The 57,671-nt window shown below is 60.4% G+C and carries 49 protein-coding genes, 1 tRNA gene and 3 riboswitches (1 of these 53 cut by a window edge); of the genes, 19 read left to right on the forward strand and 31 right to left on the reverse strand.

The annotated features are described in order from the left end of the window. A protein-coding gene (locus ACIOU9_RS08795) for a TM0106 family RecB-like putative nuclease (RefSeq protein ID WP_402696620.1) crosses the window boundary here: on the forward strand, positions 1-1,811 show its 3' portion. It extends 1,645 nt beyond the left edge of the window; the window shows 1,811 of its 3,456 coding nt (coding positions 1,646-3,456); its start codon lies off the left edge, out of view; it ends in the stop codon at positions 1,809-1,811. 21 nt (positions 1,812-1,832) lie between these two features. Here ACIOU9_RS08795 and ACIOU9_RS08800 read toward each other — a convergent pair whose 3' ends face one another. Next, positions 1,833-3,071: a polysaccharide deacetylase family protein gene (locus ACIOU9_RS08800; RefSeq protein WP_402696667.1), complete on the reverse strand. Its 1,239-nt coding sequence runs from the start codon at positions 3,069-3,071 to the stop codon at positions 1,833-1,835. 245 nt (positions 3,072-3,316) lie between these two features. On the opposite strand from ACIOU9_RS08800, the gene ACIOU9_RS08805 reads away from it, so the two are divergent. The 3 genes from ACIOU9_RS08805 to ACIOU9_RS08815 are packed head-to-tail and all read left to right on the forward strand — an operon-like array spanning position 3,317 to position 8,790. Then, the gene (locus ACIOU9_RS08805) at positions 3,317-4,777 is read left to right on the forward strand and encodes a DUF3375 domain-containing protein (protein ID WP_402696621.1); all 1,461 of its coding nucleotides are present in this window, start codon (positions 3,317-3,319) and stop codon (positions 4,775-4,777) included. After that, positions 4,774-5,460 (forward strand): DUF4194 domain-containing protein, encoded by a 687-nt coding sequence (locus ACIOU9_RS08810; RefSeq protein WP_105661625.1) that lies wholly within the window; start codon positions 4,774-4,776, stop codon positions 5,458-5,460. Before ACIOU9_RS08805 ends, ACIOU9_RS08810 begins: the two co-directional genes overlap by 4 nt. A gap of 3 nt (positions 5,461-5,463) precedes the next feature. Continuing rightward, positions 5,464-8,790 carry an ATP-binding protein gene (locus ACIOU9_RS08815; protein ID WP_402696622.1) on the forward strand — a complete coding sequence of 1,109 codons (3,327 nt, stop codon included), beginning with the start codon at positions 5,464-5,466 and terminating at the stop codon, positions 8,788-8,790. 73 nt (positions 8,791-8,863) lie between these two features. Here the strand turns inward: ACIOU9_RS08815 and ACIOU9_RS08820 are convergent, their stop codons facing one another. The 5 genes from ACIOU9_RS08820 to ACIOU9_RS08840 all read right to left on the reverse strand — a co-directional run bounded on the left by ACIOU9_RS08820 (position 8,864) and on the right by ACIOU9_RS08840 (position 13,973). Further along, positions 8,864-9,208 (reverse strand): DUF6176 family protein, encoded by a 345-nt coding sequence (locus ACIOU9_RS08820; RefSeq protein WP_133833206.1) that lies wholly within the window; start codon positions 9,206-9,208, stop codon positions 8,864-8,866. A 94-nt stretch (positions 9,209-9,302) separates the two neighbouring features. Next, entirely contained in the window at positions 9,303-11,798 is a 2,496-nt protein-coding gene (locus tag ACIOU9_RS08825) for an ABC transporter permease (protein WP_402696623.1), read from the reverse strand. Between the two features lie 3 nt (positions 11,799-11,801). Then, positions 11,802-12,551: an ABC transporter ATP-binding protein gene (locus ACIOU9_RS08830; protein ID WP_105657341.1), complete on the reverse strand. Its 750-nt coding sequence runs from the start codon at positions 12,549-12,551 to the stop codon at positions 11,802-11,804. Between the two features lie 121 nt (positions 12,552-12,672). Then, the gene (locus tag ACIOU9_RS08835; RefSeq protein ID WP_105661620.1) at positions 12,673-13,599 is read right to left on the reverse strand and encodes a cation diffusion facilitator family transporter; all 927 of its coding nucleotides are present in this window, start codon (positions 13,597-13,599) and stop codon (positions 12,673-12,675) included. 2 nt (positions 13,600-13,601) lie between these two features. Next, positions 13,602-13,973, reverse strand: a complete 372-nt coding sequence (locus ACIOU9_RS08840; RefSeq protein WP_105657339.1) for a helix-turn-helix transcriptional regulator — start codon at positions 13,971-13,973, stop codon at positions 13,602-13,604. Between the two features lie 81 nt (positions 13,974-14,054). Here ACIOU9_RS08840 and ACIOU9_RS08845 point away from each other — a divergent pair, with 81 nt between their 5' ends. Both ACIOU9_RS08845 and ACIOU9_RS08850 read left to right on the forward strand, forming a co-directional pair. After that, complete coding sequence (locus ACIOU9_RS08845; protein WP_105657338.1) at positions 14,055-14,648, forward strand: DNA-3-methyladenine glycosylase I; 594 nt, start codon at positions 14,055-14,057, stop codon at positions 14,646-14,648. 4 nt (positions 14,649-14,652) lie between these two features. Next, positions 14,653-15,498, forward strand: a complete 846-nt coding sequence (locus ACIOU9_RS08850) for a DNA-3-methyladenine glycosylase family protein (protein WP_402696625.1) — start codon at positions 14,653-14,655, stop codon at positions 15,496-15,498. A gap of 326 nt (positions 15,499-15,824) precedes the next feature. On the opposite strand, the gene ACIOU9_RS08855 is transcribed toward ACIOU9_RS08850, so the two are convergent. The 3 genes from ACIOU9_RS08855 to ACIOU9_RS08865 all read right to left on the reverse strand — a co-directional run bounded on the left by ACIOU9_RS08855 (position 15,825) and on the right by ACIOU9_RS08865 (position 18,298). Further along, positions 15,825-16,679, reverse strand: a complete 855-nt coding sequence (locus tag ACIOU9_RS08855; protein ID WP_105657336.1) for a siderophore-interacting protein — start codon at positions 16,677-16,679, stop codon at positions 15,825-15,827. A gap of 63 nt (positions 16,680-16,742) precedes the next feature. After that, positions 16,743-17,210 carry an acyl-CoA thioesterase gene (locus ACIOU9_RS08860; RefSeq protein WP_402696626.1) on the reverse strand — a complete coding sequence of 156 codons (468 nt, stop codon included), beginning with the start codon at positions 17,208-17,210 and terminating at the stop codon, positions 16,743-16,745. Positions 17,211-17,212: 2 nt separating this feature from the next. Beyond that, positions 17,213-18,298, reverse strand: coding sequence for an App1 family protein (locus ACIOU9_RS08865; RefSeq protein WP_105661617.1), 1,086 nt, complete (start codon positions 18,296-18,298; stop codon positions 17,213-17,215). 96 nt (positions 18,299-18,394) lie between these two features. Here ACIOU9_RS08865 and ACIOU9_RS08870 point away from each other — a divergent pair, with 96 nt between their 5' ends. Next, entirely contained in the window at positions 18,395-18,829 is a 435-nt protein-coding gene (locus tag ACIOU9_RS08870; protein ID WP_105657333.1) for a pyridoxamine 5'-phosphate oxidase family protein, read from the forward strand. A gap of 72 nt (positions 18,830-18,901) precedes the next feature. Here ACIOU9_RS08870 and ACIOU9_RS08875 read toward each other — a convergent pair whose 3' ends face one another. From ACIOU9_RS08875 to ACIOU9_RS08905, 7 genes are all read right to left on the reverse strand, one after another. Beyond that, positions 18,902-19,771 carry a 3-hydroxyacyl-CoA dehydrogenase family protein gene (locus ACIOU9_RS08875; protein ID WP_402696627.1) on the reverse strand — a complete coding sequence of 290 codons (870 nt, stop codon included), beginning with the start codon at positions 19,769-19,771 and terminating at the stop codon, positions 18,902-18,904. Positions 19,772-19,807: 36 nt separating this feature from the next. Then, complete coding sequence (locus tag ACIOU9_RS08880) at positions 19,808-21,265, reverse strand: aldehyde dehydrogenase (protein ID WP_105661615.1); 1,458 nt, start codon at positions 21,263-21,265, stop codon at positions 19,808-19,810. A gap of 35 nt (positions 21,266-21,300) precedes the next feature. Next, positions 21,301-22,479, reverse strand: a complete 1,179-nt coding sequence (locus ACIOU9_RS08885) for an acyl-CoA dehydrogenase family protein (RefSeq protein WP_105661614.1) — start codon at positions 22,477-22,479, stop codon at positions 21,301-21,303. Between the two features lie 27 nt (positions 22,480-22,506). Next, positions 22,507-23,652 (reverse strand): CaiB/BaiF CoA-transferase family protein, encoded by a 1,146-nt coding sequence (locus tag ACIOU9_RS08890; protein ID WP_105661613.1) that lies wholly within the window; start codon positions 23,650-23,652, stop codon positions 22,507-22,509. A gap of 133 nt (positions 23,653-23,785) precedes the next feature. Then, on the reverse strand, positions 23,786-24,505 hold the full coding sequence (locus ACIOU9_RS08895) for a GntR family transcriptional regulator (RefSeq protein ID WP_105657328.1): 720 nt from the start codon (positions 24,503-24,505) through the stop codon (positions 23,786-23,788). A gap of 44 nt (positions 24,506-24,549) precedes the next feature. Beyond that, positions 24,550-26,109: an MFS transporter gene (locus tag ACIOU9_RS08900; RefSeq protein ID WP_402696629.1), complete on the reverse strand. Its 1,560-nt coding sequence runs from the start codon at positions 26,107-26,109 to the stop codon at positions 24,550-24,552. After that, complete coding sequence (locus ACIOU9_RS08905) at positions 26,102-26,608, reverse strand: MarR family winged helix-turn-helix transcriptional regulator (RefSeq protein WP_146112258.1); 507 nt, start codon at positions 26,606-26,608, stop codon at positions 26,102-26,104. Before ACIOU9_RS08905 ends, ACIOU9_RS08900 begins: the two co-directional genes overlap by 8 nt. 100 nt (positions 26,609-26,708) lie before the next feature. On the opposite strand from ACIOU9_RS08905, the gene ACIOU9_RS08910 reads away from it, so the two are divergent. Both ACIOU9_RS08910 and ACIOU9_RS08915 read left to right on the forward strand, forming a co-directional pair. Beyond that, positions 26,709-27,569: an inositol monophosphatase family protein gene (locus ACIOU9_RS08910; protein WP_332594649.1), complete on the forward strand. Its 861-nt coding sequence runs from the start codon at positions 26,709-26,711 to the stop codon at positions 27,567-27,569. Between the two features lie 76 nt (positions 27,570-27,645). Continuing rightward, positions 27,646-27,858, forward strand: coding sequence for a hypothetical protein (locus ACIOU9_RS08915; protein ID WP_402696631.1), 213 nt, complete (start codon positions 27,646-27,648; stop codon positions 27,856-27,858). Between the two features lie 92 nt (positions 27,859-27,950). Here ACIOU9_RS08915 and ACIOU9_RS08920 read toward each other — a convergent pair whose 3' ends face one another. The 3 genes from ACIOU9_RS08920 to ACIOU9_RS08930 all read right to left on the reverse strand — a co-directional run bounded on the left by ACIOU9_RS08920 (position 27,951) and on the right by ACIOU9_RS08930 (position 32,135). Then, positions 27,951-29,594 carry a thiamine pyrophosphate-binding protein gene (locus tag ACIOU9_RS08920; protein WP_105657324.1) on the reverse strand — a complete coding sequence of 548 codons (1,644 nt, stop codon included), beginning with the start codon at positions 29,592-29,594 and terminating at the stop codon, positions 27,951-27,953. Further along, a complete protein-coding gene (gene speB / locus ACIOU9_RS08925; RefSeq protein ID WP_332487687.1) occupies positions 29,594-30,580 on the reverse strand; it encodes an agmatinase in 987 nt (328 codons plus the stop codon). The genes ACIOU9_RS08920 and speB overlap by 1 nt, the downstream gene beginning before the upstream one ends. A 196-nt stretch (positions 30,581-30,776) precedes the next feature. Then, positions 30,777-32,135 (reverse strand): aminotransferase class III-fold pyridoxal phosphate-dependent enzyme, encoded by a 1,359-nt coding sequence (locus ACIOU9_RS08930; protein WP_402696632.1) that lies wholly within the window; start codon positions 32,133-32,135, stop codon positions 30,777-30,779. 81 nt (positions 32,136-32,216) lie between these two features. Between ACIOU9_RS08930 and ACIOU9_RS08935 the strand changes: the two genes are divergently transcribed. Continuing rightward, positions 32,217-33,752, forward strand: a complete 1,536-nt coding sequence (locus ACIOU9_RS08935; RefSeq protein ID WP_332498321.1) for a PucR family transcriptional regulator — start codon at positions 32,217-32,219, stop codon at positions 33,750-33,752. Positions 33,753-33,807: 55 nt separating this feature from the next. Here the strand turns inward: ACIOU9_RS08935 and ACIOU9_RS08940 are convergent, their stop codons facing one another. The 3 genes from ACIOU9_RS08940 to ACIOU9_RS08950 all read right to left on the reverse strand — a co-directional run bounded on the left by ACIOU9_RS08940 (position 33,808) and on the right by ACIOU9_RS08950 (position 36,563). Then, on the reverse strand, positions 33,808-35,337 hold the full coding sequence (locus ACIOU9_RS08940) for an APC family permease (protein ID WP_402696634.1): 1,530 nt from the start codon (positions 35,335-35,337) through the stop codon (positions 33,808-33,810). 106 nt (positions 35,338-35,443) lie between these two features. Further along, positions 35,444-35,860 carry a hypothetical protein gene (locus tag ACIOU9_RS08945; protein WP_133833221.1) on the reverse strand — a complete coding sequence of 139 codons (417 nt, stop codon included), beginning with the start codon at positions 35,858-35,860 and terminating at the stop codon, positions 35,444-35,446. Positions 35,861-35,996: 136 nt separating this feature from the next. After that, complete coding sequence (locus ACIOU9_RS08950) at positions 35,997-36,563, reverse strand: helix-turn-helix domain-containing protein (RefSeq protein ID WP_105661607.1); 567 nt, start codon at positions 36,561-36,563, stop codon at positions 35,997-35,999. 133 nt (positions 36,564-36,696) lie between these two features. On the opposite strand from ACIOU9_RS08950, the gene ACIOU9_RS08955 reads away from it, so the two are divergent. The 3 genes from ACIOU9_RS08955 (at position 36,697) to ACIOU9_RS08965 (ending at position 38,905) form a co-directional block, all read left to right on the forward strand. Beyond that, positions 36,697-37,284 (forward strand): DinB family protein, encoded by a 588-nt coding sequence (locus ACIOU9_RS08955; protein WP_133833222.1) that lies wholly within the window; start codon positions 36,697-36,699, stop codon positions 37,282-37,284. 67 nt (positions 37,285-37,351) lie between these two features. Beyond that, positions 37,352-37,465: riboswitch (SAM riboswitch) on the forward strand. A 15-nt stretch (positions 37,466-37,480) separates the two neighbouring features. Continuing rightward, entirely contained in the window at positions 37,481-37,747 is a 267-nt protein-coding gene (locus ACIOU9_RS08960; protein ID WP_105657317.1) for a hypothetical protein, read from the forward strand. Positions 37,748-37,801: 54 nt separating this feature from the next. Then, a complete protein-coding gene (locus ACIOU9_RS08965; RefSeq protein WP_105657316.1) occupies positions 37,802-38,905 on the forward strand; it encodes a VIT1/CCC1 transporter family protein in 1,104 nt (367 codons plus the stop codon). 63 nt (positions 38,906-38,968) lie between these two features. Here ACIOU9_RS08965 and ACIOU9_RS08970 read toward each other — a convergent pair whose 3' ends face one another. Then, positions 38,969-40,159 (reverse strand): LOG family protein, encoded by a 1,191-nt coding sequence (locus ACIOU9_RS08970; protein WP_402696636.1) that lies wholly within the window; start codon positions 40,157-40,159, stop codon positions 38,969-38,971. Positions 40,160-40,245: 86 nt separating this feature from the next. Between ACIOU9_RS08970 and ACIOU9_RS08975 the strand changes: the two genes are divergently transcribed. From ACIOU9_RS08975 to ACIOU9_RS08985, 3 genes are all read left to right on the forward strand, one after another. Further along, entirely contained in the window at positions 40,246-43,593 is a 3,348-nt protein-coding gene (locus ACIOU9_RS08975) for a DEAD/DEAH box helicase (protein WP_105657314.1), read from the forward strand. Positions 43,594-43,755: 162 nt separating this feature from the next. Continuing rightward, entirely contained in the window at positions 43,756-44,040 is a 285-nt protein-coding gene (locus ACIOU9_RS08980; protein ID WP_146112257.1) for a hypothetical protein, read from the forward strand. A 576-nt stretch (positions 44,041-44,616) separates the two neighbouring features. Further along, complete coding sequence (locus ACIOU9_RS08985; protein ID WP_332487702.1) at positions 44,617-46,158, forward strand: MFS transporter; 1,542 nt, start codon at positions 44,617-44,619, stop codon at positions 46,156-46,158. Positions 46,159-46,236: 78 nt separating this feature from the next. Here ACIOU9_RS08985 and ACIOU9_RS08990 read toward each other — a convergent pair whose 3' ends face one another. The 4 genes from ACIOU9_RS08990 to pcrA form a co-directional block, all read right to left on the reverse strand. Next, complete coding sequence (locus tag ACIOU9_RS08990) at positions 46,237-46,677, reverse strand: hypothetical protein (RefSeq protein WP_332487704.1); 441 nt, start codon at positions 46,675-46,677, stop codon at positions 46,237-46,239. 341 nt (positions 46,678-47,018) lie between these two features. Then, a complete protein-coding gene (sucD, locus tag ACIOU9_RS08995) occupies positions 47,019-47,921 on the reverse strand; it encodes a succinate--CoA ligase subunit alpha (RefSeq protein ID WP_133833227.1) in 903 nt (300 codons plus the stop codon). A 16-nt stretch (positions 47,922-47,937) separates the two neighbouring features. Continuing rightward, complete coding sequence (sucC, locus tag ACIOU9_RS09000) at positions 47,938-49,110, reverse strand: ADP-forming succinate--CoA ligase subunit beta (RefSeq protein ID WP_105659137.1); 1,173 nt, start codon at positions 49,108-49,110, stop codon at positions 47,938-47,940. 242 nt (positions 49,111-49,352) lie between these two features. After that, the gene (gene pcrA, locus ACIOU9_RS09005; RefSeq protein ID WP_105661600.1) at positions 49,353-51,731 is read right to left on the reverse strand and encodes a DNA helicase PcrA; all 2,379 of its coding nucleotides are present in this window, start codon (positions 51,729-51,731) and stop codon (positions 49,353-49,355) included. A gap of 83 nt (positions 51,732-51,814) precedes the next feature. Here pcrA and ACIOU9_RS09010 point away from each other — a divergent pair, with 83 nt between their 5' ends. Continuing rightward, the gene (locus tag ACIOU9_RS09010) at positions 51,815-52,477 is read left to right on the forward strand and encodes a hypothetical protein (RefSeq protein ID WP_402696637.1); all 663 of its coding nucleotides are present in this window, start codon (positions 51,815-51,817) and stop codon (positions 52,475-52,477) included. Positions 52,478-52,544: 67 nt separating this feature from the next. Further along, positions 52,545-52,618: transfer RNA gene (locus tag ACIOU9_RS09015), tRNA-Arg, on the forward strand. Positions 52,619-52,739: 121 nt separating this feature from the next. Here the strand turns inward: ACIOU9_RS09015 and ACIOU9_RS09020 are convergent. Next, positions 52,740-53,969, reverse strand: coding sequence for an ROK family transcriptional regulator (locus tag ACIOU9_RS09020; RefSeq protein WP_105661599.1), 1,230 nt, complete (start codon positions 53,967-53,969; stop codon positions 52,740-52,742). A gap of 187 nt (positions 53,970-54,156) precedes the next feature. Here ACIOU9_RS09020 and ACIOU9_RS09025 point away from each other — a divergent pair, with 187 nt between their 5' ends. Continuing rightward, positions 54,157-54,567, forward strand: a complete 411-nt coding sequence (locus ACIOU9_RS09025; protein ID WP_105659133.1) for an NUDIX domain-containing protein — start codon at positions 54,157-54,159, stop codon at positions 54,565-54,567. A gap of 38 nt (positions 54,568-54,605) precedes the next feature. Here the strand turns inward: ACIOU9_RS09025 and ACIOU9_RS09030 are convergent, their stop codons facing one another. From ACIOU9_RS09030 to ACIOU9_RS09040, 3 genes are all read right to left on the reverse strand, one after another. After that, positions 54,606-55,142, reverse strand: a complete 537-nt coding sequence (locus tag ACIOU9_RS09030) for an HNH endonuclease (protein ID WP_400291495.1) — start codon at positions 55,140-55,142, stop codon at positions 54,606-54,608. A 189-nt stretch (positions 55,143-55,331) separates the two neighbouring features. Next, positions 55,332-56,159, reverse strand: coding sequence for a C40 family peptidase (locus ACIOU9_RS09035; protein WP_105661598.1), 828 nt, complete (start codon positions 56,157-56,159; stop codon positions 55,332-55,334). 3 nt (positions 56,160-56,162) lie between these two features. Continuing rightward, a riboswitch (cyclic di-AMP (ydaO/yuaA leader) is annotated at positions 56,163-56,333 on the reverse strand. Between the two features lie 123 nt (positions 56,334-56,456). Further along, positions 56,457-57,503 carry a M23 family metallopeptidase gene (locus ACIOU9_RS09040; RefSeq protein ID WP_332487714.1) on the reverse strand — a complete coding sequence of 349 codons (1,047 nt, stop codon included), beginning with the start codon at positions 57,501-57,503 and terminating at the stop codon, positions 56,457-56,459. A gap of 4 nt (positions 57,504-57,507) precedes the next feature. After that, positions 57,508-57,658: riboswitch (cyclic di-AMP (ydaO/yuaA leader) on the reverse strand. Between the last annotated feature and the right edge of the window lie 13 nt (positions 57,659-57,671).

Here is a 57,671-nt window from a genome sequence, read left to right on the forward strand (position 1 = left end):
ACCTTGCGCAGCTTCCCCACGCCCACGCGCTGAGCAACGATGACCGCGCGATCGCGATGGTCGCCGCTGCGACCGGTTACAACCGGCGTGAAAAGAAGCAGTTCTGGTGGGAACACTTCGACCGCTTGTCCGCGCCAATGGATGATTGGAGCGACGCCCGGGGAGTGTTCATTGTGGACACTGCGGAAGTACTCGAGGATTGGCATAAGGCCACTCCTCGGGCGCGCACCTCTACGCGCGTGACGAGATTGCAGGGAACCTTGGCGGAAGGATCCCTGCTCTCCCCCGGCTCATCAGTGTTCGCCATGTTTGATGCTCCGTTGCCTGAAGGCATGGCCGTTGACGACTCCGTGCGCGGCGGCGCATTCAACGCCACCGTAGTCGAGCTCGGTCCGGGCTGGATTACCATTGCGGAGAAAACCAGCGGCAAGATCCCTGCCTACGGTGCCCATCCATGCGCATTGGCTCCGGATAAGCCGTTGGCGACGATGAGCATCGATGCAGCGCTCAAGGAGATCGCCCAGCGGGTGGGCTCCACCGTACCGGTGCTTCCGGAACGGCCGGGCATCGACATCCTGCGGCGGATTCCGCCACGCCTGAAAACCCTTGCGGCACCGGTGGATCCAGCCCTGGTTGATGGACAGGCGCAGATCTATCCTGCCGTGGTCGAGACGTTGAAGGATCTTGATAATTCCTATCTTGCGGTACAAGGCCCTCCGGGGACCGGCAAGACCTTCGTCGCTTCGCATGTGATCCGTGAACTCGTTGATTACGGATGGAAGATTGGCGTGGTTGCCCAGTCCCATGCAGTAGTTGAAAACGTCCTGCGGAAAGCGGTGGAGGCCGGGGTCGATCCCGAGGCAGTAGCCAAGGAAGTCAAGCACGATGATCCGGTCCCCTGGGCCGGCACGTCCAAGGATTCTTTGGCTGAAGTTCTCCACGCATCGGGCGGCGGGCTCATTGGAGGTACTGCCTGGACGCTGACCGGTTCGAAAGTCCCCGCAGATAGCCTGGATTTGCTGGTGATCGATGAGGCCGGGCAGTTCTCACTGGCCAATACCTTGGCAGTTTCACGAGCAGCCCGCAATTTGCTGCTGCTCGGTGATCCCCAGCAGTTGCCCCAGGTCACCCAGGGCACTCATCCGCAGCCGGTGGACGAATCGGCGCTCGGCTGGCTGTCCGGCGGCGAACCCGTGCTGCCAGCCGAATTAGGGTACTTCCTGGCAGCTTCATGGCGAATGCATCCAGCGCTTTGCGCCAAGGTTTCGGCATTGAGCTATGACCACCAGCTGTTCTCGGCAGACGCCGCCGGGTTGCGGCAGCTCGAAGGCACACCGGCCGGGGTCGAGACGGTGTTCGTTGAACATCGAGGCAACACGGTCAGCAGCGCCGAAGAAGCCGGGGCTATTGTCCGATTGGTCCGCGAGCATCTGGGGATGATGTGGAGTCCGGGGGCAGGCATGCCTGCCCGTCCATTGGGCGCCGCTGACATCCTGGTAGTTGCTGCCTACAATGCCCAGGTAAATCTGGTGCGCGATGTCCTCGAAGCTGAAGACCTATCGGCGGTCAAGGTGGGAACGGTTGACAAGTTCCAGGGACAGGAAGCACCAGTTGTGCTGATGACCATGGCATGTTCCAGCGCCACCGATGCATCGCGTGGCATCGAATTCCTGCTTAACCGCAATCGCATCAACGTTGCGATTTCCCGCGGCCAATGGAAGGCCATCATCGTGCGCAGCGAAAGGCTCACCGATTATCTGCCTTCCAACCCATCGGCGCTCGCGCAGCTCGGTGCCTTCATGGCTTTGTAGCTTGATGATCGATTGGCCCGGTCATTCGCGCGCCGGGTCAATCACATCCTCGACTTTGAAGAAACTTCCCAGGACTGGCCGGTCACCGCGCAGTTCCTTGGCGAACTGCAACCCATCCACATTGATGCGCATCTGCCGCTGGTACTCATCACCCTGCTGCATCCATGTGCGAGTCGTACCGTCAACGCCGTAGAAGTAACCGAACCCCTGGTCTTTGAAGAACTGGTACCGGTCCCCCGCGTAACGCTGGGTCCGGGCGATATCCGATCCAAAAGGATAGATGTAGTGCCCGGTTTTTCCCACGATCGGTTCCACTTCGGCTTTCCACAGTTTGGTGTCCCGCTTGAGCCGATCCATGCTGACCGTCCCAGTGGCAATGTGCCCCCACGAATGGGACGCGAAAACCCAACCGCTGTTCTTCATCGCTTCTGCGATCTCCGCAGCCTTCTTCTGGTCAGCTTCCAGAGTCTTGCTCTGGGGATACTGGCTGGCAGAGGTGCGGTAGCCGAATGCCCCGTTGTATCCGGTCATTGCGATCAGGCCGCGAGCGTCCCGATACGTGAAATCGGGATGTTCCGCTACGAAGTCATCGACCATCGTGGTCACGTCAAAAGCGCCAACCTGCGTTTTTCCCTCCGCATCGACGTATTCGTTGCGGACCTTGCCGTCCTTATCCAGCACCAGCTTGCTGGCGAAGCCATCACCTTCCATGTATTCGTAATAGCTCAGGTCATCGATGGACAGCACCACTGGCTTCTTGCCCTGGGGCAGCATGATATCCCGATACTCCATCTGCCCCTGGCCGTCGAGCGAGGCGAAATCTTCCGGGTTGACCAGGACATAATCACGCGCATACAGCTCGTCGAGGATGGCTGCAAATTCCTTCTGGGTCACCATGTAGTCGGCGTACCCCTGCGAACTGCTGCCTTCGTCAAAGGCCCTGCCGGGATCGACAATCAGCGAGTGGAAGAACAGGTGAGGTATGTTGTTCGGCTCTTCCCAAGCTGAAACCTGCCCTTTCTCTTCCTCTAGGCCGCTGGCCATCTGGTTCAGCTGTTCGGCGCTGTCTTTCTTGGCGAGTTTAATCGCCGCGTCATAGTCGTATCCGTCAGCTAGCCGGTTGATCTCGGCTCTCACGCCGTCCACTCGTGCTTCTTCCTGCTCAGCCTTTTCAACGGCAGCAGGATCCGGGGCCGGCGTTGGCGGCTCCTGTGAAGCACTGCACCCGGCAAGTCCCAGCGCCAACCCGAGCGAAATCACCAATCGTGGATTCTTCAATGGCTTCGACCTCCGTGACCTCCACCGTGCCCGCCAGGCCGGAAGAAAACGAGTTGTCATCTGGTTATTTCGACCCTACACAGGTAGCGCTGGAGGCAACACCCTTTCAGGATGAATTACCGAACTTGAGCGATGTCTAACATTCAGCTTTTAGGGAGCTCACATTTTGGAAGGAGTCCAATGATTTAGAATTGATTGGTTAGGCGTCCCAAAGATCAAGGAAGTACATGCAGCCCTCGCACCGCGCGAATAGTTTGTGGCTTCAGTCCCAGCAGTTCAAAAGCTCGGCAGCGTATCGGCTTCTGACCGCCCAGCCGTGGGCTGTGGCCTTCATCCGCGCAGAGTTCACCGCAGACCGTTCACGGATCGCATTGGAACTTTTCCATGCCTCCTTGGATTCCTTCCTGAAGCAAGCGCGCAAAAGCGATGACCAGATTCCCGCCTCGTATTCGGCCCAGGATTTCGCCGAAACATGGGTCAAGCAGGGAATTCTGGCTCGTCCGCTGATTGATGGGCGCTTCGTGTATGAACCCAGTGCGCAGACCCTGCGCACCCTGCGCTACCTGGCGGATTTTTCCACCGACGATTCGCATTTGAACTCGTCTCGCCTGAACACGTTGCTTTCTTCCCTGGAATCGCTGGCCCACGAAACCGATCCGGATCCCGAAGCACGTATCCGTGCCCTCGAATCCCAGATCGCGCTGCGCCAAGCCCAAATCGACCAGCTGCGCAGCGGGGATGACCCGGCGGTGCTTTCTCGCACGACCGCCTTGTCGGCAACACGTTCCGTACTCGATCTGGCATCGAGTTTGCCAGCAGATTTCCGACGCATGCGCGACGGCGTCCAGGATATGCTCCATTCATTGCGTGAAGGCATTCTGGATGCCTCCACAGCCAAGGGCGTAGCTGTGGGCCAGGTTCTTGAAGCTGACCGTCAGTTGCGTTCCACTGCCGAAGGCGAAACCTTCAGCGGATTCACTGAATTCCTGAACTCCCCGGAAGCGCAGCAGCGTTTCCGCGCCGCATTGGCCGAAGTCCTGGACCGCGACTTCGTAGATGACCTGGAAACGCCCGAACGCCAGATCCTCACTAACCTGTTGCGTGAATTGCGCCGCCAGGCAGCTGAAGTCCATGCCTCCTATGGCAAGCTCTCTGAATCCCTGCACGCATTCGTGCAGTCCGAGGACTACAAGCAGGCCGAGCTATTGCGCCAAGCGGTCCGCGAAGCTGAACTAGCGATCAGCAAATCCACGAGCCTGAAACCCCGCAGCGGCTTGGCCCCGATGGAGCTCTTCGCTCCGCAGTTCGTCACCCTTTCCGGTCTTGGAATCTACGACCCATCCGAGCATGTGGCTCCGCCTCCGCTGGCTCAAGCGCCAGAATTCAGCGAAGCCGACATTGTGCGTAATCCCTCGACGCCCCAGGCGGACATGCCATTGCTGCGTGCATCGATCACCCGGCATCTGGGCCAGTCCAGTTCCGGCTCGATCCGGTTGGATGAAGTCTTCGAATCCTTGGATGCCGAGCAGCGGCACTTGAATTCCATTCGTGCCCTCGTGGAAATCGGGCGCACCAATGGCGAATCGCTGAACGAGAGCGATCTGCTCAGCATCCGTTTCCAGCAACTCGATGGTTCGATGCGAACCGCAATCCTGCCCGCGTTAAGCTTTACGAAGGAGCCGCTATGACCAAGAGCGATTCATACGCCGCACCGATCACCGAACCCTTGTTCGAGGGCGATACCGGGAAGTTCCCGCTGCCGCTGCGCCAGCTGCTGGTCCGGTTGTTGCGCGGCCCGTACCTTGATGGGTCCATCGATGCCTCGGCTTGGCAGCTGCTGCTGGACCAGCAGCAGAGCATCAGCGATTACTTCTCCGAGATCTTCTTGGCACTGCAGCTGGACATGGACCGCAAGATCGCCATGCTTGCCCCCGTCCAGATTGAACAGGTCCACACCTCTCCTATCGCTCCGCGCCGTCCGCTGAAGCGTGATGAAACCCTGCTCGCCCTGCGGCTGCGGCTGTTGCTCGAACAGCATTCAGGCAGCGGCAGCGATGCCGTGATTTCGCGTGCGGGCATGCACGAGATCCTGGCCGAGCACCGCCAGACCTCAGACCGCGATGACAAGCGCTTTGCCGAATCCTGCGATGCTGCGGTCACCCGCCTGCAGGCTTTGCGCTTGCTCACCGGCACCGAGCTGGAGAACGAGTTCCGCATTTCCCCGGCCCTGGCGATGGCGCTGCCGATCACCAATATCCAGGACATACCACGCTACATCGCGGCAATCGACGCTAATGATCCAGCTTTCAGCCTGGGAGCCGAAGAAGCTGATGACCTCGCAGAGCAGACCCCCGAGTTGGTGCAGGAGTAACCGATGAGCATTGAAATGACTCTCCCGCTGGGCGGGGCACTCAACCCAGGCCAGCATCGTCTGAGCCGGGTACAAATAGTTAACTGGGGAACCTTCCACGGCTTGCATGATCTGGCCGTGGACCGCGCCGGCACCTTGGTCACCGGCCATCCGGGCGTGGGCAAATCCACCTTGTTCGATGCGATGGGCCACGTCTTCTTTGCAACGCCCCGCCTGAACGAATCGGCCAATGACGCGGCCACCCGCGAGGACCGCCGCACCACGTTCTCCTACATGCGCGGGCGCAAGTTCAAAACCAGCGCCGGCACTGTCTACCAGCGCCCCGGCGCGACGTGGAGCGCCATCGTGCTCAGCTACGACGATGGCATGGGCAACACCGTTACAGCCGGCGCGGTCTTCGATCTGCCCGATGCCGGCCTGGAAGGACAAGTCTCCAAGCACTATCTTTTGTGCGAAGGCAAGGTCAATATTGCGGAGCTGGAAAACCACGGCCCGCGCCGCTTCACCGTGTCCTCGCTGTCCAAGGCCCTGGCACCGAGCGAGGCATTCGATACCCACAAGGCGTTCATTGAGCGATTGCGCCGCCGTTTAGGCGTCGAAAGCGACAAGGCCTTTGCCCTGTTGCGCACCTTGCAAAATGGCAAGGGCCTGGCCAAAGGCGTCAACCAGTTCTTCCGCCACGAAGTGCTGGAAGAACCAGCTACGTTGAAGGCCGCGTCCGCAGCAGTGGAAGACTTTGCCCATTTGCGTGGCATCTACCGCCAGCTGGATACCGCCCGCGCCCAGCGTGACGTGCTCGCGCAGGTGCCGGAGCAGGATCAGGCCTACCGTTCCTTGGCTGGACAGATCGCCACCGCCCGGCAATTGCTGGAAAGCGACGTGCACACCCTGGAAACCCAGGTCCGCCAGCTGGTGCTGCGCAATGACCTGAACTCCCACGAAACGGAACTGGCCAAGCTCAAAGCCGAAGAGGCCGAGCTGCGGCAGCGCAAGGAAAAGCTCGATGACCAGCTGGCGTCGCTGGAGGCTGCCCACGACTCTGCGGGCTCTGCTTCCCTGATGCTGCTGGAGCGCGAGGCCGATGTGGCTCGCAAGGCATTGAGCGAGAAGGAGAACGTCATCCGGACCCTGCAGCAGCAGGCCTCGGATGCTGGCTTGGCCTTCGAATTCTCAGCCACCGGCCTGGATGAGCTGCGGGCCAACGCGGCACGTACCTTGCAGCAGCTCAGCTCGATTACGCATGATGCCCAGACCGTTGAGTACGAGGCCATGGCCACCTTGGTCAACCTGCGCAAGCGCGCAGAAACGTTGGCTGACCAGATCCGCTCCTACCAGCGCCGGGCCAGCAATATCGATGACCGTTCGATTGCCGCCCGCCGTGCCATCGCTTCGGCCTGCTCGCTCAAGGAAGAACAGCTTCCCTTCGCTGGCGAGCTCATGGATGTTTCGGCCGATGCCGGTACCTGGCGTTTGGCCGCTGAAAAGGCCTTGCACTCCTTGGCCCGCACGCTGCTGGTTCCCGGGGAGCTGCTCCCCCAAGTCACCCACGCCATTGATCGACTCGACGGCTTGGGCCGCGTGCGGTGGAGCGACATTTCCCAGCCGCCGCGCACCGCTGAAGCCGGCCCGGCAGACCTGGTGGCCAAGCTGGACTTCGCGCCCGGCGAAGCCGGAACCTGGCTGAAGGCGAAGATCACCGCCGACTACCCATTGGCCTGTGTTGAGAACGATGCAGCCATGCATGTGCACCCCAAGGCGATAACCCCGGCCGGCACCATCAAATCCGGAACCGGAAGCTTCGAGCGCGATACCCGCACGTTGCCTGCTTCCGAGTACCTGCTGGGCTTCACCAACGAGTCGAAGATTGCCGAGTTGCAGTCCAAGGCGGCACGGCTGGATGAGAAAATCGTCCAGGCCCACCAGGCTGCCGATGAACGCAGTGCGGCGAAGAACAAGATCGTGGCCAAAACCCAGCTCTTGCAGGCCCTCATTGCCGATGAGCGGACTTTTGGCCAGTTCGACGCGTCCGAGGCACTGGAAGCGTTGCGCCGCAGCGAGCAGAAGCTCGGCGATGCCTTGGCATTGTCCGGGGACTCCTCCCGGGTTAGCCAGCAAATCGAAACGGCGAAGGCCGAGGCAGAAACCCTGGTCGGGGACCTCGCACTGGTTCGTTCACGCATTGCAGATCTTGGCTTGCAGGTGCAGCGTGCACAGCAGATCCTGTCCACCAGCGATGATTTGGGGACCGGATGGGAGCAGAGCATCCCGTCCGCGCTGCGCCAGCATCAGCTGCTTGGCCCGGTTCTCCAGCAAGTGATTGCAGGGAACTGCCCTGCCAGTGAACAAATCAGCGAAGCCTTTGCCGAGGTCAAGCTCCAGCTGGGCAGCCAGGTCAACTCCTTGCAGTCGCAGCGACAGGAAATCGGTGGCGCGCTGAGCGAAACCTTCCGTCGTTTTGCCCGAGAATTCGGCACCTCGCACGCGCAAACCCATGGCACCACCGCTGAAGCAGCTGAGCACTACGCGCAGCTGCACGACCAGATCGTGGCCGATGGCCTGCCGCACCATGAGGCGCAGTTCCGCGAATACTTCGCGAACCGTTCCTATGAACGCTTCAGCGACCTCTTGCAGTTGCTGGATGAAGAGCGCCGGATGATCTCCGAACGCATCAAGCCGCTGAACCAGATTCTGGCAGAGGTGACTTTCGAGCATGGGTCGGTCCTTCGCTTGGAAGCAGTAAATGCGATTCCAGTTGAGGCCGGTACCTTCCGCAAGGACCTGAAGGACGCATTGCAGGAGGCTTACACCACCAAGGACGAATCCACCTTGGCCAGCTCCTACCAAGCGCTGGAGGCACTGGTTACCGCACTCAGCGACCCGGCGATGGCTTCATGGCGTTCGACCGTGCTCGATGTCCGCCAGCATGTGATGATCAGCTGCAATGAGCACAAGCCCAATGGCGAGATTGAGACCGGTTTGGAACCCGGGACGCTCTCCGGCGGCGAAGGCCAGCGCTTTACTTCCTTCATCATGGGTGCTGCCTTGGCCTACCAGCTGGGTTTCGCTTCTGCCGGGTTCACTTCCTACGGCACGGTGATGATTGACGAGGCCTTCATTCAAGCCAACTCCGAATATGCAGCGGCAGGCATACGCGCGTTGCAGGAGTTCGGTTTCCATCTGGTGCTCGCGGCCCCCGAGGACAAGATCGATTTGAGCCGCCATCTGGGATCCATCACGGATATCATCAAGCACCCTGGCTCCAATATCTCAGGCTTCGTGACCACCGGCCGTTCCCCGGCCATGGCCACGACGATTACCCTGCGCAGCTGAACATCCAGAACAAGGCACGAGGTCCAGAAGTCGCCATAGCGAGTTCTGGACCTCGTGCCTTGTTGCTTCGCCTCTAGACCATGCTGCGCTGCACGCGTTCAGGGATCATGACCACCCGCGGGGACAGCTCTTGGGGTGCGAAGCCGGGATCGATGCACTGCTTCCAATACCTGAGATGCACCTTGTCGATTTCATGTGCAGAGTCCTGCACCGCGGCACCGCCCTCGCCTTGGATGCTGTACCAGTAGAGGTAGTCGACACCATCCAGGGTTTCGCTGAAGATCGTCTCCACGTACATCTTTTCGTCTTCCAGGGTTTCAAGCACCGCGGGCATATTGCTGTTCAGGAATTCCAGCCATTCATTGGCTAGCGCTGATTTGCCTGGCAGAACTCGGAATCGAGTGAGTTCAATTTTCATGTCTACAGCCTATGGGCTTGAGCCGCACCTGCGGAAAAGACAGTGGTCCTGAAAGCCTTGGCTTTCAGGACCACTGTCTTTGGCTGGCTACCGGCTATTCGACGGCCAATCCTTCAACCGGCGACAACTTTGCGGCGCGGCGGCCCGGAGTCACCGATGCCAAGAGCGCTGCCACGATGCTGATCAGCAGGACCAGTGCGAGCTGCCACCATGGGATCTCGTAGGTCATCGTTCCCATGGACGCGAGTGCCGAGCGGGCTCCAAGCAGGCCGTAGGCCACACCCAGCACCAAGCCGAGCAGGGCTGCGACGCCGCCAATCAGTACCGCTTCGGTCGCCAGCATGCCGCGCAGCTGCTTCTTCTTCAGGCCCAGGGCACGAAGCAGGGAATTCTCCCGGGTGCGTTCCAGGATCGAGAGGCTGAGCGTGTTGGCTACGCCGATCAGGGCGATCAGCACCGCCACTGCCAGCAACGCAGAGACAATCATCAGCAGCACGTCAATGATCTGGGAGAACATCGACTTCATCACCACACCGCCATTGATCATTGATGATTCAACGCCGGTGATGGCAGAAACCTTGGTGACCAGTTCGTTGACGCCCGCTGCATTGACGTCGGAATCCACCTTGATCAGGATCCCCGAGTACTGATTGGCTTCATCGATTTCCAGCTTGCTGAAAGTCTGCTCGGTGACGATATTTCCTGAGAGCATTGCCTCGGAATTCTTCACTGCCAGCGTTTGCCCGCCAACTTCCACCGTCGGATTTTCGGGACTGCCCAGCACATAGACGATTTCGCCATCTGCCGGCACGATATTCGGGTCCAGTGCAACGTCAGCGAAGCTCGTGGGATCAACGGACATGATCTCGGCGTTGAACATTTCATCGGTTCCCATGTCCACATCCGCATATCCGGAGGTGAAGCTGGAGCTGGCGGTAATCCCGTCCACGCCATTGATTTGCTCAAGCATGTTCTTGGTCTCGGCGCCTGAAACTTGGCGGTCATAGAAGGAGACCATCATGTCGACCGGGAATTCTGCGGCCACAGCGTTGTTCAAGCTGGCCTTGGCGGTCTGGCCGCCGACCATGATCATGGACACCAAGGTCACGCCGATCAGCAGTGCCGTTGCCGTCGCGGTGGTTCGGCCCGGGTTGCGCACGGCGTTCAGGGCCGCGAGCTTTCCCGCCGTCGATTTGCCAGCCACGGCCTTGCCGATCCCGGAAACGCTGCTCGGCACGAACAGCGAAGCCAGCATCAGGATCCCCGGGAAGGAAACCAGGCCGCCCAGGAAGGCGACTACCAGATCCCCCTGGATCGCGCCGTAGGCCAGCAAGCTGGCGCCGGCCACGACGAACAGCGATCCGAAGATGATCCGGGCCTTGCCGGCACGGTTCTTCACGCTGGCAGCGTCGAAGGGGCGCAAGGCCGCCAGCGGTGCGAGTTTCATCGCCCGTCGAGCCGGCAGGCTCGCTGCGACCACAGTCATCAGCACGCCGACGAGAATTGGGATGGCCAATCCCTGCGGGGTCAGGGCCAACGCCGCATAGGACATCTCCGGCACCATCACGTGCAGCAGCTGGATCAGGCCCGCCATCAGTGCGACGGCGAGCAAGACACCGAGAATCGAGGCAAGAATGCCAATGAGCAGTGCTTCGATGAGCACCGAGCTTCGAATCTGCTTGCGCTTGGCGCCCAGGATGCGCAGCAGTGCCAGTTCGCGGGTGCGCTGGGCAATGACTACGGCAAAGGTATTGACCACAACCAGCCCGGTGACCACCAGTGCAATCAGTGCGAAGACCAGCAGGATCACGCTGAGTTGGTCGGTGCCTCCGGTGAACTGGGCGACTTCGTTCAAGACCTTCTCATCGGCGGTCACCACCGCCATGTCAGCCATCTTCTTGCCGGCAAACAGCTTCTCCAGCTCTGCCTTCAATGACTCGTCGGAGCCGTCGCCATTGACCACGATTTCGGTGATCAGCGCTTGGCCGCCGGAAAAGTGCTGCCACGCTTTCTCGCTCATGCCGGCCAAGGCGTAGGCCGAGGTCCGCGGGTTGGTGGTCGAGCGCTGGATGCCCACGATGTTGTAGTTCGCCGGCGAGATCGCGCCATTTTCCAGAGCCACGACGTCCCCGATGGACACGCCCATTTCCTTGGCGTGGGAAGCATCGATAATGATTTCGTTGGAACCTTGGGGCGCCCGGCCCTCAATCAATTCCATGCCGCCCAGCCCCTGGTCGGGATCTACTGGCTGTGCGGACACGCCGTAGCTGTTGTCCGCCGTGCGCAGCAGGCCATCGGCGTAGGCCAGGCCATAGGCGGTGGAAACTTCAGGCAGGTTCCGGACATCTGCGATGTCCTTGAGGCTCAGCTCGGTCAACTCCTCGGCGCCGGGAACCAGGTCCCAATCGGGGTAGGCCACCAGATCGGCGTTCTTGTAGGCGTCTCCGAGCGAGTTCTTCAGTGTCGCCTGGGTGGATGAGTTCACCGAAAGCGTTGCGGCAAGAAAGGCGGTGCCGATGGCCACAGCCAGGATGACGGCGATATATCGACGTGCATAGGTCTTGATATTCGAAAGTGCTACGTGCAGCATTGCTTACTCCGCCAAGGAGGCCAGGGCCTCGGTTACGGTAGCCACGGTTGGCTCCTGGATGGATCCGACAATTGTGCCGTCCTTCATCAGCAAGACATTGTCTGCATAGGACGCGGCCACCGGGTCGTGGGTGACCATGATGATGGTCTGGCCCATTTCACGGGTGGACGTGCGCATCAAGGACAGCACTTCGGCGCCGGTACGCGAATCGAGGTTGCCGGTTGGCTCATCGCCGAAGACCACTTCCGGCCGGGTGAGCAGTGCTCGGGCTACCGCGACACGTTGCTGCTGGCCGCCGGAAAGTTCATGCGGTTTGTGGTTCAGGCGGTCGCCCAGGCCGAGCGCCTGGATGACGGTGTTGAACCAGTCGCGATCGTGCTTCTTGCCGGCCAGCGACAATGGCAGCAGGATGTTGTCCTTGGCGGTGATGGTTGGCACGAGGTTGAAAGACTGGAAGACAAAGCCGATCTGCTCGCGGCGCATCTCGGTCAGCTGGTCATCGCTCAGCTCCAGCAGGTTCTTGCCGCCGATGATGATTTCGCCGGAGTCGGCGGTATCAAGTCCTGCCAGGCAGTGCATCAGCGTGGATTTTCCGGAGCCCGATGGGCCCATGATGGCGGTGAAGCGGGATCGTTCGAAGGAAACGTTTACGTCGCGAAGGGCCTCAACCCGGGTGCTGTCATGCCCGTAGGTCTTGGTCAAGCCGCGGGCAGCGACCGCATTTTCGGTTTTTGGCAGAGTCTCAGAAGTCATATTAGAAATACTACAAAGCGCCTAGCCAAACCCGCATCCACCATCAGGACCTAGTTTCCCGGGGGTGCGTCATACCAAGGTATGAGCAAATTCGTGGACGCTCTGCCCCGCAGGTTACCGATTAGCAGCCATGTTCGCGTTCGGTTTCCTGGTGCGATGCCGGCTCAATCTGGAAGGTCGAGTGCTCAACGCTCACGGTGAAATGATCTGCCACGCACTGCTGCAAATCCCGCAGCAGCCCACCGGCTACCCCAGCGGAGAACATCGAGTCCTCGACCACCACATGGGCGGTGAGCACCGGAAGGTTGGAGGCAATCTGGCTGGCGTGCAGATCGTGCACCGCGATCACCCCGGGCAATGCCTCCAAATGCGCTTTGACCCCGAGCAGATCCAGGCCCCTAGGCGTGGATTCGAGAAGGATGTGGGTGGTTTCCCCCAGCAATTTCATGGCCCGGGGAACGATCAGGGCGCTGATCACCAGGGCTGCCACGGAGTCGGCGCGCATCCATCCGGTGTAGGTGATAACCAGCGCGGCGATGATAACGGCAACCGAGCCCAACGCGTCGTTGACTACTTCCAGGAAAGCCGCACGCATATTCAGGTTGCTATTGCGTCCCGCGGAAATGATCCACATGGAGATGACGTTGCCCAATAGGCCGATGATGCCGAAGGCCAGCAGTCCCTCCGGTTGGACCTCTGCAGGGGTGAAGAGCCGCCGCACGGCGTCGATGGCCGCATAGATGCCCACAGCCAGCAGCAATGCCGATTGGAAGGTGGCGGAGAGGACTTCTGCGCGGCGGAATCCCCAGGTGCGCTTGGTCGTTGGCTTGCGCATGATCAGGTTGGCAGCGGTCAGAGCCAGCAATAGCCCCAGGGTATCGGTCAGCATATGCGCTGCGTCGACCAGCAAGGCCAGCGAGTTGGTGACGATAGCGCCAACAACCTCGGCGACGAGGATTGTAGCGGTGATGGCGAAGGCCCAGGCCAGGCGGGTTCGGTTTGCTCCGGAATGATCATGGGAGTGCCCGTGAGAGTGATCGTGTCCCAAGTTCAGCCTTTCTTCGGATCCATGCTGTGCGCTTCTTCCCAATGGTGATGGGATGCCTCTTGCGGCAGAAGCGCCGAGGCGGCAGCGGTCAATGCGTCAAGTGCTTCACCCTGGCCCAGCGAGTAGATGCTGGCCCGGCCCTGGCTTCGGACGTGCACCAGGCCGGTGTCCTTCAGGCAGGACAGATGCGCGCTGACCGTGCTTTGGGCAAGCCCCAAATGCTCGGTCAGTTCCCTGACCTTATGCTCCCCGGTGCGCAGATGGTCCAGGATCAGCAGCCGTGCCGGGTCAGCGAGCGCGTGGAAGAGCGCAGCGAACTGGAGCTTGCCGCTGCGGATTTCCGATGCATCGATATCTGACTCTATTATCGCCATATAACGATGATAGGTGACTTTGCCGCGAAACGGAACGTTGCATGGCCAACTGCGCATCGCGATGGATGGCAAGATGAAAATATGACTGAAGATCTCATCGTTGGCGAAGACGGATTGGCGCGCCCTCGCTGGGCCGCCTCGAATGACATGCTCCGCACGTACTACGACGCCGAATGGGGCATGCCGATCACCTCCGAAGAGGGACTTTTCGAGCGGCTGAGCCTTGAGTGCTTCCAGTCAGGCCTGTCCTGGGCCATCATCCTTTCCAAGCGCGAGTCGTTCCGCCGCGCTTTCGAGCACTTCAATCCCGAGAAGGTCGCGTTGTTTACCGAGGACGATTTCAATCGCCTGATGGAAGACGCCGGGATCGTGCGCAATAGGCTCAAGATCCGCGCAACGATCGCCAACGCAGAAGCGACCCTGATGCTGCGCGAAGAGGGCGGCCTCTCGGATTTCGTGTGGTCCTTCAAGCCGGAACAGACCCCGGCTCCGCGTAATTTCACTGAAGTACCCACGCAAAGCCCCGAGTCCAAGGAACTGGCCAAGGCGCTGAAGAAGCGGGGTTTCAAGTTCGTGGGCCCGACCACCATGTACGCGTTGATGGAAGCCATCGGCATGGTCGATACCCACCTGGTCGGATCGCACCGCCGCGGCACTTCCGGCATCTGGGCCTGAGGTCATGGAACTGCGCCTACCGGCAACGGGAATTCTGGACGTCGGCCACGCACTGGCAGTCCTGGAATTGCATTCGCTGCCTGCCCAGGAGCGGCTGGATGCCGCTGCGGCCCAGCTGCACCGCGTCCTGCAGGTGGACGGGAACCTGGTTGAAGTTTCATTGAGCCTGGATCCTGCAGGCGTATCGCTCACCCACGACGCCCCGGCTGAATCCATTGCGCGCCTCACGGAGATCATCAACCATTGGCTTGGACTGCAGCAAGACACCACAGCTGCTTATGAAGCGCTCCAGGCCCTTCCTTGCTACCAGCCGCTCGCGATGGCTTACCCCTCCTTGCGGCTGATCAGCTACCCGGATATTTTCGAGGCCCTGGCCACCACGATCATTGGACAGCAGGTGTCCTTGGCGGCGGCACGGACCCTCGGCGGGCGCTACGTCGGCGCATTGGGCCAGCAGCATGGCTCGGGCCTTCGGGCTTTCCCCACAGCGGCCTCAACGGCCGCCTGCACGCCTGGGGAATTGCGTGCAATCATTCGCTGCCCGTTGCCGCGGGCAACGGCGCTGCACGCGGTAGCCGAATGGTTCGAGCACAGTGGAAAGTTCCTGCTCGGAGACGTGCCGGCATTCCTGGAGCAGCTCCAAGGGCTGCGCGGGGTGGGTCCATGGACGCGCAATTACATGGCCCTGCGGGGTTTGCGGGATCCGAAGATCTTCCTGGAGTCGGATCTAGTAGTTCGCCGAGCCATGAGGAAGCTTCATGATCGCGGCGTCACTGTGGCGCCTCCACCGAAGGGTGCGGGCTACCTGGCTACGTTGCTGCTCTGGTCCTTCGACGCCGCCAAGCTGTAGCAACGAGAAAGGGAGCTTATCAAGGTGTGCAATCCTGATAAGCTCCCTTTTCGACGAATCGGCCGACTGAGCAAGTCAGCCGATTCTCCATTCCCCTTATTCAAGCCGGCTACGCCGCTCGCTGCTTCGAGGTGAGCAGCCCCGGCAAGCAGCGAACTAGCCGATAAATATCGGTCAAGCTTGACGCTTCTCCCGACCACACACGGGAGAAGCTCTGGAATAAGCATATCCTAAGAACCAGTAATAACGTCAAGCCCTGTTTGCGTAATTTTTCGATTTATTTCTTAGGTCGCTCTAACTTGCTCGATTTTGTCCGCGCCAAAAGACTAGTCGGCGAAGATCTTGCCAACTTCCGTACGCTTCTCGGCCTGGAATGCATCTTCTGCACGGCCAAAGGCCCAGTAGGCAGAGAGCGACATGTCGCGGCGGTCCACGCCATGCTCGTCATAGAAGTATGCGCGCAGCTTCTTCATGACTTCGCGCTCACCGTGGGCAAAGACCTGCACCCGGCCCTCGGGCCATGGAATCCCCCGGACCACGGACTCCAGGATCGTGGTTTCAGGGGAGAATTCGGCACCGCGGTGAATCCAGCGAATTTCCACGCCGGCCGGCGCCTGCAATTGCATTTCGTCAGCCTCGTCGGCAACCTCGATGACCACCAGGCCCCTCATCTGCGGGGCCATGGACTCCAAGGAGGCCGCAATGGCGGGAATGGCAGTTTCATCTCCGGCGAAGAAGTGGAAATCGAATTCATCCTTGGGGACAAACATTCCGCCCGGGCCCGAGAAGCAGATCGATGAGCCGATCTGCGCGTCACGCGCCCAAGGACCTGCTAGGCCCTCATCGCCATGGACCACGAAATCGACCTCGATGGTTCCCGCCTGCATATCGCTGCGGCGCACGGTATAGGTACGGCGAACCGGCAGATCCTCGGGAGCCAGCCGCTCACGCAGCGCTTCCATGTCATAAGGCAATTCAAGGCCCAGTTCCGGCTTCGCGAACAGGAATTTCACGTAGCGGTCGGTCACCGGCTTGTCTGCGAAATCGCAGATGCCTGGACCGCCAAGGGTGAGCCGCACCAGATGAGGTGCGATATTCTCGCGCTTGAGGACCTGCAGGAGGACCTGGGGGCGCGCAGGTCGGCCTCCAGTTTGCGGGCGATCACCAGCCGGCTGGGACACAAAATCACTTCCTGTCTTAATAAGGGTAGATAGATCAATCCTAATTGACGGGAGCGCAAGTGGTTACTTCGAGAAGGGCGGAGGACCTTCATATGCACTGAGCGCCGCGCGTTCTCCGGGGCTCAAACGCTGCACCCGCGAGGACACCGGGTCGAAATAAGCCAACGTAGTGGAGGCCTTGACGCACAAATAGTCCTCCACCGGGTCACGGAACTCGTAGCAGATATCAAAACTGGCAGGCTTGACATTGGCAACCCAGAGATCGACATTGACCGGCACGTTGCGGTATTCCAACGGGCGGGAATACCGCACCCGATGCTCGACAACGAGGATCTGGGTTCCGGCAGGCACTGCAGAGAAGATATCGGCCTGCGGCTGCGAGCCTGGCGCACCGGTGCCACCGGGCACGCCAAAGCCGGCGATTCGCGCTTCTTCCATTAACCGGATCAGATTGACATTATTGACATGGCCGTAAGCATCCATGTCGCCCCAGCGCATAGGGACCTGCACCCGCAGAATGCTTTCTTCCATGGCTAATCTTCCTTCAGCAGGTTTGCGCCGTCATTGCCCACGATCCCCAACTTGGCCAGCTCCCGAAGGATCCGGGCTCCGTCCGGCTCGTAGACCCAACGCACCCCGGGGGTGGTTCGGCGCAGCTCATGCGAACGTCCGCCGGCTAGCACCGCTTCCGAAGGGGTCAGCTGGCGGATCACAATAGCCCTGACCAATTCGGGGTAGCGGCGCGCGAACTCCGCATAAATGGCCGGATCATGCTGGCCGTCATCGCCGATGAGCACCCATGAAATGTGCGGGAATTCTTCGGCCAGGCGGCGCAGCTGGTCAACCTTGTGCTGCATTCCGCTGCGGAACCAGGAACGGTCTGTTGGCCCCCAGTCGGTGAGCAGCAACGGCCCCTTCGGGTACAGGTTGCGCGAGATGAAGCGCTGCAGGGTCTGCGCGACATTCCATGCGCCGGTGGAAAGGTAGATGGTCGGAGCTCCTGGATGCTCGAGCAGCACCTTCTGGAGCATTACCGCCATCCCGGGGGTCGCCACGCGGGCATGCTCGGAGAGCACAAAGGAGTTCCACGCCGCCAGCATGGGGCGCGGCAGTGCGGTGACCACGACGGTGTCATCCACGTCGCTGATCACCCCGAACTTCTGCGCCTGGTCGATAACGAGAATCTTCGCCTGCGCGGCATCGCCGTTGTGGGCATGAAGCCGGATCTCATTCCAGCCCGCGGGCAGGTCGACTACCAGCTTCACATCAATCACGCCGCCACGGTCAGCCTGGACCTCGAAGCGCTGGTCGCCAACGTCAATGCTGACCTTGCCGCCGGGAAGGATCGGGGAAATGAAATTGCGGAAACCGCGAATGCCATCGGCAATGACCTGGGCTTGGTGCTGCCCGTCTTCAAAGGCGCCGGGCTTGGCCAGGACAACGCGGGCGAAGACGCGAATCCAGCCGCCGCTCGGTCCGGTAGAGCCATATCCCACATAGGGAAGGATTACCGCTTGGTGGCCGTTGGCCAGGGCGCGCCGTGCACGCCAACGATGCACTCCGTCTTCCATTCGCGAAGCTACATGCCGGGCATCGCCATCAGCCGAAATATGACTCATAGCCCCAGTCTTTCATGTCGACCGCCAAGCACGGGAAAACGACAACTTGTGTCTTGAGCCCTTGCCTTTTTCTACAAAGAGTAGAAAACTGGTGCTATGAAATTCGAACACGAGCTCAATAGTCCGGTCCTGGTATTGGATGAGGACCAATCGTGGCAGCTGCTCTCGCACAGCTCCCACGGACGCGTAGCAACTTCGGTTGCAGGGTTGATCGATATTGTTCCGGTGAACTACGCGGTGCACAACGGGAAGCTGTTCTTGCGCACCTCGCCCGGTAATAAGCTTGCGGCCATGGCGATCAATGAAAAGATCGCTTTCGAGGTCGACGGCATCCTTTCCGATGAAGCTTGGTCCGTTGTCGTGCACGGCAGCGCCGAAGTATTGGAGCATGAGGCCGATATCAAGGAGGCCCGCGAAAGCGGCGTCACTCCCTGGATCCCCACCCAGAAGGATTTCTGGATTCGGGTCAACATTGATTCGGTCTCCGGGCGCCACTTCGAGCTCGGCGAGCAACCAGAGGTCGCTGAATAGTTCTCTCCGATCTGCACGGCAAACGCCGCCGCCAGCCCAATGGCCATCGGGCTGGCAGCGGCGTTTCCAGCTTTAAGCCGATGCCTGGGAATAAGGGTAGAACCCTTCTCCGCTCTTGCGTCCGAGCTTGCCCGCAGCCACCTTTTCGGTGATCATCGGGTGCGGCTGGTCGGCCTCGTCACCGGTCTCGGCGTAGGTCGCCTGGGCGATGAAATCGATAACATCAAGGCCCACCATGTCCATCAGCTCGAACGGACCCATGGGGTGGCCCAAAGCGGTCTTCGCGGTGGTATCGATATCCTCGATGCTGGCGATTCCCAGGTGAGCCAGGTTCAGCGCCTCGGCGTTGATCGCACCCATCATGCGGTTGGCAATGAAACCCGGAATCTCCTTGTTCACCAGCACCGGGTTCTTCCCCAGCTGGTTGGCTACCTCGGTAACAGCCTGAATCGTGGCATCGCTGGTCTGCCCATGGCGGACTATTTCAACGCACTTCATGACCAATGCAGGGTTGAAGAAGTGCATATTGCACACCTGCGCTGGACGGCCGCTGGCCTGGGCCAGCTTCGAGGAGGGCAGCGTCGAGGAGTTCGTCGCCAGGATGGCGTGGGCCGGTGCATGCTCGCCCAGTTGGGCGAAGATCTGCTCCTTGATGTCCAGGCGCTCCACAGCAGCCTCGATCACCAAGTCGGCTGCGGAAGCAGCCTGGTTCAAGTCGGTGTTCTGGCTCAAGCGCCCCAGCGCCGCAGCTGCCGTGGGCTGGTCGAGTTTGCCTTTGGCCACGCGGCCGGCAGCCCAGGACTCCAGCTCGGTGCGTGCTGCGCCCAACGCGTCGGCAGAGATATCCTGCAGCACGGTGGCGTAACCGCCCAGCGCGCAGCTCATCGCGATCTGGCGGCCCATGGTGCCGGCACCGATCACCAAAATACGTTCAATCTTCATTGACCATTCTTTCTCTGGAGTCCTGGCCTGCGCCTTTTAGCCGCGCAGGTAGGTCGTCGTGGTGTGCGTGTAGAACTCGCGAGCTGCTGCTCCCTGTTCCTTCGGTCCGTAGCCCGAAGCTTTCGCACCGCCGAAAGGCACGTGCGGGTCAGCTCCGGCTGACTCCGAATTTACATGCAGAATACCCACGTCGAGAGTTTGTTGCGCCTCCAGGGCCAGCGCAAGATTCGAGGTGAACAATGCCAGGCTCAAACCGTATTCCGAGTCTTCTGCAGCCTCGAAAGCTTCCTTCCACCCGTTGACTCGGCGGACGGACACGATGGGCGCGAAGAATTCTTCCTGCCAGGCGCAGTTGGCTCGCCCGGCTTCCCCCTCCGGAAGTTCCAGAATGGTTGGTGCCAGGAAGCTGCCGGTTTCCGGGGCCAGCCCGCGATAGCGCAGTGTTGCGCCCTGTGCCAGCGACCGGTCGATCCCCTGTGCCGCCGAGTTCGCCGCTTTGGCATCCACCAGCGGGCCCATATGCACTGACGGGTCCAGCGGGTCCCCGGTCACCCACTGCTCCAGCCTTTCGGTGAGCTTGGCCAAGAACGCGTCGGCGATGGACTCGTCGAGGATCAGCCGGCTGGTGGCCGTGCACTTCTGGCCGGTGGAGCGGAAGGCCCCGAAAAGCACCTGCTCGCTGGCCAGGTCCAGGTTTGCGTCGGCCAGCACTACCGAAGCATTCTTGCCGCCCATTTCCGCCTGCACCGGAATCCCCCGGGCCGCACCTGCCGCGCAGAGTTTGCGCCCGACGCCGGTGGAACCGGTAAAGGTCAGCCCGTCCAAATGCTCATTGGCGATGAAGGCATCACCCAGCGCGCCCGGGCCGATGACCAGGTTCAGTACGCCAGCGGGCAGCCCTGCGTGCTCCAGGGCCTGCACAAAGCGCATGGCCAGCAACGGCACCAGGCTGGCCGGCTTGAACACCACGGTATTGCCGAAAACCAGCGCCGGGGCGATCTTCCAAGCCGGAATCCCGATCGGGAAGTTGAACGGGGTGATCACCCCGATCACCCCCAGCGGCTTGTGGGTAACCAGAATCTGTTCCCCGGCGCGCGGGGATTGGAAGACGGTGCCGGCAGCGCGCTCCGCTTCGCCGGAATAGTAGACCAGGATCTGTGCGGCCCGCAGCACCTCGCCGATTCCCTCGGCTCTGGTCTTGCCCTCTTCGGCGGCCAGTTCCGCTCCGAAGTCCTCCGCATGCTCCTTCAGGTATCCGGCGGCCTTGGCCAGAATCGCCCCGCGGGCGGCCATCGGAGTGGACGCCCAGGATTTCTTGGCCCGGTGGGCGGCGCCGAAAGCGGCGTCCACCTGATCCACGCTGGCCGCGGTGCCCTCCGCGAGCACGATGGATTCGTCGGCGGCCGCCTTCGAATCGATGCGGCGGCCTTCGCCAGGCACCCATGCGCCATTGATGCAGTGCTCCAGGGTGGCAAGTGTTGTGGAAAGGTTCATTTGCTTGGTTCTCCCGTCTTCCTTGGCTTCGCGGCTTATCGGAAGGCCGGCACGCCGGTGAGCTTGTTGCCCAGGATCAGCGTGTGCACCTCGTCGGTGCCCTCGTAAGTGCGCACCGATTCCAGGTTGTTGGCGTGGCGCAATGGCGAGTAATCCAGCGTGATGCCGTTGCCTCCCAGGATGGTGCGTGCCTCGCGGCAGATCGCGATGGCTTCACGGCAGTTGTTCAGCTTCCCTACCGAGATCATGTGCAGGTCCAAATTCCCGGCATCCTTCAACCGGCCGATGTGCAGGGCCAGCAGGAAGCCCTTGTTGATTTCCAGGGCCATGTCCACCAGCTTCTGCTGGGTCATCTGGTATCCGGCCAGCGGCTTGTCGAACTGCAGGCGCTCCTGCGAGTAGGCCAATGCCGCTTCGAATGAATCGCGGGCGGCCCCCATGGAACCCCACAGGATGCCGTAGCGGGCTTCGTTCAGGCAGGAGAACGGCCCCTTCAGGCCCTTGGCATTCGGCAATACCGCCGAACCGGGCAGGCGCACATCGACCAGATCGATTTCGCACTGGATGGAGGCGCGCATGGACAGCTTCTGCTCGATCGGGGTGGCGGTGAAGCCCGGGGTGCTGGTCGGCACGACGAAGCCGCGGATGCCCTCATCGGTCTGTGCCCAGATCACCGCCACTTGCGCCACATTGGCCAGCCCGATCCAGCGCTTGGAACCGTTGATCACCCAGTCATCGCCGTCGCGGCGGGCGAAGGTCTTCATGCTCGACGGGTCGGAACCTGCCGTTGGTTCGGTCAGGCCAAAGCAGCCAATGGCTTCGCCGGCGGCCATCTTGGGCAGCCATTGCTGCTTCTGCTCCTCGGAGCCGTGCTTGTAGATGGCGCTCATGGCCAACGATCCCTGGACCGAAACGAAGGTGCGCAGCCCCGAATCGCCGGCTTCCAGCTCGGCGCCGGCAATGCCGTATTCCACGGCCGAGCGGCCGGCGCAGCCGTAGCCTTCCAGGTGCATGCCCAGCAGGCCCAGCTTGGCCATCTCCGGAACGATCTCCAGCGGGAAGACTGCGTCGTTGTACCACTTGGCGATATTCGGCTTGATGTTCTCGTTGACGAAACCGCGCACGGTATCGCGCAGGGCCAGTTCCTCCGCCGAGAGCAGCGAATCGAAATTGATCAGGTCGGCCGGATCCAGAAGGCGTTCTGCGGTGCTCATATTAAGTCTCCTTGAAAGTTCTTTCGATTAGCTATTTGCCAGGGTGCCCAGAAGCGCTTGGTGCTCCCCGTGGGCCGGCGGGATGGTGCGATATTGGGCGCCGGTGCGCGAGAGCCCGATGGGGCTGGCGATCTGCTCGGTCGCTTCCCCGGTGTCCGGATCGGTGATCAGCGCGACGGGATCCAGGCCAAGTTCCTTGGCGAAGTCGATGGCCTCGGCAATGGAGTTGACCTTTCCGGCGGGCACTCCCGCGGACATCAGCGCATTCGCCCAGTGCGCGGCAGTGGCTGAGGCGGTGGCCGCTTCGATGATTGCCTTGAGTTCTTCGCGGTGGGCCACCCGTGCGCTATTGCTGCTGAAGCGCGGATCCTGGGCTAGGTCCGGCTGGCCAAGGTGCTTGGCCAAGGCAGCGAACTGGCGGTCATTGCCCACGGCGATGGCCACCACGCCGTCGTTGGCCGCGAAGGTTTCATAGGGGGCAATGCTCGGGTGCGCGTTGCCCATGCGTGCCGGGGATTTTCCGGTAGCCAGCGTGCTGCTGGACTGGTTGGTCAGTCCGGCCAGCAGCGAGCCGAGCAAGTTGACGGTCACCCGCTGGCCGATACCGCTGGCATCGCGTTCGCGCATGGCCAGCAGGATGCCGGCAACCGCATTCTGCGCCGCCAATACGTCCACCAGGGCAACGCCGGCCTTGCTCGGAGGCCCGTCTGGTTCTCCAGTGATGCTCATCAGTCCGCCCACTGCCTGCACCAGCAGGTCGAAGCCGGGCAAGGTTGCACCCTGCTTTTCGCCGAAGCCCGAGATGGAGCAATAGACCAGTGCAGGGTTCAGCTCGTGCAGGCTCTCGTAGTCCAGCCCGAATTTGGCCAGGACGCCGGGGCGGAAATTCTCCACCAGCACGTCAGCGTCGCGGATCAATCCGCGCAGGGCCTGCAACTGGGTCGCGTCCGCGAAGTCGGCGACTACTGCCTGCTTGTTGCGGTTCACCGACCAGTAGTAGGTGCTGATGCCTTGGGCATTGACCGGAGGCTTCCAGCTGCGGGTCTCGTCTCCAGCAGCGTTCTCCACCTTGAGAACTTCGGCCCCGAAGTCGGCCAGGGTCATGGAGCACAGCGGCCCGGCCAAGATGCGCGAGAGGTCGATGACCTTGACCCCTTCAAGCGGTTGGCTCATTTGCTTCCACACCTTCAATCCGCACAGAATTGCTTAGTTACATGTTGCATGCAACTCTATGTTGCCCGGATCACCCTTGGCAAGGATTTTCAGGATGTTTCGCTTCTCGGGTCTGCAGGGGGCGCGGAATGCCCTAGGAAATCAAGGCGTCCAGCCGCTCCAGGAACGGTTCTGCGTCAAGTCCCGGGGTCCGCGAACACACCGAGCGGATCAGCATCTGCGCGGTGCGCATGACGTGGCCCCGAACGGCCAGCGCGGCGGCGTCGGGGTCTTTAGCCAGAATCGCCTCCATGATCTCCTCGCGGTCCCCGGCCAGGTCCTGGCTGGAGCGGGCGAAGGGCACGGTGGTCTGCCCGTGGGCCAGGACAAGGTTGCGCAGCTCCCCCACCACGCTGTCGAGTTTCGCATTTCCGGCCAGCCCCAGAAGGCACAGGTGGAATTCCTTGTCCGCTTCCAGCGTCGCCCGGCCATCACCGGTTTCGCCGATTGCGAGCATTCGCTGGTGCAACGACTTCAGCTGGTTGATATCAGCCTCGGTCGCGTTCCGCACGCCACGTGCGGCAGCTGGAGGCTCGATAGCCAAACGCAGCTGGAAGACTTCGACAATGTCCTCCAATGAAATCTGGTTGACGCGCACCCCGCGGTTTTTCGCCACGGTAACGATTCCCTCTTTTTCCAGCAGCTGCAAGGCCTCGCGCACCGGAGTTCGCGAGACGCCGAGCTTTTCCGAGATGCCAATGGCCGAGTAGTGCTCCCCCGGAGCCATCTCACCGGCAACGATGGCGGCACGGATCATCGTGGTCACCTGCTCGGTAAGAGATACCTTCGGCTTAATCGGTTGCATGCTACTCATGGTCTGAAGCTTATCCTGATTCGACCCGGCGGCAAGGCCAGGTACTAGATCGTCTTGCGCAATGGCACTTCCTTGATGAGCAATACGCAGAAGAAGGCAACCACGGCTACGGCCGCCGAGACGATGAAGACGATCCCTGTCGCCTCGCCATACGCCGATTCCACCACCTGCCGTAACGCATCTGGCATCCCGGAAAGATTCAAGGAATCCCCGGTGGCCGGGGCTGAGGACAGCTGCCCCTTGGCCGCTAATGATTCGGTAATAAGATCTGCCACATTGCGCGAAAGCAGCGCGCCGAGCACCGCCACACCTGCTGAGCCGCCTACAGAACGGAAAAACGCCACCGAAGAACTTGCCGCCCCGATATCGGTAACTTTCACCGTGTTCTGCACCGAGAGCACCAAGTTCTGCAGCATGAATCCCATGCCCACGCCGTTGAGGAACATGCCGCAGGCCAAGAGCCAGTATTCGGTATCCTGGCGCATCAGCCCGAGCAGGCCGAGTCCGGCGATGTTCAGGACCGAACCGATGAGCAGGTAGATCTTCCAACGGCCGAAGCGGGTAATCATCTGCCCGGAGAAGACGGACCCGAAGTAGTTGCCCCCGATCATTGGCAAGGTCATGAGGCCGGCCATGGTCGGTGTCGCTTCGCGGGCGATCTGGAAGTACTGGCCGATGAATGCGCCGGTGCCGAACATCCCCACGCCAATCGAGATCGAGGCGAGAATCGCCAGCGAGGTTGTTCGGGTGCAAATGATCTTCAGCGGAATGATCGGTTCACGAACCCGTGATTCAACAAGCAGCAACGCGGCAACCAGCAATAGGAACATCGAGACCATCGTGTAGGTCTGCCACGAATTCCAGCCGAAATAGTCGGCTTTGCCTACATAGGAGACCCAGATCAGCAGGATCGAGACGGCGGTGGTCAACAGGACCGCGCCGACCCAATCGATATGCACCGGACGCTTGAGGTGCTTCAGGTGCAGGGTCCGGTGGATCAAGAGCATGGAGAGCAGGCTGATCGGGATGCCGAAGAAGAAGCACCAGCGCCAGCCCAGGGGCGAGTCCACGATGAATCCGCCGAGCAGCGGTCCTGCTGCGGTAGATACAGCCATTACGGCACCGAAATATCCCGAATAGCGTCCACGTTCCCGTGGCGGGATGACCGTGCCGATGACTGCCATGCCCATGGCGGTCAGCCCGCCCATGCCGATGCCCTGGATGACCCGGGCGAACAGCAGAACGGGTATGGACCAGGCGAGCCCGGCCAGCAACGAGCCGAGCACGAACACCAGAATTCCGGCTTGCAGCAGCTTCTTCTTGTCGAAGAGATCCGCCATTTTCCCCCAGATGGGAGTGGTGGCGGCATTGGCCAGCAGCGTGGTGCTCAAAACCCAGTTGAAGTCGGTTTGCGAGCCGCCCAGGACATCCATGATGGTCGGCAGCGCAATAGACACAATGGTCGCCGCCAGCATGGCAGCGAAGAAGGATGCCAGGACGCCAGCGATGGATTTGAGCACCTCGCGTTGATTCATCTGCGGCTGGTCTGCCGCTGCCTCGGTGAGGTCAGTGGGACGTTCCTTTTCCGGCATGCTCTTATCCAAGGTCGGAATTCTCCGCATTGCCGAACTGCTCGGTCCGTTGGGTTTGGATGCCGCGGATCATCGTCGCGTTCAATTCGCTCAGCGCGTGCGCGACGCTGGCCAAGCGCTCGGCATCCCAGTCCGGAAGGACATCCCGCATTCGCTCCAGGCGCAAGCGGTCGCGGAATTCAAGCCGCTCGCAACCCGCCTCGGTCACCCAGAGCACGTGGCGGCGGGCGTCGATCTTGCTGGGCTGCTTGGCTACCAGGCCCATTTGCTCCAGTTCCGCCAAATGCCGGCTCATCGCCGCGGTGCCGATTCCCAAGGACTGCGCAAGGTCGGCAGCATGCGTGGGTTCACGGGTTTTCAACGTCTTGAGCACGTGATGGGAGGCGTTGGATACCTCGGGGTCAGTCTGATCCATATGCGAGAACACGCGAAGGATCCTGGAACTGCGGGCCAACTCGTCGAGCAGGATTTTGAGTTCAGAATCCGAAGGGCTATCTGGAGACTTGTCCACGATCTATCGGCTGCCTATCTATTGTGTTTCCACCAATGTAAGTTCGAATCGTTGCTCCAGTCAACGTTTTTGCCTGTTGCCACGGCGGTAAGCTGGTGTTGTGAATGATCAGCGAGTCCAAGCCAGCACGCAATACGCCGAAGAATTACGTCTTTCCGCGCTGAAGGCAGCTCGCCAGTCCGCCGAGCTGCTGCGCGCTTCCTTCCGCGGCAACGTGGTAGCCGAGCATAAAACCAACACCCATGATCTGGTCACCGACATCGACCGGCAGAGCCAGCGGCTCATCACTGCCTCACTGCTATCGGCCCACCCGGATTCCTGGGTTCTCGGCGAAGAGCAGGTCTCTGGCGATCAAGGACGGCAGGCCGCCGGGAAGGTGCAGTGGATTGTCGATCCGATTGACGGCACCAGCAACTTCGTCCATGGCGTGGCATTCTTCTGCATCTCGATTGCCGCAGCCATCGATGGAGAACTGGTGGCCGCCGCAATCCTCGATCCGGTTTCTGGTGATGAATTCAGCGCCAATTCGACTGCCGCGTTCCTCAACGGGCAGGTCCTTGAGCCCGGTGCCCGTCCCGAGCAGTCCCGCGCCAACCTGATGACGGATTACCCGGGAGCAGAATCCATGCTCAAGGACGGGGATCTGTCCTTGGAACTCTTTGGCCAGTGGATCCAGGACTTCGCCACGGTACGCCGCAAGGTCTGCGCGGCGCTGGCCTTAGCCCATGTTGCCGCAGGCTGGTGCGACGCCACCATCGGGTTCGATACCAAGGTGTGGGATGTGGCTGCCGGAGCGCATCTGGTGCGCATGGCCCAGGGCACGTTCCGCGGCTTGTCCTACGGACAGGCAGGACTCGCCGACCACTACTGCCCCGGTTTCATCGCGCAAGGGCCCGGCGCCGATTATCCTTCCTTGGCAACCGCTGCCGAGCGGATCCATCAGCTGCGCACGGGCCGCTGAGCCAACAAATCTGACAATATCGAAGTAGTTGGCCCTGCCCCTCGGCTTTGGCCGCTTTCGGACGTACCATGGCGGCATGGAACCACGATTTCAACGGACCGCGCATTCCGCCGCGCGGCACCATGGAGGCGGAGGTGTGATCCTGGGAGGAATCGGAGCAATTCTGCTTTTCGCTTCCTTCGCAGTGATGTTGGCAGCTCAATCCCTGGATTGGGAGCCACTGCTCATCGGCATTAGCTTGGGCATCTCGGCAGTGCTTTTCGGTGTGGTGTTCCATTTCACCCACTGATCCGCACTTTTCCTCATCCACTAATCGCAACGGCCCCGGATCCATCGCTCGTGGGAGCAACAGGTCCGAGGCCGTGCGTGCGTTCGGATGCTTTACAGGTGGGTAGGCGCAAACATCTTCAGCAGGGTGCGGACCACAATGACATTTGGGCCATCTGCTTCCAAGGCGTCGGCGAGCGCCGAACCGATGCCTTCGGGATCGACCGCTTGGGCGGGGATGCCAAAGGAATGCGCAAGGGCCACGAAGTCCGGCCGGGCCAGTTCGGTGGCGGTGGCTTTTCCGAAGGCTCCCTCCATGTATTCGCGCAGGATGCCATATCCCCCGTCGTCGACGATCAACCAGGTGACCGGCGCATGGTGCTGCTTGGCGGTGGCCAGTTCGGCAATGGAGTACATCGATGAACCGTCGCCGCTGACTGCCAGCACGCGCTGCTTGGAGCCGATGGCGCCACCGATCGCGGCGGGGAAGCCGAAGCCGAGGCCGCCTGCACCCTGCGCGGAATGGAATTCGCCCTCCTTGGCGTCCCAGCAGCTCCAGCCCCAGTAGGCAGCGATGGTCATATCCCAGAAGGTCTGCATGCCTGCCGGGACTGCGGCGCGGATATCCGCCATGAACTTCCGTTCCTTGCCAAGGTCCTGGGCATCCAGGCGCGCCTGCACCTTTGCCAGGGTCTGGGCCACCACCTGTTGCGGGGTGCTTCCGTGCCATGATGCCTGGGCCTTGAAGCCTGTCTCGCGCATTTCCTCGTCCAGGAATTTCAAGGCTTCACGAGCATCGGCGCGGATACCCAGGGCCGGGGTGTTGGACTCGAGCACGCGCGGCTCGGCATCAATCTGGATCATCTTGCCGCGGGGTTCGAGCGTGAAGTAGTTGCTGGTGACCTCGCCCAGGGCCGAACCGATCACCACCAGCACGTCGGCATCTTCCATGACGTCCGAGACATAGCGGTCTTCCGCCCACGACTGCAAGGACAGCTCATGGTTCCAGCCAAAGGCTCCGTTGCCGCCGGGGCTGCACAGCACCGGGGCCTGCAGTTTTTCGGCTACGGCCAGCAATTCAGCCTGCGCCCCGGCCCGGCGCACACCGCCGCCGGCGATGATGGCCGGGCGCTTGGCTTCGGCCAGCCAGCGCATGGCTTCGCGAATCAGCTCTTCGCGCGGGGGATGCTCGTAGGCTTCGGCCAGGGCATCCTGTACCGGGGGCACCATCACCGGGGCGAGCAGGACATCCTGCGGCACCTCAACCCACACCGGCCCCATCGGCACGGTAATGGCCCGGGCCCACGCGTCCTGGATCGCCGAGGGGATGCCCGATGCATGATGCACGGTCTGCTGGAACTTGGTGACGTTGGCGGCCGAGGCCTTCTGGTCATCGAGCTGATGCAGCATGCCCTTGCGGCGGGCTCCCAGGCCGTCCAGCGGAATCTGGCTGGCCACCACGACCATGGGCACGCCGGTGGCGTAGGCCTCCTGCAGACCCGCTAGCGATGTCAGCGCGCCCGGGCCGGTGGAGAGGAACAGCACGCCCACTTCCCCGGTAGCGCGGGAGTAGCCATCGGCGGCGAAGGCGGAGTTGTTCTCCACGCGTGAGGAGATGAACTCCAAGCTTGAGCGCGAGAGCGCGTCGAAGAGTCCCAGGGCGTGCTGTCCGGGGATCCCGAACACGGTCTTGGCACCGAGCGCGGTGAGGGTCTCGATGACCAGATCGCCGCCGTTGCGTTGCGGTTGCTCGTTCATTAGCTATTCATCCCCTTGCTGGCGCGGAAGTCGCTGATCAGGCTGATCAAATCATAGGTGACATGCGAGGCGGCCACGCCGGTCAGCTCCGCATGGTCGTAGGCGGGCGCGACTTCGACAATATCCGCGCCGATGATGTTCAACCCGCGCAAACCGCGCAGGATTTCAAGCAGTTCACGGCTGGTGATACCCCCGGCCTCCGGGGTTCCGGTACCCGGGGCGTGGGCTGGGTCCAGCACGTCGATGTCCACCGAGATGTACAGCGGGCGGTTGCCGATGCGGTCGCGCAGCTTGTGCACGATTTCGCGGACGCCCTGGTAGTAGACATCCGAGCTGGTGACGATGCCGAAACCGAAGCGCTGGTCGTCTTCCAGGTCCTTCTTGCCATAGAGCGGACCGCGGGTGCCGACGTGGCAGATCGCCTCGGTATCCAGGATTCCCTCCTCGACCGCACGGCGGAACGGGGTGCCGTGGGTGTATTCGGCACCGAAGTAGGTGTCCCAGGTGTCCAGGTGCGCGTCGAAGTGCAGCATCGCTACCGGAGCACCGGCTCGTTGCGAGGCGGCACGCAGCAATGGCAGCGCGATGGTATGGTCTCCGCCCACGGTGACCAGAGTGGAGCCGTCACTGGTCAGCTCCAGTGCGTTGTGCTCGATGGTCTCGATAGCCTCGTTGATGTTGAACGGGTTGACCGCCATGTCCCCCGCGTCGGCCACCTGGCTCTGCGCAAACGGCGAGGTGTCGGTGGCGGGGTTGTAGGGGCGGATCAGGCGCGAGGATTCGCGCACGTGGTTGGCGCCAAAGCGGGCGCCGGGCCGGTAGGAGACACCGGTGTCGAAAGGCACGCCAACGATCTTGATGTCGGCCTTCTCCACCTGATCCAGTCGTGGCAGCCGGGCGTAGGTGCCACCACCTGCATAGCGTGGAATCACCGCGGCATTAATGGGTCCCAGATGCCCGTTTTCCTCGATGCGGATTTCCTTCATCGCAACTTCCTCCCCAGACATCCAAGAACGAAAGTCCAAGTTGTCTAATATGAAACTTCAGTTTTCCATTATGCTATTTTGTCTGCTGGGTCACGTCAAGATTCAGTTATCGCACAGCCCGGAAAACCAGGCAGAAATAGCCCATGCCGCAGCCCGGTAACGGGCTGCGGCATGGGCCGAAACTGCAGCAGGGCGCTCAGCTGGCGAAGCTGCGAATCTGCTGGGCAAGCACCTCTAATCCATCGCGCAGCAGCGCTTCGCCGATCACCAGCGGCGGCAGCAGGCGCAGCACATTGCCGTGCGTACCGCAGGTCAGGGTCAGCACGCCGGCTCGATGGCAGGCCTTGGAAACCGCGGCGGCCGCATCGGCGCGCGGCGCCAAGCTGCCCCGGTCGGCGAACTCGATAGCCAGCATGGCTCCGCGGCCGCGGACCTCGGCAACCACCGGGCTCTGCTGCATCAGTGGTTCAAGAACCTCGCGGGACACCCGCTCGATGAGCTGGGCGTTATCCAGAAGCGTCCCATCCTCGAACTGCTCGAATACAGCCAGCGCCGCTTCGCAAGCCAGCGGATTGCCAGCATAGGTGCCGCCCAGGCCGCCAGCGTGAGGGGCATTCATCAGCTCGGCGCGCCCAGTCACCGCGGACAGCGGAACTCCATTGGCCAGGGCCTTGGCCGTGAGGATCAGGTCACCTGCCACGCCCTCGTGCTCCGAAGCGAATAGCTTCCCGGTGCGCCCCATGCCGGCCTGGATCTCGTCGATGACCAGCACAATACCGTGCTTGTCGGCCAACTTGCGCAGTCCCGGGATGAACCCGGCCATCGGGACAACGAAACCTCCTTCGCCCTGAATCGGCTCGATCACCATCGCGGCGAAAGTCTGGGGGCCGTAGTCCATCAAGGTCTGCTCGACGGACGCCAGGACCGCTTCGACGGTGGCCGCTCCCCCAGAGGGCCGCAACGGGTTGGCCGAGGCGGCGCGCACGATATGCTCGGGCATCGGGCCGAAATTCATCTTGTACGGATTGATCTTGGCAGTCATGCCCATGGTCAGCAGCGAACGGCCGTGGTAGGCCTCGTCGAAGACCAGCACGTTAGCGCGTCCCGTGGCAGCACGGGCGATCTTGACCGCGTTCTCCACGGCCTCGGCCCCGGTGGAGAACAGCGCTGTGCGCTTCTCGAACTCGCCGGGGGTGTGCTGGTTCAACCAGCTGCACACCTGGGTGAAGGATTCGTACTCGGTGACCATGAAGCAGGTATGGGTGAAGTCCGCCAGCTGCTTGGCCACGCGTTCGGCCACGCGGCGGTTGGCGGCACCCAGTGAAGTCACGGCAATCCCCGAGGCGAAGTCGATCAGGCGATTTCCGTCGACGTCTTCGATAATCCCGCCATCGGCGCGGCTGACAAAGACCGGCAAGGTGACGCCAAAACCGCTACTGACCTGTTGCACCCGCTGCTCATGGAGGGCCGCAGAGCGCGGGCCGGGGATGCTGGTGGCAAGGTGCCTGGTCTGGGACAAGGTTGGGGCGTCGGTGGAAGCAAGGGTTTCAGTCATGGCTCAAGCCTAGAAATCCCCGTGACACGCGTCATTGGTCATTGCATCCAAGTCCAGCATCTTTCTTGGATAATTTACCCAATGATTACGCTTTTGCAGCTGGGCGCGGAGTTGGGCACCGAGTTCTTCCCTGCCAGCACCGGAACCTTCCGTGCCCAGCCGGTCAGCGGGGTGCACGTCTCTGAGCTGGAAGATCCCACCACCTATCTGGATGGCGGCGAGCTGCTGCTGACCACCGGCATGCCATTCGCCGCGAGCGAGGAAGCTTCCCGCGCATACATGCGCCGGCTGCAGGACAAAAAGGTCTGCGCCCTGGGACTGGGGCTGGGTCCATGGCTTCGCACGGTGCCTGAGCACGTCATCGCCGCCTGCGACGCTGCCGGCATAGAGCTGGGGATCGTCCCGGACCAAGTGCCCTTCCAGAACATTTCACGGGCATACTGGCGCCTGGCCTCACGTGATCAGGCTTCGAACCTGATGGGTTCCTTGGGCACGCAGACTGCCTTGGCGCGTGCCGCCGTACGCCCGGATGCCATCAATGCAGTCGTGCGGGGCTTGGCTGAGGCAGTGAACGGCTGGGCCGCCTATCTTTCCGTCGATTCCCGGCCGGCGGCCTGCTACCCGGCATCCGCCGAAGCGTTCCTGGGCGAACTCCGCCACGAGTCCATGCGCTTTCGGCGCAATGGCATGCCCTCGGCGTCCACCTTCGAGGTCCAGGGCCACGAAGTAGCGCTCTATCCCATCCTGTCCGGAACCACGATCCACGGATATCTCGGAGTTGCCGCCGGGCGCAGGCCGACCAAGGCCGACCGGCAGATCATCATGACGGCCTGCACGTTGCTCTCCTTGCGCGCCAGGCAACGGGAATTGGCTGCCAGCACGAATAACGCGCTCAGCTCGGCCACCGCAAAATTGTTGCTGCATGGCCAGCCCGAGGCGGCACGCCTGGTCGGGGAAGAAGCCGGATTGGGCAGAATACCTGTTCGTGTGCGAATCCTGCTGTACCGGGCAGGTGCCGATACCGATGCAGCAACCGCACTTCATGCGCTGCCCTCGCTGGCGCGCCCCGCCGCCTTGCCCGATGTCGCCGCAGCGGTACGCGAGTGCCAGCTTCACTATGAGGACGGCGCCGAACATTATTTGATACTTCCCGAACCCGCAGACAGTTCCGGCAATGGCGAGGCAGTGGCACCGCAGGCTGCAACCGCAACGGGCCCGATGGCGTGCGGGCGATTTGATTCCCCCGCACCCGAAGTCCACGCCGTACTCTCCCAACCATTGAATTTGGCCGAGATCCCTGCCAATTTGCCTGCCCTGCGCCAAACGCTGGACGCTGTCCCGTTCGGGACCATGGCCTGCGGCGCCCCGGGCTTCGATGCCAGCGCAGAGACCTGGGTCAAGGCCCTCGCAGCGTACGCGCGCGCCGATCTGCTCTCCGCGGTCACCTCCTACCTGCGCCATCGCGGCCATTGGGAAGAAGCCTCCCGCGAATTGGGCATCCACCGAAATTCCTTGCGCCACCGCATCACCGTGGCCCAGGAATTGCTTGGCGCCAATCTCGATGATCCCGATGCCGCCGCCTCGCTCTGGCTGGCCCTGCGCCGGGCACAGAAATAGGCACGCCGCAGTCTCTGCAATAGCCAGATCCCGCGGCGTGCCCTAGGTACAGCCGTCAGCCCTTGAGCCGAGTCCGGCTATCGTGCGGCGCACTGGCGCGTCGCGTTGCTGCGGCGTCCGGGCCGGTGGCACCGAGCTTGGCTTGCTGGCGGATGCTCAGCTTCTGCAGCAATTCCTCTTCCGCGAATTCGCCCGGCGCAATCCCGCGTGGCACCCGCAGCAAGAAGGCCATGCCCAGGATCCACCAAGCGGCGAAGAGCAGCCACGGCTGCCACCCGATGGCCGCCGGCATTCCCGGAAGATACAGCGAAATCAGGCCGGCGCAGAAGACCACCGACAGTACGCCGATGACCTTGCCGCCGTTTCCCGCACCGCCCACACGCAGCGGGCGTTGCATCTGCGGTTCGCGCTGGCGCAGAATCAAGAACGCCACGCCCACCAGCAGGTAGGCGATCACGATCGACGGCGAACCGGAATCCACCAGCCATCCGAGCATGGCGGTGCCGAAGAATGGAGCCAGAACGGAGAGACCGCCAATGAACAGCAGTGCATGGCTCGGTGTGCGGTACTTCGGATGCAGGTAGGCAAACCAGCGTGGCAGCATCCCGGAACTGGCCATCGCGTACATCAGCCGCGAAGCACCCATCAGCAACGAATTCCACGAGGTGAGGATGCCGGCAATGCCGCCGGCGATCAGCACCTTTGACATGATTTCGGAATTGAACAGTGCCCCCATCGCGTCGGCAGTGGCAAGTTCGGATCCGGCGAGCGCCGAAGCGCCCATTCCCGAGGCGGTGGCCAGGATGATCCCCACATACCAGGCGGTGGCGATCAGCACCGAAATCACCACATACTTGCCAATTTTTCGCGGGGCGATGTCGCATTCCTCGGCGGACTGCGGGATCACGTCGAAGCCGACGAACATGAACGGCACCACGATCATCACGCCGAAGAAGCCGGCCACCCCGTTTTCGAAGAATGGTTCCATATTCCTGCTCTCGCCTCCGGTGAATGCGCCAGCAAGCAGCATTGCGCCGATGACGAAGAGGAAGAGCACCACGAAGGTCTGCACTACACCGGCGGTCTTGATGCCCCGGATGTTAATCCAGGTGATCGCTATCGCACCGGCGACACCGACCAGCGCCCAAGTCAGGTAGACCTCTGAGCCAGCGATCTCCCATAATCTGATCTGCGAAAGCTCCGGGAAGAGATAGAGCACGGATTTGGGCAGTGCCACTGCTTCAAAGGCCACGATCGTGATGTAGCCGCCGACGATGGCCCACGAACCGGCAAAAGACCAGCGGGCGCCCATGGCGCGCAGCAAGTAGTTGTGCTCACCGCCTGCTTTCGGCATGGCCGCAACGAGTTCGGCATAGGTCAGGCCGACTACTGCCATGATGCCACCGCCAACCAGCATGGCCAGCGTGGCTCCGAACGGGCCGGCGGTGGTGATCCAGTCGCCGGTGAGCACGACCCAGCCAAAGCCGATCATCGCGCCCACGCCTATGGCCAAGGCGTCCCAGCGGCCGAGGACCTGCTTGAGGCCTGGTTCTGCGGTGTGGTTCTTCGCGGTTTTTCCTGACATGGCAACCCCTTCTGGAAAGTTGGTCAGGATCACACTATGCAAAAACGCGCTTAAGGGTATTGGATGTTTTGACTACATTTCAGGCTATTTTGCCCAAATCGGGAGGCTAGGCCTCGCCGGAGCGCTTCTTGCTGGCTTTCACCAGCGCGCGGTCGACCTCGTGAATGCCCAGGCAGAAGCCTGCGGACATGACCAGCGATTTGATAGTCAGTTCGGAAAGGTCATCAGCTACGTACACCAGCTGGATCGGTCCGGCCAGGACCAGCAGGACACCTGTCCACAGCACATACGCCCACGAGGTGCGCGCCTGCGCCATCACCGGGAAGCGTGCCCGTCGGCGAATCGTCCGCACGCCAATGGTGACAATGACGACGGCCAGAATCGCGGCGCCAATGAAGAAGAAATTGCGTTGGGTGCGGATCCAGGTCAAGGTGGTGCCAATAAGAACGCCGAAAAGTATCGAAGCCCACCAGCTGATACTGCGCAGTTGATCTTGCGCAGCGGTTGGTTCGCCTGTCCTCACGCCTCTCCCATCACTGATTGTCCCGAGCGCCCGGAACAACGCATCGTTCCTAGAATACGCGGTTCATCTCCCCGCAGACGAACGCGCAGCCGCACTGCGCATGCCGTGCCATGGCAGCAAGCGCAAGGGATTGGCGTCATGAGAGGATCAGCGTCCAGGTAACCACGGCAACCTCATCAGAATCGTTTTCCCAGCTATGCGGTTCACGCCCGGGGAAGGTGATCGTATCGCCTGCTTCGAGTTCTACGCGCTGATCAGGCAATACCAGGATGAATTTTCCAGCGATCACGTGCAGCACTTCCAGCTCGCAATCCACCGAATACAGCTCCGCTTCACCGGTGCCCTTGGGCGCAATCTCGGCGCGAATCATCTGCACCCGCTTCTCGCTGCGCGGCGTGACCAGCTGCTCCGTGATGCCGTCACCGCCCAGGGAAACACGGGGTGCCTGCTCCAGTCGGACCAGTTTCGTTTCAGGAACCTCGAAGAGGGTACCGACCTCCATGCCCAGCACTTCGCACAACCGCAAAAGAGTGGAAACCGAAGGGCTGGTCAGGTCGCGCTCCACACGCGAGAGGAAACCCTTGGTCAGTCCGGATAGCTCGGCGACCTGGTCAATGGTCATACGCTGGGTCTGGCGCACCCCGCGCAGCCTCGCACCGATATTGATCGCGGCACCGGTTGGTTCAACTGGCAAGGTTTTCATCGTTTGGCTCCTCGACGTTTTCTGCAGCAACAACCGCAACCACTTTGGCTTCAAGGCCTGCGGGGCAAGTTTACCAATGGTAAACACACCGCGCCCTCTACCGCGAGACTGCAGCGCTCACTAGACTCTGCCCATGGACAGCACCAAGGACAAGCTCTGCGGGTACCTGAACGACGCGCGCGAGAATGCGATCTACAAGGCAGAAGGCCTCGCCGAACACCTGGCACGCACTCCGCTCACCCCTACAGGCACCCATATCCTGGGAGTACTGCACCATTTGGCGATCAATGAATACGAATATTTCGGCACCTGCCTCAAGCGCAGGGCCGATGACCGCTACGTTCGCGAATTCATTGCGCCGCATGATCCCGACGCGGATTTCCTCCCGCCAGCAGATATGGATGCGCAACAGCTGATCGGCCTGTATCGGAAAGCCATCGCCTTCGCCGATGAAGCCATCAGCGATCTGCCCCTGGACTGTCCCGTAGAGGTACCGTGGTGGGGGCCAGCTGGCAAAACCACCTTGGACCACCTGCTCATCCATGCGCTCGCCGAAACCTCCCGGCATGCAGGGCATCTGGATATTATCCGCGAGCAGCTCGATGGCCGTGCTGGCTGGACCGCGCAACTGGATCTGCTGCCCGGCTACACCGCGGGGCAATGGGCCGAACAACGCGAGAAGCTGCAGCAACTGGCCAATGCCTTTGCCCCGGGCAGCTGAGCCGCAGTCATATTACGCATTCGGACTTCACCGGGCCCTACCGCCGGCGGTACCATCGGAAATGTTGCTTCACGAGACGCGGCGCCAAGCTCCGACTGGCCGCGCACCAACCCCAAGTTCATGGGTGGTTCGGATGAGGAAGCGGTCCGCGCATCAACAGGTGCACGGGCAAGAGCTCGCAAGAGAGTTGACCTCCATGGCATATCCGATTCTGCCCGTCATCGACCGCCAGACCGGCCAAGTGCAGTTCAAGGCCGAGGGGCGCTGGCGCACCCGCTACGTTGCAGATCCGCTCAGGCTTGAACGGCTCATTGCCCGTTGCGCCCGCAGGCCGACCTATGATCCGGCCACTTCTGAATTGCAGCTGGTGCTGCCGGTAGCCGGAAATCCCGCGGGCAAGAGAATTGCTTTTAGCCTTGCCAAATTCCCAAGTGCAGGAGCCCTGACTAAACTGGGTGGTTGATCCGATCCACGGGTTTCATTGGAAAATCCATGTTCCAGGAGAGTCATCGTCGCGATGCCACAGCACCCAGAAACCGAACCTACCAAAGCGCAGATCCAGCGATGGCGCAAGTATCTCGCAGATGAAGTCGCCGAAGGCTCCATCTACAGGGCCCTCGCGGAAAAGAAAACCGGTCAAGAACGGCAAATCCTGCTGGGCCTTGCAGAGGCGGAAGCCCGCCACGAATCCCACTGGCGCGTCCTGCTCGGCGAGCATTTCAAGGAAGTCCGCCCGTCGCTGCGACGCACCATGCTGCGTTTCCTGGCATTGCATTTCGGTTCGGTCTTCGTGCTGGCCATGGCCCAGCGCTCCGAAAGCAGTTCGCCCTACCGCGACGACAAGGACGCCACCGCGCAGATGGCGGCCGACGAACAGGTCCACGAAGAGGTCGTCCGGGCGCTGGCTACAGCAGGCCGTGCGCGCCTTTCGGGCAACTTCCGCGCTGCGGTCTTCGGCGCCAACGACGGGCTGGTTTCCAACCTGGCGTTGATCATGGGTATCGGTGCGACCGGTGTTTCAGCGACCTTCGTGCTGTTCTCCGGTGTTGCCGGTTTGCTGGCCGGCGCACTGTCCATGGCAGCTGGCGAATACGTCTCGGTGCGTTCCCAGCGCGAGCTGCTGACCGCCTCGCGACCAACCCAGGTCACGCTGACCGCCGCCCCGAACCTCGATCTGGACGCCAACGAGCTGGTGCTGATCTACAAGGCCCGCGGCATGAGCGATGAAGATGCAGCGCACCGGGCCGCAGAACGCATGGGCCTGTTCACCTGCGATTGCAACCCCGACTTCTCGTTGAACCCGGAAGGCCGCGGCGAAGAACTCGAGAAGGAGCACCAGGAACTGGGGTCGGCCACCGGCGCGGCGGCCACCTCGTTCATCCTTTTCGCTTCCGGCGCGGTCGTGCCGATCCTGCCTTATATCCTTGGGCTCTCCGGCATGACCGCGATCCTCGTCTCGGTAGTCCTGGTAGGCGTGGCCCTGATGATCACCGGAGGGATCGTGGGACTGCTTTCCGGTGCCTCCCCGCTCAAGCGCGGCCTGCGCCAGCTAGCCATCGGCTGGGGCGCAGCGGCCATCACCTACTGCTTGGGCCTGATCTTCGACGTCAGCATCGGATAGCAGCCTGCTGCGATTCGAATGCCGGTACAGCTTTGGCTCTACCGGCATTTTCCATGCCGTGCTCTAGCTGTTCTCCGGCCGCCGGGTACGCCGGCGCAGGGTTTGCATGCTCTGGATGAACTCCATCGCTTCTTCGGCGGTTTCCACCAGAGCAATCTTCTGTTCCATGACACGGTCCTTGGCCAGGGCCTGAAGCAGCGGCCAAGCAGGCAGATCCCTCGTCCAATAGTCCTTGCCGATCAGCACCATCGGCACCACGCGAGCACCGGTAGCGTAGTAGTTTTCGCAGGCATCCTGGAAGATTTCCTGCACCGTGCCGGCGGCCCCGGGCAGAACTACCAGCCCGCCGTTGGACTGCTCCAGCAAAATCGCTTCACGAATGGAATTGGTGAAGAACTTGGCAATCTGGGTGGCAAACAGATTCGGCGGCTCATGGCCGTAGAACCAGGTTGGCACGCCCAGGGACTGCCGCTGGCTCGGGAAACGCTCCTTGACCATCAGCGCAATTCTCGCCCAGCCGGTGCGCTGATGGATCGCATCTGGCGCTTCGGCCAGCATCTGCAATGCCGTAGCGACATCTTCTTGCCCGTAATCGGCCAGCCACGCACCGGCGTTGGCGGCTTCCATTGCGCCGGGGCCTCCACCGGTGGCGACCGCGTAGCCGGCCCGGGTAATCATGCGCCCAAGCTCCAAAGCTTGCGCATACTGCGCAGTGCCCCGGCTCATCGCATGCCCGCCCATCACCCCGATAATCGGGGTTTCCTTGAACGTGCCCTCGTACACCGCCGAGACCAGCGCCTGGCCAATGTGGTGATCATGCAGGGTTCTTGCCAGCGCATTGCTATCGCTATCGGAATTCACCGCTGCATGCTGCTGGGAGTACGCGTAGATCTTCGCATCAGGCACATGCTCGTAGGTCTGCGTCCGGATCCCCGAGTACAACTCATGCGGCGAATACAAGCCGCGAGCCACCGTCTCGAAGGGAACCTCCTCCCCCGAGCTCATGCACAGCCCGCCAGTGGCTTGCACGATCTGCGCTCCTTGCGCGGAATACTGGCAATCGATGAATAGCGCTTCGGAAAGATCCAAGGATTCCAGCACGGTATCCCGTTCGCGCAGATCAACACGGTGCACTCGCCAGCCTTTTCCGCGTGCGCGGTGGGAAGCCAGCGCTTCGGCTGCGAGACGGTCGAATTCAACGAGCGTCGTTATGTTCACTGCGCGTGCTGGAAGGTAGGGCCACACTTGGGACATGCGTCAACGCTACGTCATAGATAGTGATTATTCACAGAAAGGCCCTTCAACTTTCGCGAAGGCCCGGAACGTGAAACGATGAGAGGATGATTGAATCTGTTCCACCAACCATTGATGCCCGCCACTTATTGGCTTTTCTGGGCAACGTTCCTTTCTTCTATGGAAAGAACCTGGCTGCAGAAGCAAATTCCGTGGTTGACGTGGAATTCGACGAAAGCACCCACCAGATCGAAGGCACCGTCACCGATTCTGGCGAAGAATATTCTCCGATGATCCAGGTCCTCATGGACGGTGGAGAGTGGAAGATCGAATCGTGCGAGTGCACCTGCGACGCACCGGGCATCTGCTCGCACATCGCGGCACTGGCTATTGTCTCCAACAAGATCGCTTCCCAGCCACGCCCCGTGCCTGCCCGGGAAGAGAAGCCGAACACAGTTTGGTCGCAGCAAATCGATTCATGGTTTGAAGAGTCCGAGCCGGGCCCGGCCGATGGCCTGCTTGGTTCGCAGCACGATCCGGTAGTGCCGATGGCGCTTCAGTTCCTGCTCTTCGATTCGAAGGACGCCACCCAGCAGCAACAATGGATGCCGACCGGAACCATCCCGCACCCGACCCGCAATAAGCGCTTCCGCTTGGGAGTGCGCCCAATGGTTCGCAACACCGAAGGCCGTTGGGTTCGTGGCCAGCTTCGCTGGACCACCCTGGGCTTCAAGACCTACGGCTGGAACCTGCTGCGGGCGCAGCACCACTGGTTTACCCGCTTTGCCTCCATGGCGCGCAGCGACAGCCAGCTGCAGTTCAAGGTGGATGAAGACTGGCTGTTCCTGGACGAGTACGCTTCCGAGCTGCTCTGGCCACTGCTTGACCAAGCTGATGAGCTGGGAATTCCGCTGATCACGACCCGATCCGAGCAGCGCGTGCGCATCGTTGCTCCAGCCAGCTTCAGCATGCAGGCCTCCCTGGATGAGCAACGGCTGCAATTGGACGGTGTCCTGCACATTGCAAACCAGGATCTCATTCTCGATCCGGAGGCACCAAGCGGTGTCATCGCCGAGCATGGTTTCTATGCCCAGTTGGCTCAGCCTGATGAGATTTGGCTCGCGCCAAGTGTTGAGCCGATTCCTGACGCGCACCGCCGCTGGTATGTTGACCGCCGTCCGGTCACCGTGCCTAGGCCGGAGATCAACGATTTCTTTGAATCCTCCTACCCGCGTTTGGCCCGCCGTTTCGAGCTGCGTAGCGTTAGCGACGAGCTGGAATTGCCTGCTTTGAAACCGCCCTATGTGCAGGCGACCGTGGTCTACAAGCGCGAATTCAACGAGAATAACGAACCGAACGACACCGCCGCGCTGGACTTCCAGATCCTCTACCCGGGGATCCCTGGCGACCAGGAAGTGTATGACCTTGAGGCCGAGGAACTGCTTCAGGCCGCAGTGCATGAAGTTTTCCTGGTCCATGAAGAAAGCGGCAATCCCAACTTGTCGCCGAAGTTCTACGCCCGCGATGACACCATCGATTTCGTCACCGAGATCCTCCCCGCGCTGGAACGCATTCCTGAAGTCAAGCTGGTTGAGAAGGGTACCCGGCCGAAATTCCGTCAGCTGCGTGAACTTCCTCAGCTGAAGATCAATGCCGTGAATCATGAACGGACCGACTGGCTGGACCTTGGCTTGCTGATCACCGTGGGCAACCACGAGGTTCCTTTCTCGCAGATCGTCGAGGCCATGAGCAATGGCCAGATGAAGCTGCGCCTGCCGGATAACACTTGGTTCTCGTTGAACCACCCCATGTTCGCCAAGCTCAAAGCCCTCGTTGACGAGGCCCAGGCAATGAATGACAAGCCGAAGGAGGGAGACCTGAAGCTTACGGTCTTCCAAATCTCATTGTTCGAAGAACTTGATGAGATGGCTGAAGGCATTGACGGCGCGGACTTGTTTATCGCACGCATGCGTTCACTGCTCAAGGTCGCTGAAGCCCACCACGCGCAGGTGCCGAACACGCTGAACGCCCAATTGCGCCCTTACCAGGTTGAAGGGTTCCACTGGCTCTCTCGCCTGTACGAAGGCGGATTCGGCGGAATCCTCGCCGATGACATGGGCTTGGGCAAGACCTTGCAAACGATTGCCCTGATTCTCCATGCCCACAAGCTCTGGGCCGATCCGCAGGCATGTGCTCAGCTGCCCGCAACCCAGCGCACCCGTCTGCCGTTCTTGGTCGTCGCCCCGAGCTCGGTGGTTTCCAACTGGGAAATGGAAATCAACAAGTTCGCCCCATCCTTGCGGGTAGTCAGCGTCGAGGGCACCTTGCCTTCGCCACGGCAGCTGAGGGAACTGGCCGAGAATTACGATGTCATTCTCACGACCTATACCCTGTTGCGTCTGAACGACGAGATTTACGAGGCGCAGCGCTTTGCCGGCTTGATCCTCGATGAGGCGCAGTTCGTGAAGAACAAATCCACCAAGGCCCACCGCACCGCGGTGAACCTGCAGACCAATTTCAAATTGGCCGTCACTGGCACCCCGATGGAAAACAACCTTTCCGAGCTCGGTGCTTTGCTGTCGCTGGTTGCTCCGGCATTGTTCCTGAACACAACACGCTTTAATCGCCAATTCGCCCGCCCCATCGAAGTGCTGGGCGACAAGGACACCCTTGCATTGCTGCAGCGTCGCATCAAGCCATTCATGCTGCGCCGCACCAAGGAATCCGTGGTGCTGGATCTTCCGGCCAAGCAGGAGCAACAGCTTCTGGTGCGCCTTTCCGAAGAGCACCAGCATGTCTACGACACCCATCTGAACCGCGAACGCCAGAAAATCTTGCACCTGGTTGAAGATCTGGATCGCAACCGCTTCACCATTTTCCAGTCGCTGACCCATCTGCGCATGCTGGCCCTGGAGCCTTCATTAGTGGATCCAGCGCTGTCGGACGTACCTGGTTCAAAGCTGGAAGCACTCTTCGACCAGCTCGATGATGTGGTGGGCGAAGGCCACCGTGCGCTGATCTTCAGCCAGTTCACCTCGTATCTGAAGGTGCTTGCCGACAAGCTGACCGAACGTGGCGTGAAGTTCGTTTACCTGGACGGCAATACCCGCAACCGCGCCAAGGTCATCGAGCAGTTCAAGGAAGGCGAAGCTCCGCTGTTCTTGATCTCCTTGAAGGCCGGCGGCTTCGGCCTGAACTTGACCGAAGCGGACTACTGCTTCTTGCTGGATCCATGGTGGAACCCAGCTGTGGAAGCCCAGGCTATCGACCGTACGCACCGCATCGGCCAGACGCGACAGGTGATGGTGTACCGAATGATTTCGCAGGGCACCATCGAAGAGAAGGTTGTGGCGCTGCAGGAAAGCAAACGCAAGCTGATCTCGACAGTGATGGATGAAGCCGATGGATTCTCCAAGGCCTTGACCGCCCAAGATATCCGAGGACTGCTTGAGTAACAGGTTGATTAAATCCGCCGTATTAGCAGGCGGCGCTCAGTAAAACCCTGTATATTCGAAGTGACCGATGATGTGCGCTAGGCCACACATAGTGCGTTCATCGGGCAAGCGCCCAGACGGATCCTCGTCCGGGCGATACGAACGACAAAGGCGGTAATAACCGTGTCCCTGATTAAATCGGAGACTCTCAGTACCCCCGATGATGACTGGATGAGTGCATCGGTGAGTATCAACAACGATCGTGTGGTGATTGAAACCGAACAGGAACGCCTGTCCCTGGAAAACGACCGGCTCCTGGAAAAGATTCGCAGAGTTCTGGCGTCTCCGCTCGAAGAGATTTTCTATAACCCGAAGCACCGAATGCTCCTGATTCCGGGCGCGTTCGCTGCCATCGGTTCTTCATTCCTGAGAGTTGATACTGAAGCTGCTGCCGGCCTCCGCGGCTAGCCTGCTTCGACTACATGCCCCAAGCTGCCCACCAGCAATCTTGGGGCATTTTTGTGCCCTGTGGACTGAGCGCCAACCTCTGCTGAACAGCGTGCGTTTTTTTACCGTCGGAAGCCCTCATTTGCCACCGGATTCAGGACCTTCAAGGGCACCGTTTTCGCGTTGTTTCGCTGTTTTGAAACCCCTGACGCTCCGAGTCCTTCGACACAATTTCGGCTTTTCGCGCACCGCGATCCACAACTTGGCCAATGGCTCGTTTGCCCCATGCTTCCGTGGGTATTCGGCGGTAGGTCCACGCAGGATTCGACTGATCCCATGGGCATGCATACGCCCCTGGAGAGCCCCTCGATCAGGGAATTAATCCAATTTTTGGTAAACTTAATGATTGTCCGCTTAAGCGTTTCATCGCTCAATGCCGGTTTTTCGCCGGATTTTTGAGTAGAAATCTATCGATTTCGACGAGTCACACGGCGACCGCAACCAGCTCAAGGAGCAGCTATTTCGCTCCTCATTCTTGTGGATGAATATGGTCGCCGGCACCGGGACAAGATCAAGAAAGATATGAGGAGTGAAACTATGGAAGCAAAAAACACACGGAAGCAGCGATTCCTGAGGAAACGCCGCCTGAAGGTAGAAGACGTCAACGTCGTCGATAATTCGATGCTCAAGAAAGCCATCGGCGGTACCGTCGTTGGCAATTTGATGGAATGGTACGACGTAGGTGTCTACGGCTATCTTGCAGTAATTATCGGCAAGCTCTTCATGCCCGACACCGTCGAGCCTGCAATCCAAACCCTGTTCAGCCTAGGCGTATTCGCTGTCACTTTCGTCGCGCGCCCGCTTGGTGGCGTGATCTTGGGCCAGCTGGGTGACCGAGTAGGACGCCAGAAGATTCTGGTCTTCACCCTGCTCATGATGGCAGCGGCCACGTTTGGCATCGGAATCCTCCCGGATTACTCGGTATGGGGTGTAGCAGCACCAATTCTCCTGGTCGTGTTGAAGCTTGCACAGGGCTTCTCCACTGGCGGCGAGTACGCCGGTGCTACTACGTTCATTACCGAATACGCCCCGGACAAGCGGCGTGGATTCTTCGCCTCGCTGCTGGATCTAGGTTCCTACATGGGCTTCGCCCTGGGTGCCGCCTTCGTCTCCATCCTCCAGCTGACCCTGAGCGACGACGTCATGGAAGGCTTCGCATGGCGCATTCCATTCCTGGTGGCCCTTCCACTGGGTGTTATCGCACTGTGGTTCCGCGCCAAGATCGAAGACACTCCAGCCTTCAAGGAAGCCCAGGAAGCCGCTAACCGCGCGAGCGAGGACGCACGGAGCGCTGCCGATGCCCCGAAGGGCGTCATCGACCTGGTGAAGGCCTACTGGCGCGAATTGCTCACCGGCTTCGTACTGGTATCGGCGGCCAACACCGCCGGTTACGCACTGACCAGCTACATGCCTACGTACCTCACCGAGACGCTGGAATACGATCCGGTGCACGGCAATCTGCTGACCCTGCCGATCCTGGTGGGCATGTCCTTGTGCATCCCGTTGGCGGGCAAGCTTTCCGATAGCGTGGGCCGTCGCAAGGTCCTGTTCATTGGTTCGGTTTCGGCCATCGTCCTGGCTATCCCTGCCTTCCTGTTCATGATGCATGGCCAGATCTGGTCCACCCTGCTTGGCCTTGCGCTGCTGGCTGTCCCGGTAGTCTTCTACGTTGCCAATCTGGCTTCGTCGTTGCCAGCGCTGTTCCCAACCGCCTCGCGTTACGGTGGCATGGGCATCTCGTACAACTTCGCCGTAGCCATCTTTGGTGGCTTCGCGCCGTTCATCATGCAGGCGTTGGTGACCCTGACCAAATCCTCCCTGGCTCCGGCCTTCTGGGTTATGGGCACCTCGGTCGCGGGTTTCATTGCGGTCTGCTACCTGCGCGAATCCGCTCGCAAGCCATTGCCCGGCTCGCTGCCTTCGGTCGCGTCGGAAGCGGAAGCCATTGAGCTAGTTGAAACCCAGGACGAGAACCCTGACCTCGATGTCGAAGCGCTCTTCGAGCAGGTTCCTGAATTGGAAATGAACTACCAGCAGGAGATTGCAGACGCCGAGGTGGAGCAGTCCCAGGCTAGATAGCCTCGCAATGGGGTTAAGCGATGGCGGAGCCGGTTCCAAGCGGAACCAGCCCCGCCATTGTTGTATCCGGCTCAACGGCTAGGAAGATTGGCAGTAGGATTCATAGGCTGCTTGCGCAGCCCATTGAGCCATCGCATCCAGCCTCAGCTTGCAGTCAAGGATTCCGAATTCGGAGTCGGACCAGGTATCGAAGACCAGCGTGTAGCGGCTCTGCTGCTCGTTGAGGCATTGAACGCTATACGTGTAGGTCACGGGACGCGCTGCCCAGTAGCCCAGAAGCCCCGCAGACTGGTCGGAGCTTCTGATCAACGATTCCAGCCCGTCACTGGCATCGTAGGGCTCTTCGGCGACAGTGGTTTCGGAGACGGCGCTGGCTGCCATGAGCACTTCATCGACGTTGTCCCAGTTGGGACGAGGGCTGAAGCTGATAGTCGAGCCGACGGGTGCGTCGATCAGAGTATGGCGCGTGTCCTGATCATGGAACCGATCGACCCGGATCAGCTGCGGTGCACCACGCAACTGACCGCCACTGGCAATGTACGGTCGATCGCAGGAACTTGCCTTTTCGGGGCTCAAAGGCAACGGCCCCGCACTTTCGCCGGCCTCCGGGCTCGTGCATGATGCCAATGCCAGGGATAAGCACGCTAGTGTTGCCCAGTAGCTTCTCCGCATCATCGGCAATCCTTTTTTAAGACCCTGGAACCATATATTCTAATCAGCTTATGAGTGCATCAGCGATTTGACTAGAAGATTTCAATTAAATGCGAAACGGTCGCCGCTTCTCCTGAAGATTCAGGAGAAGCGGCGACCGTTCGTTTCCGGCGTATGCTCCAGGGCGTCAGCCCTGGTTCAGCGTCAGCTTAGAGAGCTGCGTAAACTTCGCGCAGCAGCACAGCAGTCTCCGAAGGAGTCTTGCCGACCTTGACGCCTGCAGCTTCCAGTGCTTCCTTCTTCGCCTGGGCGGTGCCAGCCGAACCGGAAACGATGGCGCCTGCGTGGCCCATGGTCTTGCCCTCAGGAGCGGTGAAGCCAGCCACGTAGCCAACAACTGGCTTGGTGACGTTGGCCTTGATGTAATCAGCAGCGCGCTCTTCAGCGTCGCCACCGATTTCACCGATCATGACGATGGCCTTGGTCTCTGGATCAGCTTCGAAAGCAGCCAGGGCATCGATGTGGGTGGTGCCGATGACTGGGTCGCCGCCGATGCCGATTGCGGTCGAGAAGCCCAAGTCGCGCAGTTCGTACATCATCTGGTAGGTCAGGGTACCTGACTTGGAAACCAAGCCGATTGGGCCCTTGCCGGTGATATTGTTCGGGGTGATGCCAACCAGTGCTTCACCTGGGGTGATGATGCCTGGGCAGTTAGGGCCGATGATGCGGGTGATCTGGTTGCCGTCGGCGTCAACCTTCGACTGTGCCAGAGCCCAGAACTCAGCGGAGTCCTGTACTGGAACACCTTCGGTGATGACTACAACGAGGCCAACTTCGGCCTCGATAGCCTCAACGACTGCGTCCTTGGTGAACTTAGGTGGGACGAAGACGATCGATACGTCTGCGCCGGTCTCGGCCTTGGCCTCAGCCACGGTGCCGAAAACCTTGATGTCCTTGTCACCGTGGGTCACGGTGGTGCCGGCCTTGCGGGCGTTAACGCCGCCAACAATGTTGGTGCCAGCCTTGAGCATCAGGGCGGTGTGCTTGGTGCCTTCGCCGCCGGTGATGCCCTGGACGATGACCTTGGAGTCCTTGTTCAGGTAAATGCTCATTGTTCGCTTATCCCTCTTACTTCGCTGCGTTGGCGAGCTCGGCAGCCTTGTCGGCGCCCTCATCCATGGTTGCTGCCAGGGTGACCAACGGGTGGTTGGCCTCGGCCAAGATGGCGCGACCCTCTTCAACGTTGTTGCCGTCCAGGCGGACAACCAGTGGCTTGTTCGCTGCGTCACCCAGGGTGTTCAGCGCGCCAACGATGCCGTTTGCGACAGCGTCACATGCGGTGATGCCACCGAAGACGTTGACGAAGACCGACTTGACCTGTGGGTCATTCAGGATGACGTCAAGGCCGTTAGCCATGACCTCAGCCGATGCGCCACCGCCAATGTCAAGGAAGTTAGCAGGCTTGACCGAACCGTGGTTCTCGCCAGCGTAGGCAACAACGTCCAGGGTCGACATGACCAGGCCAGCACCGTTGCCGATGATGCCTACTTCGCCGTCCAGCTTGACGTAGTTCAGGCCAGCGGCCTTTGCCTTGGCTTCCAGCGGATCGGCTGCGCCCTTGTCCTCGAGCTCTTCGTGAGCCGGGTGGCGAACCTCAGATGCGTTGTCGTCCAGGGAAACCTTGCCATCCAGTGCAACGATGTCACCGGCACCGGTCTTCACCAGTGGGTTTACCTCTACGAGGGTGGCGTCTTCTTCCTTGAATACAACCCAGAGCTTCTGGATGGTGTCTGCAACCTTTGCGCGCAGCTCTTCAGGGAAGTTAGCTGCCTCAACGATTTCAGCGGCCTTCGCGGCATCAATGCCGACGATTGGGTCAACGGCAACCTTCGCCAGAGCATCCGGGCGCTCAACTGCGAGCACCTCGATCTCCATGCCACCTTCTACCGAGCACATGGCCAGGTAGTTGCGGTTTGCACGGTCCAGCAGTACGGAGAAGTAGAATTCCTCAGCAATGTCGGCGCCCTGAGCGATCATGACCTTGTTTACGGTGTGGCCCTTGATGTCCATACCGAGGATGTTGGAAGCGTGCTCGAAAGCTTCGTCGGCGGTCTTAGCGACCTTGACGCCGCCAGCCTTGCCACGGCCACCAACCTTGACCTGTGCCTTTACTACAACAACGCCGCCGATCTTCTCAGCTGCGGCTTTTGCTTCTTCCGGGGTGTAAGCGACGATACCGGCAAGCACGGGAACGCCGTGTGCCTCGAATAGATCGCGCGCCTGGTACTCATACAGGTCCACGGGTTTGTGTCCTTCGTTCGAAGTTCATGCTGACTCGCGGCACGGCCACAGACCGAAATCCATGCCATGCCAAAGAGAGCGCACCGCAACTACCGGGACGTCGTTAGGCGCCGTAGCCCGTGCGCACCTCTCAGACTATCCCGACTTTCGCAAACTTCCCACTTTTACAACACGTAGAGAAACTCGCGGGTCCTGCAGCAAAGCAGCCGAATGTGACGCAGGAAACACGGAGGGCCGGTTGGCTAGTCCACGATTTCTAGCGGTGCATAGCGCAGCAATAGCCTCTTCTCAGAGTCCGGGAACTGCACCTTGGCCACCGTCTTGTCGCCTGCGCCTTCTAAAGCAATAACAGTGCCCAAGCCAAACGAGGAATGCTTAACATTCTGCCCGACTTCTGGGATGGTAATGTCCTTATTCTGCACAACTCGCGTCTTGGAAATAGGGGCGGCGTTGTGCCCTCGCACCGGTTGCGCCGATGCCGAACCTGCACCCCAGTGGCTGCCACGTTCATATCTGCTCGTGGCGAAATTCACCGCTGCGTTACCGAAACCGAAGCCCATTCCACCGCCAGAGCCCTCGCTCTTCCAGTCGATCAGCTCGCCCGGAACCTCTTCCAGGAACTGGCTCGCAGGGTTGTACTGGGCCTGCCCCCAGAGGCTGCGCTGTTCGGCACGGGTCAGGTACAGGCGTTCACGGGCACGGGTCAGTCCGACATAGGCCAGGCGGCGTTCCTCGGCCAGTTCCTTTTCGTCGGTCATGGAACGCTGGTGCGGGAAGACACCGTGCTCCATGCCCGTCAGGAAGACCACCGGGAATTCCAAGCCCTTGGCAGTATGCAGGGTCATCAAGGTGACCACGCCTTCCTGCACGGCCATTGCTGCTCCCTCATCATCGCTGGGAGCCTCTGGAATCTGGTCGGCATCGGCTACGAGCGCCACGCGCTCCAGGAACCCTTCGAGACCGCCTTCCGGTTCTTCGTTCACGTAGTCCCGGACCACGGCGACCAATTCGGCGAGGTTCTCCACCCGCGACTCATCCTGCGGATCCGAGGAGAGCCGAAGGGTCTCCAGGTATCCGGTCTGTTCCAGCACTGCTTCAAGGGCCTCTGCCGGCCCTGAGCCTTCCGCCACGGTCTTCAAGTCATCCATCATGGAGACAAACGCAGCAGTCATCTTGATTCCGCGGGTTCCCAAGCCTGGTGCTTCATCCGAACGGCGCAATGCGTCCATGAAGGAAACGCGATCCCGTTCAGCCAACGCTGCCACGGCGCCTTCGGCACGGTCGCCGATGCCGCGCTTGGGCTCGTTGAGGATTCGGCGGACGTTGATGTCATCATCCGGGTTCACCAAGGCGCGCAGGTAGGCCAGTGCGTCCTTGATTTCCTTGCGGTCGTAGAACCTGGTGCCGCCGACTACGCGGTACTTCAGGTCCACGCGCATCAGCTGTTCTTCCAGTGCACGCGATTGGGCGTTAGTGCGGTAGAAGATCGCCACGTCGCCCGGGCGGACATCCTCGTCATCGTTCAAGCGAAGTATTTCTTCGGCAATCCAGCGTGCTTCGTCGGATTCTGACTCCCCAACATAACCGGTGATCTTCTCGCCGTCGCCGCTGGCAGTCCACAGCTTCTTGTCATTGCGGTCGGGGTTTCGCTTGATGACCTCGTTGGCCGCGGACAGAATCGTCTGGGTGGAACGATAGTTCTGTTCCAGCTTGATGGTTGCCGCGTTCGGATAGTCCTTTTCGAAGTCGACGATGTTGCGGATATCGGCACCGCGGAAAGCGTAAATCGACTGGTCGGAGTCGCCGACAACGGTCAGTTCGCCTGGGACGGTATCACCTTCGGCACCGGTGAGTTCACGCACCAGCGAGTACTGGGCGTGGTTAGTATCCTGGTATTCGTCAATGAGCACATGGCGGAACCGGCGGCGGTAGTTATCGGCCACTCGCGGGAACGCACGGAACATGTAGACGACCTGTCCAATCAGGTCGTCGAAGTCCATGGCGTTGGCAGCGCGCAGGCGGCGGGTGTAACCGCGGTAGACCTCGGAAACGGCTCGCGAGAACGGATCATTGGTATTGATCGTCGCCGCGTAGTCTTCATCATCTATCAGCTCATTTTTCAACGAGGAGATCTTGTGGGCAATTGCCTTGGGCGTGAAACGCTTCGGGTCGATCTCCAAAGATTTGGCGACTAAGGTGATCAGGCGCAAGGAATCCGTGGAGTCGTAGATTGAGAAGTTGGATTTCATTCCAATGGTGGCCGCCTCGCGACGCAAAATACGCACGCATGAGGAGTGGAAAGTAGAGATCCACATCTTCTTCGCTTGCTCGTCGCCAATAAGCTCAGCGGCTCGTTCGCGCATTTCGGCAGCGGCCTTGTTGGTGAAGGTGATCGCCAGGATTTCGTGCGGCCGAGCACGTCCGGTCGCCAGGAGGTAGGCAATGCGGTGCGTGAGCACACGGGTCTTTCCTGAACCAGCGCCGGCCACGATCAGCAACGGACCCCCAGCATAACGAACTGCTTCTTCCTGCTGCGGGTTCATGCCGACCAAAAGCTCCTCAGCAGTGGGCATGACCTGCTGTGCGGTATCCGGGGCGAAATCGTCAAAAAGGAAATCCATGATGTAGCCAGTCTACGTGGAGCGCCGGACACTTTCAGTGTGAGCGGGAAAGCCCACGCTATTGGCCGGGCATAATAGAAGATATGGCAAAGAAGGTCAGGAAAACCAAGGAATACCGCAAGCCCCAGCAGTTCGCCCAGGCGCCGAACGCGCCGCGCGGCATGAACATGGGGCCAGGCAAGGTGCAAAGCACCTCCCACGAGAACAGTTCGAACCCGATGCTGCTGATCTCGGTGGGCTTGATCATGTGCGCTGCGCTATTCGCGTACTACCATCTGCTCACGATGGTGCAGATGCAGGACCTCAGCGATTCCCTGGCGATGCCCGATCAGCGTATTTTCGGCTACACCGTAAGCGACATAGAAGCATTGCGTGGCGCCATGGATGAAGATGCTGTTGGCCAGCTCAACTACTTGCACAAGACCGCTGGTTTCCTCTTCCCGATGTTTACTGCGGTCTTCTCCATGCTGTTGTTCATCCGCTGGATTCCTCACCGCCAGACGCGTTGGCTGGCTTGGGTTGCCCCGCTGGGCTTCGCGGCAATTGATATTTGGGAGAACTTCGCAATTGATGCCCTGTTCACTGGAGACCTCAGTGAAGGAGCTGTCGTTTTGGCATCGATCCTCACGACCATCCGCTGGGCACTGCTGATCATCACTGCGGGTCTTGTTGTGGGTCTTGGCGCTATCCGTGCCAATCGTGCGCTCAAGGCAAAGATGCTCGCAATTCGTGAGGGTACTGCCTAAGCCAGTGCGTGGGAATTACACCCGGGACATCCTAGTAAGATAGTGTTGTTGGTGTTTTCACGCCCATGCCCCTGTAGCTCAGTAGGATAGAGCGACCCTCTCCTAAAGGGTAGGCCGTCGGTTCGATTCCGGCCAGGGGCACAACTAGAGCCTTGTTTCCAGTCCTCGGACGGGAAACAAGGCTCTTGTCGTTACTACGGAGTTAAGCACTGCGGGTACGTTCCATCTGGAACGTACCCGCAGTGCTTAGTATGAGTCTCGCTTAACGCAGCAGCAATGCGGTCGCCTTTGGCGACAGCGAAGCGTCCATGACCACGCAAGCGCCACCGATGGCGCCGACGTTGGAGCCGAGCTCGGAGGTGCGGGTTTCGATTTCATGCACTCCGCGCAGGGCGAAGCGGCGGCCAATGGCGTCGCGGACTTGATCGTCGACCAGCTCGGATACCTTTTCCCACTGTGGACCGCCGAAGACGACTTCGCGAACGTCCAGCGAGTTGGCAAGCTGGCCGGCAACTTCGCCAACCTTGATCATGGCTTCGGTGACCAGTTCCTTGGCGACCTTGTTTCCTTCGTGAGCCAGCTCGTAGAGGCGGTTCATTCCGGCAGCCCGCTGTTCCGGGCCAACGATTTCGTAGCTTGGCAGTTCCAGCCCGCGTTCCTTGGCCTGCGCAGCGATGAATTCGTAGGAGGTGCCGGAAGCGAGGCAATCCTCCGCACCGCATTGTTCGCAGGCCACAGATTTGTAACCGGTTGAGTAGTGGCCGATTTCGCCAGCGTTGTTGCTTGCACCGTGGTGGACATCGCCGTTGAATACCAGGCCAGCGCCGAAGCCGTGACCGCAGTAAATGAAGACGAAGTCGTTGTTCTTCTCTTCCTTGGACTGCCACAGTTCGCCAACTGCTGAAGCGATGGTGTCCTTTTCGATGATGACCTGCAGGCGCAAGAGCTTGCGCAGTGGGTTCACCAGTTCAACATCTGCCCAGCCATCGAGCAGTGGCGGGTTCAGCACCACTCCTTCTTCGACGTTTACTGGACCCGGAACAGCAATGCCGACACCGACGATGTGCTTCTTCGGCACGCGGATCTCGGCAATGAGTTCCTTAACGGTAGTTGCCATGAGCTGGACAGTTTCGGTAGCTACTTCGAGGTTGGGAACTTCGATGCGGCGTTCGCGCAGGACCTCGCCGCGCAGGTTCATTGCGACGAAGGTCAGCACGCTGGGGTCCAGGTGGATGCCAATGGAAACAAGACGGTTGCCTTCGAGCTCCAGAACGGTGCGAGGCTTACCTGGTCCGGAGACGATCGTGCGGTCTTCTCGGACGATTCCGTCATCCAGCAAACGGCGGACAACATTGGAAATGGTCTGTGGGGACAGACCAGTCGAACCGGCCAGTTCAACGCGGCTAATTCCTTCTGGTGCCCGTCGAATTGACTCAAGAATTACGGCTTGGTTGAAGTCTCCCAAGCGTCCTAGATTTGTACCCCGTCGCATTTATTGCTCCATAGATCTGTAAAGTTGATGGATCGATCTTTCAATTCCAACGTTTTCGGTAGTCATCAATACTTCGGTTAGATACTGCGAGTAAAGTAACCATGGTGAACTAGAACTAAAACCGTTGGAGATCCAATTAAGCACGTTACCATCTCTAACTCCTGTAAACACGCGATATTGTGTTTTAGTGAAGAAAAATTTGACGATCTCAGCGGCGTGTTTAATCAACAACCAAGGAGAAATTCTCCTGGTTCGCAAGCGTGGAACGACGAAGTTCATGCAACCTGGCGGCAAACCCGAAGCCGGGGAAACAGCGTTACAAACTATCATTCGAGAAATTCGTGAAGAATTGGGCCTCAGCTTCACCGCTGACGAGCTGCAATACGACGGCGAATGGATCGGACCGGCTGCCAACGAGGCGGAGACGATGATCCGCGCCTCTTTATACAGCGCAGCCTTCGATGGCGAACTCGTCCCGTTAGCGGAATTGGAGGAGCTGCTGTGGATCGACCCGCAGGTGGCCCTGGAACGCGACGATCTAGCTCCGTTGCTTCGCGACCGCGTCCTGCCGCTAGCCATTGAACGCAGCAAAAAATAGGCGCCGCTGGGTTCCTCCCAGCAGCATCAGGCCAGCGGCTAGCTTGCGTGCAAGTATTCGTCCCATGCCGCATCAACGTGCTGCAGTCCCGAAACCAGATGGCCAGCAACGCGTGGACGATGAGGTGTAATACGCAGTTGCCAGCCCAGTTGCGAGAGCATCTTGTCCGCTTTGCGGCTATTGCATAGCAGGCAAGCGGCCACGAGGTTCTCCCAGGTGTTCTGGCCTCCCCTGCTGCGGGGAATCACGTGGTCAATCGTATTGGCAGCTTTGCCGCAATACGCGCAGGTAAAAGCGTCTCTACGCAGAACGCCCCTACGAGTGACATGTTGCATGTCCCTGTAGGGGCGTCGTACATAGCGTTTCAGAACGATGACAGTTGGCCGAGGTAGATCTCCATGAGAACTGCGGATGGGGGCGAGATCATCTTGGAGAACGATGCTCGCTTTTTCGGTCATGACTAGCACTAGTGCTCGACGGAACGTCACAACTGCTAGTGGTTCGTATCCTGCGTTTAATACCAAAGTTCGCATTGCTCGTACTACCTTCATGAACCGATGGCCACCATCTGGCATTGATGGAGCTCGCGTTCTGCTCGGAGTGTCTCTAAGCGCTAGCCTATGCGATGCTTCGGATTATTGGTGGGTACCTAACCAAGAAATTGTCTTCTTTTCATCGTTCTGATGCCCAGAGTTCAACTGGTTAAACGAACATAGGCCATCGGATGTCTTTCTCATCCGATGGCCTATGAAAAGCTTTGAAGCTTAGCCAGCTAGGGTGTAGTAGCCGTACAGCGGGTTGCGCGAAACCGAGTGGATCATGGTGTCCACGGTTGGGTTCTGCGCGCCGATCATCTGGCCGCCGCCCAGGTAGATGCCGACGTGGCCGCCACCGTTCTGGAATACCAAGTCGCCTGGCTTAGGGTTGCTGGTGCGGACGAACTGGCCGGATCCGAGGATGGCCGAGGTGCCGCGAGCAATGTTGATGCCGTGCTGCGCGTAGACGTACTTGACGAAGCCGGAGCAATCCCAGCCACTTGGACCGTTGCCACCCCATACGTATGGAACGCCCACGTACTTGGCAGCGGTGCCTGCGATGCCGGAAAGGTTGGAGGTCTGAACAGGAGTTTCAGCCTTTGGCTGAGCCTTCTGCTGCGGAGCCGATTCCTGTCCACCCGAACGGCTCTGACGAGTCATCGGGGCCATCGAATCAGAGTTACCCGAGTTGCTGCTGCGGGTAGTTGGGGTGATGTCATTCGAAACTGCAATGACAACAGGCTCTGGCTTCTCTTCAGCGGTGAAGCTGGCGCGCTCGATTGCGACATCAGCCTTCTTGTCAGCAGCTACCTTTACTGCCTTGACTGCAACACGCTCTGGATTGATGGTGTCAACAGGCGATGCAGAAACGTCACGTGGTGCAGTTGCCTGGCCAGGCACGCCCAGAGTGACGATCAAGCCGGATGCTGCAGCGACAACGGCGGCCTGGCGGCCTACCGAGCCAGCGTTGGATGCTACGGCCTGTGAAATCGCCTGTAGCGAGTTGGTGCGTGGAACGTCGGCGCGGCGACGTCCGCGTGCATGACTCTTGGTCAAAATATTGCCTCTCCTTGATACCTACGAGGTAAGCTGTCGGGTTCGAAGTGGAGTTACCTCGGTGGATTCGAAGTTGCCTTCTCTATCCACTTCACCCCTAGGGTTGTTAGCCAAAACTAACGACCCGATATTGGTTCCCCCGCCACTGCCGTACGAGTTGTGTATAACTACTCATTGCGTGTTGGCAGTGCTCGGTTCTCACGCAATGATGCCCAGGGATCCCCATGGCACGCATACAAGACTATAGGAAGTTTTTTGAAATGTCACGTTTTGATCACGGAATGGTGACGAACGTCGTTATAACCAACCTGCTGGGTCTTTGAACTGACCGTCAACGATCACTTCGAAGTGCACGTGAGGACCGGTTGAGTTGCCAGTGCTGCCGGCCAACGCAACAACGTCACCGCGCTTAACTTTCTGGCCAACCTTCACAACCAGCTGGCTGTTGTGGCTGTAACCGGTCTCCAGGCCGTTGCCGTGGTCAAGGGTGATGCGGTTACCGGAGTGCCCAGCCCAACCCGAGACAGTCACAACACCGTCAGCTGCCGCGTAGACCTTGGTACCGCTTGGCACACCGTAGTCGGTGCCGCTGTGAATCATGAAACCTGGACCGGTTGGATTCTTGCGGTGCCCGAACGTGGAGGTGATGCGCTTCGTGGTGACCGGTGCGCCGAGCAATCCCGAGGTGTCCTTGATGGCCGTAACGCTACCGCCCGAAGCGGTCATGATCTCGGCGAACTTCTCTTCCTTGGCAACTTCGGTGTTCAGCTCGGAAGTCAAAGCTGCACGCTCCACGGACAGTTCCGCATTGCCGGTAGGTGCAGTTACATCTACAACTGCGGAAGTGGCGGTGCGCTGAGCTGCGACCTCAACGGCCTTGTTCTCCTCCGCGCTGCCGGAGAGCTGTGGAGTTACGGCGGCAAGCGCCAAACCCGAAACGGCGGCTACGGCTGCCACCTTGTGGGCGAATCCACGGTGGGTGGATTTCTGAACCTTGGACTTGAGGCTATAAATGAACTCGACATTGCCTGCTGCTTCGATCGGGGCAGGCTTGCTGGCAGGGGCTTGAACAGCTCCTGGCAATGCAACGACGTTGCTCGCGGTATCCTTGCCGGCCAGCAGGGTCTGGTTAGGAGCAACACCGTAGCGCTGCATGGAGTCGAATCGTCGACCAACGAAATCTTCATGTACCGGCTTGACCGGTGCAATCATAGGGACGGTGGCAGCAGCACGTGCTGCTCGGCGCCCGCCGTTACGCTCAGCAGTCGAAGCGGTGACTTCTGCAATCACATCTACTTCGACGCCGGCAGCGCGGCGACGTCCCGCAGTCTTGGTTTCTACCAAAACATTCCTCTCACTGTTGCGCCTACGAAGTTAGCTGTCGGGTTCGGCTATTGAGAATCAGCCGGCCTGCTTGTCGCAGAACTTCACCCCAAGGCGTTTGCACGCCGGAAAGTGGGTCCCCCGTTATTGCCCTCAAGATTTGGTGACCGTTTCTGGCGCAGGGCAACA

The organism is Glutamicibacter sp. NPDC087583 (assembly GCF_044743685.1).
In the GTDB taxonomy this organism is placed as follows: Bacteria; Actinomycetota; Actinomycetes; order Actinomycetales; family Micrococcaceae; genus Glutamicibacter.

Excerpts from the sequence above, each read along its gene's own strand:
- ACIOU9_RS08805 (WP_402696621.1), top strand. The coding sequence starts at position 3,317 with ATGCAGCCCTCGCACCGCGCGAATAGTTTGTGGCTTCAGTCCCAGCAG.
- ACIOU9_RS08810 (WP_105661625.1), top strand. The coding sequence starts at position 4,774 with ATGACCAAGAGCGATTCATACGCCGCACCGATCACCGAACCCTTGTTC.
- ACIOU9_RS08815 (WP_402696622.1), top strand. The coding sequence starts at position 5,464 with ATGAGCATTGAAATGACTCTCCCGCTGGGCGGGGCACTCAACCCAGGC.
- ACIOU9_RS08820 (WP_133833206.1), bottom strand. The coding sequence starts at position 9,208 with ATGAAAATTGAACTCACTCGATTCCGAGTTCTGCCAGGCAAATCAGCG.
- ACIOU9_RS08825 (WP_402696623.1), bottom strand. The coding sequence starts at position 11,798 with ATGCTGCACGTAGCACTTTCGAATATCAAGACCTATGCACGTCGATAT.
- ACIOU9_RS08830 (WP_105657341.1), bottom strand. The coding sequence starts at position 12,551 with ATGACTTCTGAGACTCTGCCAAAAACCGAAAATGCGGTCGCTGCCCGC.
- ACIOU9_RS08840 (WP_105657339.1), bottom strand. The coding sequence starts at position 13,973 with ATGGCGATAATAGAGTCAGATATCGATGCATCGGAAATCCGCAGCGGC.
- ACIOU9_RS08845 (WP_105657338.1), top strand. The coding sequence starts at position 14,055 with ATGACTGAAGATCTCATCGTTGGCGAAGACGGATTGGCGCGCCCTCGC.
- ACIOU9_RS08850 (WP_402696625.1), top strand. The coding sequence starts at position 14,653 with ATGGAACTGCGCCTACCGGCAACGGGAATTCTGGACGTCGGCCACGCA.
- ACIOU9_RS08860 (WP_402696626.1), bottom strand. The coding sequence starts at position 17,210 with ATGGAAGAAAGCATTCTGCGGGTGCAGGTCCCTATGCGCTGGGGCGAC.
- ACIOU9_RS08865 (WP_105661617.1), bottom strand. The coding sequence starts at position 18,298 with ATGAGTCATATTTCGGCTGATGGCGATGCCCGGCATGTAGCTTCGCGA.
- ACIOU9_RS08870 (WP_105657333.1), top strand. The coding sequence starts at position 18,395 with ATGAAATTCGAACACGAGCTCAATAGTCCGGTCCTGGTATTGGATGAG.
- ACIOU9_RS08875 (WP_402696627.1), bottom strand. The coding sequence starts at position 19,771 with ATGAAGATTGAACGTATTTTGGTGATCGGTGCCGGCACCATGGGCCGC.
- ACIOU9_RS08880 (WP_105661615.1), bottom strand. The coding sequence starts at position 21,265 with ATGAACCTTTCCACAACACTTGCCACCCTGGAGCACTGCATCAATGGC.
- ACIOU9_RS08885 (WP_105661614.1), bottom strand. The coding sequence starts at position 22,479 with ATGAGCACCGCAGAACGCCTTCTGGATCCGGCCGACCTGATCAATTTC.
- ACIOU9_RS08890 (WP_105661613.1), bottom strand. The coding sequence starts at position 23,652 with ATGAGCCAACCGCTTGAAGGGGTCAAGGTCATCGACCTCTCGCGCATC.
- ACIOU9_RS08895 (WP_105657328.1), bottom strand. The coding sequence starts at position 24,505 with ATGAGTAGCATGCAACCGATTAAGCCGAAGGTATCTCTTACCGAGCAG.
- ACIOU9_RS08915 (WP_402696631.1), top strand. The coding sequence starts at position 27,646 with ATGGAACCACGATTTCAACGGACCGCGCATTCCGCCGCGCGGCACCAT.
- ACIOU9_RS08920 (WP_105657324.1), bottom strand. The coding sequence starts at position 29,594 with ATGAACGAGCAACCGCAACGCAACGGCGGCGATCTGGTCATCGAGACC.
- speB (WP_332487687.1), bottom strand. The coding sequence starts at position 30,580 with ATGAAGGAAATCCGCATCGAGGAAAACGGGCATCTGGGACCCATTAAT.
- ACIOU9_RS08930 (WP_402696632.1), bottom strand. The coding sequence starts at position 32,135 with ATGACTGAAACCCTTGCTTCCACCGACGCCCCAACCTTGTCCCAGACC.
- ACIOU9_RS08935 (WP_332498321.1), top strand. The coding sequence starts at position 32,217 with ATGATTACGCTTTTGCAGCTGGGCGCGGAGTTGGGCACCGAGTTCTTC.
- ACIOU9_RS08940 (WP_402696634.1), bottom strand. The coding sequence starts at position 35,337 with ATGTCAGGAAAAACCGCGAAGAACCACACCGCAGAACCAGGCCTCAAG.
- ACIOU9_RS08950 (WP_105661607.1), bottom strand. The coding sequence starts at position 36,563 with ATGAAAACCTTGCCAGTTGAACCAACCGGTGCCGCGATCAATATCGGT.
- ACIOU9_RS08955 (WP_133833222.1), top strand. The coding sequence starts at position 36,697 with ATGGACAGCACCAAGGACAAGCTCTGCGGGTACCTGAACGACGCGCGC.
- ACIOU9_RS08960 (WP_105657317.1), top strand. The coding sequence starts at position 37,481 with ATGGCATATCCGATTCTGCCCGTCATCGACCGCCAGACCGGCCAAGTG.
- ACIOU9_RS08965 (WP_105657316.1), top strand. The coding sequence starts at position 37,802 with ATGCCACAGCACCCAGAAACCGAACCTACCAAAGCGCAGATCCAGCGA.
- ACIOU9_RS08970 (WP_402696636.1), bottom strand. The coding sequence starts at position 40,159 with ATGTCCCAAGTGTGGCCCTACCTTCCAGCACGCGCAGTGAACATAACG.
- ACIOU9_RS08975 (WP_105657314.1), top strand. The coding sequence starts at position 40,246 with ATGATTGAATCTGTTCCACCAACCATTGATGCCCGCCACTTATTGGCT.
- ACIOU9_RS08985 (WP_332487702.1), top strand. The coding sequence starts at position 44,617 with ATGGAAGCAAAAAACACACGGAAGCAGCGATTCCTGAGGAAACGCCGC.
- sucD (WP_133833227.1), bottom strand. The coding sequence starts at position 47,921 with ATGAGCATTTACCTGAACAAGGACTCCAAGGTCATCGTCCAGGGCATC.
- pcrA (WP_105661600.1), bottom strand. The coding sequence starts at position 51,731 with ATGGATTTCCTTTTTGACGATTTCGCCCCGGATACCGCACAGCAGGTC.
- ACIOU9_RS09010 (WP_402696637.1), top strand. The coding sequence starts at position 51,815 with ATGGCAAAGAAGGTCAGGAAAACCAAGGAATACCGCAAGCCCCAGCAG.
- ACIOU9_RS09020 (WP_105661599.1), bottom strand. The coding sequence starts at position 53,969 with ATGCGACGGGGTACAAATCTAGGACGCTTGGGAGACTTCAACCAAGCC.
- ACIOU9_RS09030 (WP_400291495.1), bottom strand. The coding sequence starts at position 55,142 with ATGCCAGATGGTGGCCATCGGTTCATGAAGGTAGTACGAGCAATGCGA.